This window comes from Pseudomonas sp. D2002, from assembly GCF_013385735.1.
Classification (GTDB): Bacteria; Pseudomonadota; Gammaproteobacteria; order Pseudomonadales; family Pseudomonadaceae; genus Aquipseudomonas.
Genome location: NZ_JACAPL010000013.1, coordinates 1 through 57,184, shown reverse-complemented (window position 1 = coordinate 57,184; position 57,184 = coordinate 1). Strand labels below are relative to the sequence as shown.

Annotated in this window: 50 protein-coding genes (1 of these 50 cut by a window edge); 28 read left to right on the top strand and 22 right to left on the bottom strand. The window is 61.5% G+C overall.

The window, feature by feature from the left end; translation table 11 throughout:
- The 4 genes from HX783_RS23595 to HX783_RS23580 all read left to right on the top strand — a co-directional run.
- A protein-coding gene (locus HX783_RS23595; protein ID WP_177018428.1) for a hypothetical protein crosses the window boundary here: on the top strand, positions 1–1,106 show its 3' portion. The gene continues 193 nt to the left of window position 1, outside the view; the window shows 1,106 of its 1,299 coding nt (coding positions 194–1,299); the start codon falls outside the window, past its left edge; its stop codon occupies positions 1,104–1,106.
- Between the two features lie 41 nt (positions 1,107–1,147).
- The gene (locus HX783_RS23590) at positions 1,148–1,912 is read left to right on the top strand and encodes an enoyl-CoA hydratase-related protein (RefSeq protein ID WP_177018427.1); all 765 of its coding nucleotides are present in this window, start codon (positions 1,148–1,150) and stop codon (positions 1,910–1,912) included.
- 112 nt (positions 1,913–2,024) lie between these two features.
- Entirely contained in the window at positions 2,025–3,107 is a 1,083-nt protein-coding gene (locus HX783_RS23585; protein ID WP_177018426.1) for a catalase family peroxidase, read from the top strand.
- Positions 3,104–3,643 (top strand): cytochrome b, encoded by a 540-nt coding sequence (locus tag HX783_RS23580; RefSeq protein ID WP_177018425.1) that lies wholly within the window; start codon positions 3,104–3,106, stop codon positions 3,641–3,643. The genes HX783_RS23585 and HX783_RS23580 overlap by 4 nt, the downstream gene beginning before the upstream one ends.
- 42 nt (positions 3,644–3,685) lie before the next feature.
- Here HX783_RS23580 and HX783_RS23575 read toward each other — a convergent pair whose 3' ends face one another.
- Both HX783_RS23575 and HX783_RS23570 read right to left on the bottom strand, forming a co-directional pair.
- Positions 3,686–4,837 carry a M14-type cytosolic carboxypeptidase gene (locus HX783_RS23575; protein WP_159957726.1) on the bottom strand — a complete coding sequence of 384 codons (1,152 nt, stop codon included), beginning with the start codon at positions 4,835–4,837 and terminating at the stop codon, positions 3,686–3,688.
- 464 nt (positions 4,838–5,301) lie between these two features.
- A complete protein-coding gene (locus tag HX783_RS23570; protein WP_177018424.1) occupies positions 5,302–5,652 on the bottom strand; it encodes a DUF6124 family protein in 351 nt (116 codons plus the stop codon).
- A gap of 129 nt (positions 5,653–5,781) precedes the next feature.
- Here HX783_RS23570 and HX783_RS23565 point away from each other — a divergent pair, with 129 nt between their 5' ends.
- Positions 5,782–6,417 carry a LexA family transcriptional regulator gene (locus tag HX783_RS23565; protein ID WP_177018423.1) on the top strand — a complete coding sequence of 212 codons (636 nt, stop codon included), beginning with the start codon at positions 5,782–5,784 and terminating at the stop codon, positions 6,415–6,417.
- Here the strand turns inward: HX783_RS23565 and HX783_RS23560 are convergent.
- The 4 genes from HX783_RS23560 to HX783_RS23545 are packed head-to-tail and all read right to left on the bottom strand — an operon-like array spanning position 6,414 to position 11,941.
- Positions 6,414–8,339, bottom strand: coding sequence for an acetyl/propionyl/methylcrotonyl-CoA carboxylase subunit alpha (locus tag HX783_RS23560; RefSeq protein WP_177018422.1), 1,926 nt, complete (start codon positions 8,337–8,339; stop codon positions 6,414–6,416). The two genes, HX783_RS23565 and HX783_RS23560, sit on opposite strands and share 4 nt — an antisense overlap.
- Positions 8,336–9,142, bottom strand: a complete 807-nt coding sequence (locus HX783_RS23555; protein ID WP_177018421.1) for a gamma-carboxygeranoyl-CoA hydratase — start codon at positions 9,140–9,142, stop codon at positions 8,336–8,338. Before HX783_RS23555 ends, HX783_RS23560 begins: the two co-directional genes overlap by 4 nt.
- A gap of 15 nt (positions 9,143–9,157) precedes the next feature.
- Positions 9,158–10,765: a carboxyl transferase domain-containing protein gene (locus HX783_RS23550; protein WP_177018420.1), complete on the bottom strand. Its 1,608-nt coding sequence runs from the start codon at positions 10,763–10,765 to the stop codon at positions 9,158–9,160.
- Between the two features lie 12 nt (positions 10,766–10,777).
- Complete coding sequence (locus tag HX783_RS23545) at positions 10,778–11,941, bottom strand: isovaleryl-CoA dehydrogenase (protein ID WP_177018419.1); 1,164 nt, start codon at positions 11,939–11,941, stop codon at positions 10,778–10,780.
- A 148-nt stretch (positions 11,942–12,089) separates the two neighbouring features.
- Here HX783_RS23545 and HX783_RS23540 point away from each other — a divergent pair, with 148 nt between their 5' ends.
- Positions 12,090–13,727 carry an AMP-binding protein gene (locus tag HX783_RS23540; protein WP_177018418.1) on the top strand — a complete coding sequence of 546 codons (1,638 nt, stop codon included), beginning with the start codon at positions 12,090–12,092 and terminating at the stop codon, positions 13,725–13,727.
- Between the two features lie 591 nt (positions 13,728–14,318).
- On the opposite strand, the gene HX783_RS23535 is transcribed toward HX783_RS23540, so the two are convergent.
- The 3 genes from HX783_RS23535 to HX783_RS23525 form a co-directional block, all read right to left on the bottom strand.
- Positions 14,319–15,218 carry a hydroxymethylglutaryl-CoA lyase gene (locus tag HX783_RS23535; RefSeq protein ID WP_177018417.1) on the bottom strand — a complete coding sequence of 300 codons (900 nt, stop codon included), beginning with the start codon at positions 15,216–15,218 and terminating at the stop codon, positions 14,319–14,321.
- Positions 15,219–15,234: 16 nt separating this feature from the next.
- On the bottom strand, positions 15,235–15,627 hold the full coding sequence (locus HX783_RS23530) for a MerR family DNA-binding transcriptional regulator (RefSeq protein WP_177018416.1): 393 nt from the start codon (positions 15,625–15,627) through the stop codon (positions 15,235–15,237).
- Positions 15,628–15,736: 109 nt separating this feature from the next.
- Entirely contained in the window at positions 15,737–16,672 is a 936-nt protein-coding gene (locus HX783_RS23525) for a LysR family transcriptional regulator (RefSeq protein WP_017136514.1), read from the bottom strand.
- Between the two features lie 151 nt (positions 16,673–16,823).
- Here HX783_RS23525 and HX783_RS23520 point away from each other — a divergent pair, with 151 nt between their 5' ends.
- A complete protein-coding gene (locus tag HX783_RS23520; RefSeq protein ID WP_159957708.1) occupies positions 16,824–18,053 on the top strand; it encodes an acyl-CoA dehydrogenase in 1,230 nt (409 codons plus the stop codon).
- Between the two features lie 131 nt (positions 18,054–18,184).
- Here HX783_RS23520 and HX783_RS23515 read toward each other — a convergent pair whose 3' ends face one another.
- Both HX783_RS23515 and xthA read right to left on the bottom strand, forming a co-directional pair.
- Positions 18,185–19,513 (bottom strand): substrate-binding domain-containing protein, encoded by a 1,329-nt coding sequence (locus HX783_RS23515; protein WP_177018415.1) that lies wholly within the window; start codon positions 19,511–19,513, stop codon positions 18,185–18,187.
- Positions 19,514–19,725: 212 nt separating this feature from the next.
- Positions 19,726–20,538, bottom strand: coding sequence for an exodeoxyribonuclease III (gene xthA / locus HX783_RS23510; RefSeq protein WP_177018414.1), 813 nt, complete (start codon positions 20,536–20,538; stop codon positions 19,726–19,728).
- A gap of 168 nt (positions 20,539–20,706) precedes the next feature.
- On the opposite strand from xthA, the gene HX783_RS23505 reads away from it, so the two are divergent.
- From HX783_RS23505 to HX783_RS23475, 7 genes are all read left to right on the top strand, one after another.
- Entirely contained in the window at positions 20,707–21,357 is a 651-nt protein-coding gene (locus HX783_RS23505) for an N-acetyltransferase (protein WP_159957702.1), read from the top strand.
- A gap of 63 nt (positions 21,358–21,420) precedes the next feature.
- Positions 21,421–23,148, top strand: coding sequence for an autotransporter assembly complex family protein (locus HX783_RS23500; RefSeq protein WP_177018413.1), 1,728 nt, complete (start codon positions 21,421–21,423; stop codon positions 23,146–23,148).
- Positions 23,148–26,834 carry a translocation/assembly module TamB domain-containing protein gene (locus HX783_RS23495; RefSeq protein ID WP_177018412.1) on the top strand — a complete coding sequence of 1,229 codons (3,687 nt, stop codon included), beginning with the start codon at positions 23,148–23,150 and terminating at the stop codon, positions 26,832–26,834. Before HX783_RS23500 ends, HX783_RS23495 begins: the two co-directional genes overlap by 1 nt.
- Positions 26,835–27,057: 223 nt before the next feature.
- On the top strand, positions 27,058–27,531 hold the full coding sequence (locus HX783_RS23490) for a MarR family winged helix-turn-helix transcriptional regulator (RefSeq protein WP_177018411.1): 474 nt from the start codon (positions 27,058–27,060) through the stop codon (positions 27,529–27,531).
- Positions 27,528–28,979, top strand: a complete 1,452-nt coding sequence (locus tag HX783_RS23485; protein ID WP_159957694.1) for an efflux transporter outer membrane subunit — start codon at positions 27,528–27,530, stop codon at positions 28,977–28,979. Before HX783_RS23490 ends, HX783_RS23485 begins: the two co-directional genes overlap by 4 nt.
- Positions 28,980–28,994: 15 nt before the next feature.
- The gene (locus HX783_RS23480) at positions 28,995–30,194 is read left to right on the top strand and encodes an efflux RND transporter periplasmic adaptor subunit (protein WP_177018410.1); all 1,200 of its coding nucleotides are present in this window, start codon (positions 28,995–28,997) and stop codon (positions 30,192–30,194) included.
- On the top strand, positions 30,194–31,729 hold the full coding sequence (locus tag HX783_RS23475; RefSeq protein WP_177018409.1) for a DHA2 family efflux MFS transporter permease subunit: 1,536 nt from the start codon (positions 30,194–30,196) through the stop codon (positions 31,727–31,729). The genes HX783_RS23480 and HX783_RS23475 overlap by 1 nt, the downstream gene beginning before the upstream one ends.
- Before the next feature lie 154 nt (positions 31,730–31,883).
- Here the strand turns inward: HX783_RS23475 and lpxH are convergent, their stop codons facing one another.
- On the bottom strand, positions 31,884–32,633 hold the full coding sequence (lpxH, locus tag HX783_RS23470; protein WP_177018408.1) for a UDP-2,3-diacylglucosamine diphosphatase: 750 nt from the start codon (positions 32,631–32,633) through the stop codon (positions 31,884–31,886).
- Positions 32,630–33,133, bottom strand: coding sequence for a peptidylprolyl isomerase (locus tag HX783_RS23465; protein WP_159957687.1), 504 nt, complete (start codon positions 33,131–33,133; stop codon positions 32,630–32,632). Before HX783_RS23465 ends, lpxH begins: the two co-directional genes overlap by 4 nt.
- A 251-nt stretch (positions 33,134–33,384) precedes the next feature.
- Here HX783_RS23465 and HX783_RS23460 point away from each other — a divergent pair, with 251 nt between their 5' ends.
- Both HX783_RS23460 and cysS read left to right on the top strand, forming a co-directional pair.
- Entirely contained in the window at positions 33,385–35,085 is a 1,701-nt protein-coding gene (locus tag HX783_RS23460) for a glutamine--tRNA ligase/YqeY domain fusion protein (protein ID WP_177018407.1), read from the top strand.
- Positions 35,086–35,103: 18 nt separating this feature from the next.
- Positions 35,104–36,492 (top strand): cysteine--tRNA ligase, encoded by a 1,389-nt coding sequence (cysS, locus tag HX783_RS23455; RefSeq protein WP_145337639.1) that lies wholly within the window; start codon positions 35,104–35,106, stop codon positions 36,490–36,492.
- A gap of 276 nt (positions 36,493–36,768) precedes the next feature.
- Here the strand turns inward: cysS and HX783_RS23450 are convergent, their stop codons facing one another.
- Together HX783_RS23450 and HX783_RS23445 are read right to left on the bottom strand one after the other, a co-directional pair.
- Complete coding sequence (locus HX783_RS23450; protein ID WP_177018406.1) at positions 36,769–37,449, bottom strand: peptidase E; 681 nt, start codon at positions 37,447–37,449, stop codon at positions 36,769–36,771.
- A 26-nt stretch (positions 37,450–37,475) separates the two neighbouring features.
- Entirely contained in the window at positions 37,476–38,018 is a 543-nt protein-coding gene (locus HX783_RS23445) for a dihydrofolate reductase family protein (protein WP_177018405.1), read from the bottom strand.
- A gap of 180 nt (positions 38,019–38,198) precedes the next feature.
- Here HX783_RS23445 and HX783_RS23440 point away from each other — a divergent pair, with 180 nt between their 5' ends.
- Positions 38,199–38,657, top strand: a complete 459-nt coding sequence (locus tag HX783_RS23440) for an HIT family protein (RefSeq protein WP_159957677.1) — start codon at positions 38,199–38,201, stop codon at positions 38,655–38,657.
- Positions 38,658–38,784: 127 nt separating this feature from the next.
- On the opposite strand, the gene HX783_RS23435 is transcribed toward HX783_RS23440, so the two are convergent.
- The 7 genes from HX783_RS23435 to HX783_RS23405 all read right to left on the bottom strand — a co-directional run bounded on the left by HX783_RS23435 (position 38,785) and on the right by HX783_RS23405 (position 45,965).
- Positions 38,785–39,123, bottom strand: coding sequence for a Na+/H+ antiporter subunit G (locus HX783_RS23435; RefSeq protein WP_159957675.1), 339 nt, complete (start codon positions 39,121–39,123; stop codon positions 38,785–38,787).
- Positions 39,120–39,398: a K+/H+ antiporter subunit F gene (locus HX783_RS23430; RefSeq protein WP_159957673.1), complete on the bottom strand. Its 279-nt coding sequence runs from the start codon at positions 39,396–39,398 to the stop codon at positions 39,120–39,122. The genes HX783_RS23435 and HX783_RS23430 overlap by 4 nt, the downstream gene beginning before the upstream one ends.
- Positions 39,395–39,883 (bottom strand): Na+/H+ antiporter subunit E, encoded by a 489-nt coding sequence (locus HX783_RS23425; protein ID WP_177018404.1) that lies wholly within the window; start codon positions 39,881–39,883, stop codon positions 39,395–39,397. The genes HX783_RS23430 and HX783_RS23425 overlap by 4 nt, the downstream gene beginning before the upstream one ends.
- The gene (locus HX783_RS23420; RefSeq protein ID WP_177018403.1) at positions 39,880–41,562 is read right to left on the bottom strand and encodes a monovalent cation/H+ antiporter subunit D; all 1,683 of its coding nucleotides are present in this window, start codon (positions 41,560–41,562) and stop codon (positions 39,880–39,882) included. The genes HX783_RS23425 and HX783_RS23420 overlap by 4 nt, the downstream gene beginning before the upstream one ends.
- The gene (locus HX783_RS23415) at positions 41,559–41,903 is read right to left on the bottom strand and encodes a Na+/H+ antiporter subunit C (protein WP_003192163.1); all 345 of its coding nucleotides are present in this window, start codon (positions 41,901–41,903) and stop codon (positions 41,559–41,561) included. Before HX783_RS23415 ends, HX783_RS23420 begins: the two co-directional genes overlap by 4 nt.
- Positions 41,903–44,824 carry a monovalent cation/H+ antiporter subunit A gene (locus HX783_RS23410; RefSeq protein ID WP_177018402.1) on the bottom strand — a complete coding sequence of 974 codons (2,922 nt, stop codon included), beginning with the start codon at positions 44,822–44,824 and terminating at the stop codon, positions 41,903–41,905. The genes HX783_RS23415 and HX783_RS23410 overlap by 1 nt, the downstream gene beginning before the upstream one ends.
- A gap of 211 nt (positions 44,825–45,035) precedes the next feature.
- Entirely contained in the window at positions 45,036–45,965 is a 930-nt protein-coding gene (locus HX783_RS23405; protein ID WP_159957665.1) for a DMT family transporter, read from the bottom strand.
- Positions 45,966–46,057: 92 nt separating this feature from the next.
- On the opposite strand from HX783_RS23405, the gene HX783_RS23400 reads away from it, so the two are divergent.
- From HX783_RS23400 to HX783_RS23350, 11 genes are all read left to right on the top strand, one after another.
- Positions 46,058–46,621, top strand: a complete 564-nt coding sequence (locus HX783_RS23400) for an XRE family transcriptional regulator (protein ID WP_177018401.1) — start codon at positions 46,058–46,060, stop codon at positions 46,619–46,621.
- A gap of 154 nt (positions 46,622–46,775) precedes the next feature.
- Positions 46,776–47,972, top strand: coding sequence for an SfnB family sulfur acquisition oxidoreductase (locus HX783_RS23395; protein ID WP_177018400.1), 1,197 nt, complete (start codon positions 46,776–46,778; stop codon positions 47,970–47,972).
- 12 nt (positions 47,973–47,984) lie between these two features.
- Positions 47,985–48,311, top strand: a complete 327-nt coding sequence (locus tag HX783_RS23390) for an acyl-CoA dehydrogenase (protein ID WP_177018399.1) — start codon at positions 47,985–47,987, stop codon at positions 48,309–48,311.
- A complete protein-coding gene (locus HX783_RS23385) occupies positions 48,311–49,726 on the top strand; it encodes an LLM class flavin-dependent oxidoreductase (RefSeq protein ID WP_177018398.1) in 1,416 nt (471 codons plus the stop codon). Before HX783_RS23390 ends, HX783_RS23385 begins: the two co-directional genes overlap by 1 nt.
- Before the next feature lie 132 nt (positions 49,727–49,858).
- Positions 49,859–50,761 carry an acyl-CoA synthetase gene (locus tag HX783_RS23380; RefSeq protein WP_177018397.1) on the top strand — a complete coding sequence of 301 codons (903 nt, stop codon included), beginning with the start codon at positions 49,859–49,861 and terminating at the stop codon, positions 50,759–50,761.
- Positions 50,758–51,528 carry an ABC transporter ATP-binding protein gene (locus tag HX783_RS23375; protein WP_177018396.1) on the top strand — a complete coding sequence of 257 codons (771 nt, stop codon included), beginning with the start codon at positions 50,758–50,760 and terminating at the stop codon, positions 51,526–51,528. The genes HX783_RS23380 and HX783_RS23375 overlap by 4 nt, the downstream gene beginning before the upstream one ends.
- On the top strand, positions 51,528–52,409 hold the full coding sequence (locus HX783_RS23370) for a branched-chain amino acid ABC transporter permease (RefSeq protein ID WP_177018395.1): 882 nt from the start codon (positions 51,528–51,530) through the stop codon (positions 52,407–52,409). Before HX783_RS23375 ends, HX783_RS23370 begins: the two co-directional genes overlap by 1 nt.
- Before the next feature lie 4 nt (positions 52,410–52,413).
- Entirely contained in the window at positions 52,414–53,463 is a 1,050-nt protein-coding gene (locus HX783_RS23365) for a branched-chain amino acid ABC transporter permease (protein ID WP_177018394.1), read from the top strand.
- 17 nt (positions 53,464–53,480) lie between these two features.
- A complete protein-coding gene (locus HX783_RS23360) occupies positions 53,481–54,821 on the top strand; it encodes an ABC transporter substrate-binding protein (protein ID WP_159957647.1) in 1,341 nt (446 codons plus the stop codon).
- Between the two features lie 3 nt (positions 54,822–54,824).
- Positions 54,825–55,592, top strand: coding sequence for an ABC transporter ATP-binding protein (locus HX783_RS23355; RefSeq protein ID WP_177018393.1), 768 nt, complete (start codon positions 54,825–54,827; stop codon positions 55,590–55,592).
- 12 nt (positions 55,593–55,604) lie between these two features.
- Positions 55,605–56,999 carry an FAD/NAD(P)-binding protein gene (locus HX783_RS23350; RefSeq protein ID WP_177018392.1) on the top strand — a complete coding sequence of 465 codons (1,395 nt, stop codon included), beginning with the start codon at positions 55,605–55,607 and terminating at the stop codon, positions 56,997–56,999.
- Positions 57,000–57,184 lie beyond the last annotated feature (185 nt).

The window sequence follows — 57,184 nt, the reverse complement described above, 5'->3', positions numbered from 1 at the left end:
ACCTGTCGGTGGCGATCCTGGTTCGCCAGCACTATGTGATCAATGCGTTGTTCTGGCTGGCAACGCGCGTACCGCTGTGCTGGCCGCTGCGTATCCGGCGCAGCGCGGCGAAGGTTTACCACTTCGGCGGGCTGCACAGTGGCGCGGCGCTGGCCGCGACCGCGTGGTTCACGGCGATGTTCGGTGTTCAGGGCGCACGGTATCTGCAGCAACCGGGCAATGTGTCGTCGGTCTGGATGTGGCTGGCCAGCCTGCTGCTGGGCCTGTTGCTGTTGATGGTGATCATGGCTCATCCCCAAATTCGAGGCCGGTTTCACAACGGTTTCGAACGGGTCCATCGCTTCGCCGGATGGTCGGCGTTGCTGTTGTTCTGGGGGCTGACGCTGTTGGCGTCGATTGAGCAGGACGCGCAGTTGTTACGAAGCGGCGCGTTCTGGATGCTGGTGTTGCTGACCTTGAGTATCGCCTTGCCGTGGCTGCGCCTGCGCAAAGTCGCGGTTGAACATACTCGGCCTTCGGGGCACGCAGTTATTACCCGCTTCGCGCACACCACGCCGTTTGCCGGTTCCTCCACCACGATCAGTCGGCACCCGCTGTTGGAGTGGCACGCGTTTGCCAATATCCCGACACCGAACGAGGCCGGGTTTCGCTTGATCATTTCCCGGGCCGGGGACTGGACGGGGCGCTTCATCGAGGATTTGCCCCGCCACGTGTGGGTCAAGGGCATCACCACGGCCGGGGTCGCTCATGTGGAAGCGTTGTTCAAATCAGTGGTGTATGTGGCGACCGGTAGCGGCATCGGCCCGGTGATGCCGCACCTGTTGGCGGCCAAGGTGCCGATTCAGTTGATCTGGTCCACCCGCAGCCCGAGGAAGACCTACGGTGATGCATTGGTGGACGAGATCCTGCGCGCGCAGCCGAACGCGCTGATCTGGGACACCGATGAACGTGGCAAACCTGACCTGGTGCAACTGACCTACGGCGCGGTGCAGGTGTTTGGCGCGGAAGCCGTGATCTGCATTGCCAATCAGCGTTTGACGCGGCGCGTGGTGGAAGAAATGGAAGCCAGGGGCATACCCGCTTATGGCGCGATCTGGGATTCGTGATGCAAGACGCGGTTTCAGTACATCAATCTATGGAGGTGCTTATGAATGTAATAGTCGAGCGTCACGGTCGGGTAGTGTTGGTCCGTCTGAACCGCCCCGAAGTAAAAAACGCATTGAACTCAGCGCTGATGTCGGAGCTGGTCACCTGTTTGACGGGCCTGGACCAGGACCCTCAAGTCGGTTGTTTTGTGGTCACCGGCAGTGCCGAGTATTTCGCCGCCGGGGCCGATATCAGGGAAATGAGCGGCAAGTCGTATCTGGACATGCTCAACGAAGATTATTTTTGCGGCTGGGAGGGTTTCACCAAGCTGCGTACGCCCACCATCGCCGCCGTGGCCGGTTACGCTTATGGTGGGGGATGTGAGCTGGCGCTGATGTGCGACATGATCTTTGCCGCCGACACCGCCACCTTCGCCCAGCCGGAAATCAAGCTGGGCGTGATCCCGGGCATGGGCGCGACCCAGCGGCTGACGGGGTTGATCGGCAAGGCCAAGGCGATGGATCTGGTGTTGACCGGCAGGCCAATGATGGCCTGGGAAGCGGAGCAGGCAGGGCTGGTGTCGCGGGTTTATCCGGCGGCGGTGTTGCTGGAAGAGACTCTGGCGGTAGCGACGCAGATTGCCGACTTTTCCCGCACTGCCACCCGGGCAGCACGTGAGGCTGTGGGGCTGGCGCTGGAGGTGGGTTTGCACGATGGGGTACGCCTGGAACGTCGGCTGTTTCATGGCTTGTTTGCGACACCCGATCAGCAGGAGGGCATGCGTGCTTTTCTGAGCAAGCGCCAGGCTGTGTTCAATCAGGTGTAGAGAGAAAGGAGGGGAGATGCGCGTTCTGCTCTGAGAATAACTACAGTGAAGGGGGAATAAACCTACGTGGGATTCGTCTCATAGCTCTTTTCCCTCTGTGCTGGAGCTTTTCATGGTAGATCACTCATCACCGCCCCGTCCGCCGCTCAGCACGGCGAGCCTGATCGCACGGCTCGCCGGTATCGGCGCCGTGGTTGCCGTTGTAGCCGGTGCGTTTGCCTACGTCAACGGCACGCTCGACCCACAGCGCCTGCGCCCCAAGACGTTGGTCAACGCACTGGAAACCAATAACGGCCTGCACCCGGGCTTCCGCCGCAACCATGCCAAAGGCGTGTGTGTGGCCGGTTATTTCGAGAGCAGCGCTGAGGCGCGCGCTTACTCCAGTGCCCAAGTGTTCAGCGCGGCGAAAACTCCGGTCATCGGCCGTTTTGCCTTGCCCAGCGGCAACCCTTACGCGCCGGACAGCAGTGTGCCGATCCGCAGTTTTGCCCTGCAGTTCAGCCAGGCCAACGGCCAGCAATGGCGCACCGGCATGAACAGCATGCCGGTGTTCCCGGTGGGCACGCCTGAGGCGTTCTACCAGATGCTCAAGGCGGGGGCGCCAGACCCGGCCACCGGTAAGCCGAACCCGGCGAGCATGCCGGCGTTTTTTGCCGCGCACCCGGAGACGGCGCCGTTCCTGGCGTGGGTCAAGACGGCCAAGCCTTCGGCCAGTTACGCGACTGAAACCTACAACGGCATCAATGCGTTCTATCTGGTGAGCGCCGATGGCAAGCGTCAGGCGGTGCGCTGGGGCGTGGTGCCGCAGAGCCAGGATGCAGCGGGCGATACCGCGCCGTCGGGCAGTGATTTTCTCGAAAAAGACTTGGTGCAGCGCCTGGCTTCAGGGCCACTGCGTTGGCAGTTGAACATGACCCTGGCCAACCCGGGCGATCCTTTGGATGATGCGAGCAAAACCTGGGCCGGTGAACACAAGGTGCTGAACGCGGGCACTCTGGTGCTGCAAAGCAGCCAGCCGCAAGCGGACGGTGATTGCCGCGATATCAACTTTGACCCGCTGATTCTGCCCAGTGGTATTCAAGCCTCCAACGACCCGCTGTTGGCTGCGCGCTCGGCCGCCTATGCCAGTTCGTATGTGCGCCGCGCCGGTGAAGTCAGCCCACTGCACAGTGCCCCTCAGGAGTCGAAGCCATGAATGTTCAACCACAGTTTTTTGCGCCACTGGCGCGTCTGCTGCATTGGCTCATGGCCCTGATGGTCATCGCCATGTTGTTTATCGGCGCGGGAATGGCGGCGTCGGTGTCGGAGCGCCATGAGTGGTTGATTCACCTGCATAAGCCGCTGGGCATTGCGATTCTGGCGCTGGTGATTGTGCGGCTGGTGGTGCGTTTTTCCACCCGGCAACCGCCGCTGCCCGCCGATTTGCCACTGTGGCAAGCACTCGCAGCCAAGGCGTCCCATGTGTTGTTGTACGGGTTGATGCTGGTGTTGCCGCTGCTGGGCTGGGCGATGATTTCGGCGGCCGGTGACCCGGTGATGCTCAGCAGTTCCGTGCAATTGCCGGCGCTGGTGGGGGCCAATGCGCCGTTGTTTGCGCTGTTGCGCAAGGCCCATGGTTACCTGGCTTATCTGCTGTTTCTGACGGTGTTGTTGCACTTGGCGGCGGCACTGTTCCACGGGCTGATTCGCCGCGACGGTGTGCTGCAAAGCATGACCGGTACCAAGCACTGATGGTTGTGGCGAGCGCGCACGCTCGCTCGCCACAACAAGCAGTCAGCGCAAGTTGCCGACGATATCGGCTACGGTGCTCAGTACGTCCTTGCCCAGCTGTTTGGAGCGCTCACCCGACCAACCGGTCTTTGGGTTGGGCGCGTCGTCGTTGTCCTTAAAGGGCATTTCCAGGGTCAGCGACAGGCAGTCGTACTTCTCACCGACCGCATTGCAGGCCAGCGTCATGTTGGCCTCGCCCGGCAGGTCGCGGGTGTAACCGTGGGTGGTCTGGAAGTCACGGGTCAACGCGCTCAGGTGGGTGCGGAACTGTTTTTCCAGGGCTTCCAGACGCGGTGTGTAGCCTGGGTTGCCTTCGCAACCGGCGGTGAACACGTAAGGGATTTCTTCGTCGCCGTGGATATCGAGGAACAGGTCAACGCCGTACGTTTCCATCTGCTGCTGGACGAACAGCACTTCCGGGCTGATTTCCTGGCTGGCGCTCTGCCAGGCACGGTTGAGGTCCTGGCCCATGGCGTTGGTGCGCAAGTGGCCGTGGAAGGCGCCGTCGGGGTTCATGTTGGGGATCAGGTACAGGTCGGCGACGGACAGCAGCTTTTTCAGCTCAGCGTCACCGTCCTGTTGCAGACGCTCAATGATGCCTTCCATGAACCACTCGGCCATGTGTTCGCCGGGGTGTTGCTGGGCGATGATCCACACGCTGCGTCGGCCTTCGCCACCTTTACCGCGGCGCAACAATTGGATGTCGCGGCCTTCGGCGCTTTTACCGGTAGCCAGCAATTGGGTGCCGGCCCGGTTCAGGGCCTGCTCGATCAGCCAATCGTGACGCTCGCGGCTGTAGGGTTCGAAGTAGGCGATCCAGGCGTGCTTCTCGCGGGTTTCCAGGCTGATGTGCAAGGTTTCGCCATCAAAGCGCGTGGGCACGCGGAACCAGTTGATATGGTCGTAGGACGCCACCGCGTTGTAGCCGCTCCAGGCGTTTTTGTAGGAGGACTGGCTCGCGTTGCTCAGGCGAAACGTGTGGGTGTGGCCCACGTGCATGCCTTCGGCCTTAAAGTGGAACCATTGGAAATGCGCGCTGCGAGTATCGGGTTTGATCGCCAGCAGCAATTGATAGGCGTCGCTGGCATCCAGGACCTGGATATTGCCGCTGTCGAAGTCGGTGCTGATCTTGATGGAGGTCAAGGCCACGGTCATAGTCGGGTCGCCTGAGTACGAGAGGTGTGGCGGATATCTTACAAGGAGTCAGGCAAAATTCTGATGCGAAATTGTTGCAGAGGGGAGGGGGCGTCGTCCTTGACGCCGCAGCAGCTTAGAATCTATGAGATTGATTCTCAAGCGCTATTTCGCAAAGATCCGGGCTAGAGCGCCCGTTCGACTTTCTTTTCGCGATGGTCTTTTGCTACCATGCGCGCCATCGAGCAACACACAGTCTTCATTAGCCTGAAGCCATGCCAGGGAAACTGGCAAAAAAAAGACCCGGCCAAAGAGCCGGGTCAAAAACCGTGATTAGCCTGATGAGGAGATATTCCAAGAGTCCGACCTAAGGTCCCTTGGTCTATCGACTGATCTCGCGATCAGCTGAGCCCAATAATAATCATTATCATTTGCAAGTCAAATATTTTTATCCGTGGGATAGAAATATTTTTGCGCGCTGCCGGTTATGCGTTTGCCTGACCCACTGGCGCCCGCAACGTCTGCTCCACCATCGCCTTCGCCATATCAATCAAATACACCACTGAAAACGCCAGGTCCCGCCCGTCGCCACGGCGACTGCTTGCCGACTCATAGGCTGCCGCTGCTGCGCTGCGCAATAGGTCTGAAGCGTGAATCAACGCGTCCTCATGGCTGATGCCGGGCTTGATGTCGAAAAACGGCTCGTCCGCGACCGGCGCGCACACATCTTCTTTCAAGTAATAGTCGAGTGCGCGCCGGGCGGCGCCGCTGTTGCGCATCCCCAACAGTTCGTCGGTTTCAGGCGTGCCGGGCAGGTGATTCGGGCTGGTCGTCATGAGGGCGGGTACTCTGAGTGAATGTCGAAAACCTTCCCTCGATAATAGTACGAATCGTATTTATGTCATTTGATGGATTACTACAAACTGTTTATTGTCGTGGCAAATACGCAACGTATTGTCTCGCCCATGGATAACTGGATAGCGTTGGTCAAAGCCAACATGAAAGACCGCAAGGTCACGCAGGATGAACTGGCCGAACGCTTGGGCATGTCCCAGGGCGGTGTCGGCCATTGGCTCAACAAGCGCCGTGTGCCAAGCCTGGCGGACATGAACCGGGTGCTCGCCGAGCTGGGGTTGGGCTACTTGGAAGTCGCGCTGGAAATTCGCCAGAAAGCCGAAGAGGCGCCGGCTCTGGAACATCACTACAACCCGTATTTCCGCTACCCGGTCAGCGACTGGAAAGGCGTCTGCGAAATACGTGAAGAACGCCCGACCTACGGTGCCCCGCGTTTCGAACTGACCGATTACCACGCCCGTGGCGAAGCCTTCTGGCTGCCAGTGACGGGCGACGCCATGACCGCCCCCAGCGGGCTGAGCATCGGCGACGGCATGATGATCCTGGTAGACCCGGCCATCGATGCCGAACCCGGCAAGTTGGTGGTCGCCCAATGGGCCGACAGCCGCCAGGCAACCTTTCGCCAATTAAGGGAAGAAAGCGGCCAGCTTTACCTGGTGCCGCTCAATCCCACTTACCCCAAGCTGCTGTTCAGCGACGATTGCCGAATCCTCGGCGTGGTCGTGCAAGCCACGGCGAAGTTTTAGCCCGCCGTTTCGAGCTCGACCAGGGCACTGCCTTCGGCAACCATTTCGCCTTCCTGGCAAAACAATGCTTTGACCACCCCAGCCTGGGGCGCGCGGATGCTGTGCTCCATCTTCATCGCCTCGAGCACCACCAGCTGCGTACCGGCTTCGACTGCCTGGCCGACCTCCACCAGCACCCGCACGATGCTGCCGTTCATGGGCGCCGTTAGACCACCCTGATGGGATTGGTTAGCCTCGACGGCGGCAATCGGGTCAAACAGGCTGACGGCATGCATCTCGCCGTCCCAGCGCAGGTACACGCTGCCTTCGCTGCGCACCGCCAGATGAGCGCGACGCACGCCGTTGTGTTCGATCGACAGCTGCTCGTCTCGCCACTGCGCGTTGGCACCCTCGAGCCTCACCCGCCGGTCCTGCCCATTGCAGCTCAAATGCAGTGACACCTCGGCAGGCAGCCCGGCACGAAACCCGCGCGTATCGGCCCACGGACCACTGCCTGCGGGCAAACTCTGCATAAACGCCGCGCCCGCCGCCTGCCAGAACGCATCGCTTAATTCACCTGGCTGGGGCAGCAGCTCGTCCTGATAACGCGGGATAAATCCGGTGTCCAGCTGCGCTGCCGCAAATGCCGGATGACCGATGATGCGCCGCAAAAAGCCCAGGTTGGTCTTAAGCCCGCCCACGGCAAACTCATCGAGCATGCTCAACAACCGCAGGCGCGCCTGTTCGCGGTCTTCGCCCCAGGCAATCAACTTGCCGAGCATCGGGTCGTAAAACGGCGATACGGTGTCGCCTTGTGCTACGCCGCTGTCCACGCGGCGGCCCGGGCCTGGCGCCGATTCGCGGTACAGCGCCAGGTGCCCGGTGGCCGGCAGGAAATCATTGGCCGGGTCTTCGGCATACAAGCGCACTTCAATCGCATGCCCGATCAACGGCACCTGTTCTTGCGTGATCGGCAGCGGCTCACCCTGGGCGACTCGGATCTGCCAGGCCACCAGGTCGAGGCCGGTAATCGCCTCGGTCACCGGATGCTCCACTTGCAGCCGCGTGTTCATTTCCATGAAGAAAAACTCACCACGCGCGTCCAGCAAGAACTCCACGGTACCGGCGCCTACATAACCGATGGCCTGCGCTGCGCGTACGGCGGCTTCACCCATGGCTTTGCGTTGTTCAACACTCAAGCCCGGTGCCGGCGCTTCTTCCACGACCTTTTGGTGGCGACGTTGAATCGAGCAGTCGCGCTCATTGAGGTACAGGCAATGGCCGTGCTGGTCGGCGAACACCTGGATCTCCACATGGCGTGGCTTGAGCAGGTATTTCTCCACCAGCATCTGCCCATTGCCGAAGGACGACAGTGCCTCACGCTGGGCCGACGCCAAGGCTTCCGCCAGTTGGCTGACGTCCTCGACCACCTTCATGCCTTTGCCGCCGCCACCGGCCGTGGCCTTGAGCAGCACCGGGTAGCCGATGCGCTCGCAGGCATCGCGGAAGGTTTCCAGGTCCTGGGCTTCGCCGTGATAACCCGGCACCAGCGGCACACCGGCGGTTTCCATCAACGCTTTGGCGGCCGATTTGCTGCCCATGGCGTCAATCGCCGAGGCGGGCGGGCCGAGGAAAATCAGGCCTGCCGCTTCAATCGCACGTGCAAAACCGGCGTTTTCCGACAAAAAACCATAGCCCGGATGGATCGCCTGGGCGCCGCTGGCCTGGGCGGCGGCAATCAGCTTGTCGATCTGCAAGTAACTGTCCGTGGCCTTGCTGCCGCCCAAGTCGACACGGATATCCGCCTCGCGGCTGTGGCGTGCATCGCGGTCGATGGCGCTGTGGACGGCCACGGTGGTCAGGCCCATGGCCTTGGCCGTGCGCATCACGCGGCAGGCAATTTCGCCGCGGTTGGCCACCAGTACAGTGGTCAGTGTGTTCATGAACGAGGCTCCTGCGCTTGCCAGTTGGGCGGGCGTTTTTGCAGGAAGGCGCGCAAGCCTTCCTGGCCCTCCGCGCTGACGCGAATCCGTGCGATGGCGTTTTCGCAATAACGGCGCAGGGCCGGGGTGAGGGCGCCATTCCCGACTTCGCGCAGCAAGTCTTTGCTGGCGCGCATCGCGGCGGGGCTGTTGAGCAGCAGGTTGGCGACCCAGTGTTCCACCTGCTGGTCGAGCTCGCTGGCCGGATAGCTTTCCGCCAACAAACCGATGTCCCGCGCACGTTGGCCGCCAAAGCGTTCGGCGGTCAGGGCATAACGCCGCGCCGCGCGCTCGCCGATGGCCTGCACCACGAACGGGCTGATCACCGCCGGGGCCAGGCCGATACGCACTTCCGACAAGCAGAACTGCGCGTCATCGGCGCCAATCGCCATGTCACAGCAACTGATCAGGCCCAGCGCGCCCCCGTAGGCGGCGCCTTGCACCACTGCAAGCGTGGGGATTTTCAGCTTGGCCAGGTTGTACATCAACTCCGCCAGCTCGCGGGCGTCGTCGAGGTTGGTGTGGTAGTCCAGTTCGGCCGATTGCTGCATCCAGGCCAGGTCGGCACCGGCACTGAAATGCTTGCCACGCCCTCGCAGCACCAGGAAACGCAGGGCCGGGTCGCCTTGTACGTGGTCGAGGGCGATGATCAGTTCGCGGATCATTTCGGCATTGAACGCGTTGTTTTTGGCTTCTCGACTGAGCCACAGCGTGGCAAAGCCACGGCTGTCGGTAATCAGTTCGAGGGTGTTGAAATCGCTCATGGGGTACGGCTCCATTTACATGCGGAACACGCCGAAGCGGCTCGGCTCGATGGGGGCATTCAGCGAAGCGGACAAGGCCAGGGCCAGCACCTCTCGGGTTTGCTGCGGGTCGATGACGCCGTCATCCCACAAGCGCGCGCTGGAGTAGTACGGGTGGCCCTGGGTTTCATACTGGTCGAGGATCGGCTGCTTGATCGCCGCTTCTTCCTCGGCGCGCAAGGCCGTGCCTGCGCGTTCGGCTTGTTCACGCTTGACCTGCACCAGCACGCCGGCCGCCTGTTCGGCGCCCATCACACCGATGCGCGCATTCGGCCACATCCACAAAAACCGTGGGTCGTAGGCACGCCCGCACATGCCGTAGTTGCCGGCACCAAAGCTGCCGCCAATGATCACGGTGAACTTCGGCACCTTGGCGCAAGCCACCGCCGTGACCAGCTTGGCGCCGTGCTTGGCAATGCCGCCGGCTTCGTACTTCTGGCCGACCATAAAACCGGTGATGTTCTGGAGAAACAACAGAGGAATCCCGCGCTGGCAGGCCAACTCGATAAAGTGCGCGCCTTTTTGCGCGGCTTCAGCGAAAAGAATGCCGTTGTTGGCCAGGATCGCAATCGGGTAGCCGTGCAGGTGGGCAAAACCACACACCAGCGTGGTGCCGAACAACGCCTTGAACTCATCGAATACCGAGCCGTCGACCAACCGCGCGATCACCTCGCGCACGTCGAACGGTTGCTTGGCGTCGGCCGGGATCACCCCGTAAAGCTCTGCGCTGCTGTACAGCGGCGCTACCGGCGTGCGTTGCAGCAGCTCGCCCTGTTTGCGCCAGTTGAGGTTGGCCACGCTGCGCCGGGCCAGGGCCAGGGCATGCTCGTCACTGTCGGCATAATGGTCGGCCACGCCGGAGATCTTGCAGTGCACGTCGGCGCCGCCGAGGTCTTCGGCGCTGACCACTTCGCCGGTCGCGGCTTTCACCAGCGGCGGGCCGGCGAGGAAGATGGTCGCCTGCTGGCGCACCATGATCGCTTCGTCGGCCATGGCCGGCACATAGGCACCGCCGGCGGTGCACGAGCCCATTACCACTGCAATCTGCGGGATACCTTGGGCGCTCATATTGGCTTGGTTGAAGAAGATCCGCCCGAAGTGCTCGCGGTCGGGAAACACTTCATCCTGACGCGGCAGGTTGGCGCCACCCGAATCGACCAGGTAGATGCACGGCAGGCGGTTCTGCTCGGCGATGGTCTGGGCGCGCAGGTGTTTTTTTACCGTGAGCGGGTAGTAGGAGCCGCCTTTGACGGTGGCGTCGTTGGCGACAATCATGCATTCGACGCCTTCGACTCGGCCGATTCCGGCAATCAACCCGGCCGCCGGCACGTCTTCGCCATACACCTGATACGCGGCCAGTTGGCTGAGCTCAAGGAACGGCGAACCGGGGTCGAGCAAGCGATTGATACGCTCGCGAGGCAGCAGTTTGCCACGCGAGGTGTGCCGCTCCTGGGCCTTGGCGCCGCCGCCTTGCTGCACGTGGGCGAGCAGGCTGTGCAGGGCGTCGACTTGTAGGCGCATCGCCGCGCTGTTGTCGGCAAATTCCGCCGAGCGTGGGTTGAGCTGGGTGTGCAAGGTGGCCATGGGCGCGCTCCTTCAGCGGGTTTCGTTGAAGAGTTCGCGACCGATCAGCATCCGCCGAATCTCACTGGTGCCGGCGCCGATTTCGTACAGCTTGGCATCACGCAACAGGCGGCCAGCAGGGAATTCGTTGATATAGCCGTTGCCGCCCAGAATCTGGATCGCGTCGAGGGCCATTTGTGTGGCGCGTTCGGAACTGAACAGGATCACCCCGGCCGCATCCTTGCGCGTGGTCTCGCCGCGCTCGCATGCCTGGGCCACCGCGTAGAGGTAGGCGCGGCAGGCGTTGAGTTGGGTGTACATGTCGGCGACCTTGCCCTGGATCAGCTGGAACTCGCCGATGCTCTGGCCGAACTGCTTGCGGTCGTGGATGTACGGCACGATCAGGTCCATGCACGCTTGCATGATGCCAATCGGGCCGCCGGCCAGTACTACGCGTTCGTAATCGAGACCGCTCATCAACACTTTGACGCCGCCATTGAGCGTGCCGAGGATGTTTTCTTCGGGCACTTCGACGTCATCGAAAAACAGCTCGCAGGTGTTGGAGCCGCGCATGCCCAGCTTGTCGAACTTGTTGCTGCGGCTGAAGCCTGTTGAGTCGCGCTCGACGATAAATGCGGTGATGCCGTGCGGGCCTTTTTCCAGGTCGGTCTTGGCGTAGATCACGTAGGTGTTGGCGTCAGGGCCGTTGGTGATCCAGGTCTTGCTGCCGTTGAGCACGTAATGATCGCCGCGTTTGTCGGCGCGCAGCTTCATCGACACCACGTCGGAGCCGGCATTCGGTTCGCTCATGGCGAGGGCACCGATGTGCTCGCCGCTGATCAGCTTGGGCAGGTACTTGAGCTTCTGTTCGTGGCTGCCGTTGCGGTTGATCTGGTTGACGCACAGGTTGGAGTGCGCGCCGTAAGACAAGCCCACCGAGGCGGACCCACGGCTGATTTCTTCGATGGCCACCACGTGGGCCAGGTAGCCCAGGCCGGCGCCGCCGTATTCTTCCGGCACTGTGATGCCGAGCAAGCCCATGTCACCGAACTTGCGCCACAGGTCGGCGGGGAACAGGTTGTCACTGTCGATTTGAGCCGCGCGGGGCGCGATTTCCTTGGCCACGAAGGACTGCACCTGGTCGCGCAGCATGTCGATGGTTTCGCCGAGGGCGAAGTTCAGGGACGGGTAACTCATGGACAGGCACCTTAATGTGAGCTTTGTTGTTGTGTGGATAGCGCCAGGGGAGGGCGCTCACCTTTACGTTAACGTAAACTTGCGTTACGGCGCTGTCAATCGTAGTTTACGTTTACGTCAACCTACAAAAAAGACAGCAGGGGTCGTTATGGATCAACCGAATCAGAGCTACAGCCGTGGCGCTCAGGACAAGACCTTGCTGGCCATGACCATCGGCCAGGCCTTCGATCACACGGTTGCGCAGCACGCCGATGGCGAAGCCTTGGTGGTGCGCCATCAGCAGCGTCGCTACACCTGGCGGCAACTGGCCGAAACGGTTGACCTGCACGCCCGTGCCTTCCTCGCCCTGGGCATGCAAACCGGCGACCGCCTGGGCATCTGGGCGCCCAATTGCGCCGAGTGGTGCATCAGCCAAATCGCCAGCGCCAAGCTGGGTGTGATTCTGGTCAATATCAACCCGGCCTATCGCAGCAGTGAACTGGACTACGTGCTCAAGCAATCCGGTTGCCAATGGCTGGTGTGTGCCGGGTCGTTCAAGGGCTCCGATTACCACGCCATGCTGCAAGAACTGCAACCCGACCTGCGCGCGATAATCAGCCTCGACCCCAGCCCGCCCCCAGGGTTTGTGCCCTGGCAGCAACTGGCAGCCCTCGGTGCAGGCGTCCCGCCCGAACAACTGCAAGCGCGCCAGGCCAGCCTGCACTTCGATCAAGCCGTCAACATTCAGTACACCTCCGGCACCACCGGCTTCCCCAAGGGCGCCACCCTCAGTCACCACAACATTCTCAATAACGGCTACATGGTCGGCGAAAGCCTGGGGCTTACCGCGCAGGACCGCCTGGTGATTCCGGTGCCGCTGTATCACTGCTTCGGCATGGTCATGGGCAACCTCGGCTGCATCACCCACGGCACCACCATGATTTACCCCAACGACGGCTTCGACCCGCTGCTGACCTTAAGCGCCGTCGCCGAGGAACGCGCCACCGGGCTGTATGGCGTGCCGACCATGTTTATCGCGCTGCTCGATCACCCACGCCGCGGCGAGTTCGACCTGGCGACCTTGCGCACCGGCATCATGGCCGGTGCCACTTGCCCCATCGAAGTCATGCGCCGGGTTATCAGCGAGCTGCACATGGGCGAAGTGCAGATCGCCTACGGCATGACCGAAACCAGCCCGGTGTCGCTGCAAACCGGCGCGAATGACGACCTTGAGCGCCGCGTCACCACCGTGGGCCGCACCCAGCCACAGCTGGAAAACAAGATCGTCGACACCGACGGCAACACGGTTGCACGCGGTGAGATCGGCGAACTGTGCACCCGTGGCTACAGCGTGATGCTCGGCTACTGGAATAACCCCGAAGGCACCCGCGACGCCATCGATGAGGCCGGCTGGATGCACACTGGCGACCTGGCGAGCATGGACGAGCACGGTTACGTGTGCATCGCCGGGCGCAACAAGGACATGATTATTCGCGGCGGCGAAAACGTGTACCCGCGCGAGCTGGAAGAGTTTTTCTTTACCCACCCGGCGGTGGCGGATGTGCAAATTATCGGCATCCCGGATGAGCGTTACGGTGAAGAGATCGTCGCCTGGATCAAGTTTCACCCCGGCCATGTGGCCAACGCGCTGGAGCTGCAAACCTGGTGCAAGGGCCGCATTGCGCACTTCAAGACGCCCAAGCATTTCAAGTTCGTGGATGAATTCCCGATGACGGTGACGGGCAAGATCCAGAAGTTTCGCATGCGCGAGATGTCGATCGAGGAGCTGAAAACCCAGTCCAACTAACAACCCAAAAAACATGTGGGAGCAGGCAAGCCAGCTCCCACATAGGTAAATGGCAGAAAGCACAAAGGGGACCCGAAGGTCCCCTTTAATTTGTCGTTGCGTGCTCTTTTTTTATTATTGAGGGGCGGTCTATTGTTGTTTTTGGCAACCGTTACCCTTTACCGCTGTTTTGGGTGACCCCCATCCGGGGTCAAGAGCAAACGTATTTTTTTGAGCGCTGATCTGCTTCTTCGTTATCGATCCAACCAGTGGGTAGCTACCTGAGGTAGTTTTATTTTTCTCTAACCGGTTGCGGGTTTCGGCATGCCGTACCCTGCGAAGCACATCTTCTCCAAAAAAATCTGTTAGCTGCGTCTCTGCCGTGTTGTTTTTGTTATGTCAGAGTCGTTTCGTCTTATTTTTATTAGGTTTGGCGCTTTTTATTCTTGTTATGCAATAGAGATAGCAGAAGGCGTGCCAACTTTTAAAAGTCCTTTAAAATCAATGGTTTGATTTTTTGATGGGCAGTGGCATAGGGCAAATCGGGCAAAATATGTTCCCGTGTTACTCGTTAAGTAGGCGTGCGGTAACACATTGTCACAGCAATGCTACTCAACCGGCGTTACGCGCCTTGGCCACCCGCGAGCCGCTGGGTCGGCCGAGCACCTGGCTGATTTGCTCGCCCGCGCGAATCAACGCGTCCAGGTCGATACCGGTTTCAATCCCCAGGCCATTGAGCAGGTACACCACATCTTCGGTGGCAACGTTACCGCTGGCGCCCTTGGCATAAGGGCAGCCGCCGAGGCCCGCGATAGAGCTGTCGAACGCATTGATGCCTTCGAGCAGGCTGGCGTAGATATTCGCGATTGCCTGGCCGTAAGTGTCATGGAAGTGACCCGCCAGCTTGTCCCGCGGCACCTGCGCGCCGACCACCTCGAACAGCCGCCGCGTGGCGCCCGCCGTGCCGGTGCCGATGGTGTCGCCCAGGGACACCTCATAGCAGCCCATCGCATACAGTTCACGCGCGACCGCCGCGACCTGTTGCGGGGCGATGTCACCTTCGTAAGGGCAACCCAACACACACGATACATAGCCGCGCACGCTGACGCCGTGTTGTTTGGCCGCCGCCATGATCGGCGCAAAGCGCTCCAGGCTTTCGTTGATGGAACAGTTGATATTGCGCTGGGAAAACGCCTCGGAGGCGGCCGCAAACACCGCGACTTCCTTCACGCCGGCGGCCAAGGCATCTTCAAAACCACGCACGTTCGGCGCCAGTGCACCGTAGGTGACGCCGGGCTTGCGCTGTATCTGCGCAAATACATCGGCGGAGCCGGCCATCTGCGGCACCCACTTGGGCGACACAAAGCTGCCGACTTCGATATAGCTCAAACCTGCGTGGGTCAGGGCATCCACCAACTGGACCTTATCGGCAACGCTGATCGGCCGGGCTTCGTTTTGCAAACCGTCGCGCGGGCCGACTTCGACCAGGCGTACGTGTGAGGGAAGGGACATGATGGCTACCTTGTGGTTATTGGCCAACCTGGTTGATGGTCTGCGCCAGGGCCTGGGTGCAGCGCTCTTCGGCGGTGTCCAGCTCCAGCTTCATCTGTTCGATATCCAGCAGTTGTTGCTCAAGCTGCTCGCGGCGCTCGGCGATCTTGGCAAGCATGCTGTTGAGTTGGATGTGGTTGCCACTGCTGGGGTCGTAGAGTTCGATCAATTCGCGACACTCGGCCAGGGAGAAGCCGATACGTTTGCCCCGCAGGATCAGCTTGAGACTGACCTTGTCCCGCGCCGAATAAATACGCTCCTGGCCCCGGCGCTCCGGGGCCAGCAGGCCTTGTTCTTCGTAGAAGCGAATGGCGCGGGTGGTGATGTCGAGCTCGCGGGCGAGGTCGGAAATGCCGTAGGTCGTGCTCATGGGGGCGCTCAAGAAGGTCTTGGCGCTAAGCTAATGGCAGGTTGACGTAAACGTCAAGGGCCGCTGCGCAGCCCATCGGGGGCGAGCCCCCTCCCACACACAGTTCAGGTCAGGCCTGCTTGCCATCCAGCTTCTTTTCGTGCGCGGTGACTTGCTGGCACAGCTCGATCATCTGCTCACGCATCCAGCGGTTGGCCGGGTCCTGGTCGGTGCTTTCGTGCCAGTACAGGTGGGTTTCTACCGGTGGCACATCGTTGACCGGCAGGTTGAACCAGTGCAGCTCATGGCGGCGGGCGAAGCGTTCGGGCACGGTCATCACCATGTCGGTCTGCTGCAACACTTGCGAGGCCATCAAGTAATGCTGGGAGCGCAGGGCGATCTTGCGCTGGATGCCCATTTTGCCCAAGGCCAGGTCAACGTGGCCCAAACCGTTGCGACGGCTGGAGATATGGATATGCGTCAGCGACAGGTAGTCATCCAGCGTGAACTTGTCCTTGCCCGCCATCGGATGGCCCTTGCGCATGGCACACACGTAGCGGTCTTCCATCAGCTTGACGTGACGTACTTGCGGGTCGGTGTTGAGCGGCGCATCCACGGCAAAATCCAGGCGCCCGGCAGCCAGTTCCTTGGTGGTTTCTCGCCGCTTGGACAGGAAACTCTCAATCACCACCGTCGGCGCCAGGCGGCGCAGGCGCTGGAACAGCAGCGGCAAAATCACCGCCTCGGTGAGGTCGGTCATGCTGATGCGATAGGTCTTGGCCGCTTGTTGCGGGTTGAAAATCCGGCTTTCCTGCACCGACACCCGCAGCAACGACAACGCGTTGCGCACCGGGCCGATGATGTTCTGCGCCATCGGCGTGGGCACCATGCCCTGGGCGGTGCGCACGAACAGCGGGTCGTTGAAGGTTTCGCGCAAGCGCGCCAACGCGTTGGACACTGCCGGCTGGGTGATGCCGACGATCTGCCCGGCGCGGGTCAGGTTGGCTTCGGTGTAGATCGCGTCGAAGACAATAAAGAGGTTGAGGTCGACCTTGCTCAAATTCATTTCGTTGCGCTCTTATTGTTAGGTGTTCATACGCCGATCATATATCGGTGATGAATGTTAATACACGCCGAGAATAGGCTAGGTAAATTATCAACGCTGTTCTAGCATCGATTGCATGACCTAAACAACCTCTCAGAGAAGGGAGCTGCTCATGGATTTCGCCTATTCGCCCAAGGTTCAGGAACTGCGTGAACGCGTCACCGCGTTCATGGACGCTTACGTTTACCCGGCCGAGCCGGTGTTCGAACGCCAGGTCAATGAAGGCGACCGCTGGCAGCCCACCGCTATCATGGAGGAGTTGAAAGCTAAGGCTAAGGCCGAAGGCCTGTGGAACCTGTTCCTGCCCGAATCCGAATTGGGCGCCGGCCTGACCAACCTCGAATACGCGCCGCTGGCCGAAATCATGGGCCGCTCGCTGCTGGGCCCGGAGCCGTTCAACTGCTCCGCCCCCGACACCGGCAATATGGAAGTGCTGGTGCGCTACGCCAATGAAGAGCAGAAACAACGCTGGCTCGAACCGCTGCTGCGCGGCGAGATTCGTTCGGCGTTCGCCATGACTGAACCGGACGTGGCCTCCTCAGACGCCACCAACATGGCCGCCCGCGCCGAGCGCCAGGGCGATGAATGGGTGATCAACGGCAAGAAATGGTGGACCTCCGGCGCCTGCGACCCGCGCTGCAAAATCCTGATCTTCATGGGCCTGAGCAACCCGGATGCGCCGCGTCACCAGCAGCACTCGATGATTCTGGTGCCGGTGGATGCTCCCGGCGTGAAAATCGTGCGCCCGCTGCCGGTATTCGGCTACGACGACGCGCCCCACGGCCATGCCGAAGTGCTGTTCGACAATGTGCGCGTGCCCTACGAAAACGTGCTGCTGGGTGAAGGCCGTGGCTTTGAAATTGCCCAGGGCCGCCTTGGCCCAGGCCGTATCCACCACTGCATGCGTTCCATCGGCATGGCCGAGCGCGCGCTGGAACTGATGTGCAAACGCTCCGTCAGCCGCACCGCATTCGGCAAGCCGTTGGCACGTTTGGGCGGCAATATCGACAAAATCGCCGACTCACGGATGGAGATCGACATGGCCCGCCTGCTGACCTTGAAGGCGGCGTACATGATGGACACCGTCGGGAACAAGGTCGCAAAAAGCGAAATCGCCCAGATCAAGGTGGTGGCGCCGAACGTAGCACTGAAGGTAATCGACCGCGCGATCCAGATTCACGGTGGCGCCGGGGTGTCCAACGACTTCCCGCTGGCCTACATGTACGCCATGCAACGCACCTTGCGCCTGGCGGATGGCCCGGATGAAGTGCACCGCGCGGCAATCGGCAAGTTCGAGATTGGTAAATATGTGCCTAAAGAACTGATGCGCAGCGGGCAATAAGACCGAGTCGCCTGCATTCGCGAGCAAGCCCGCTCCCACATTTTGACCGCATTCTACATTTGGAATAGGGTCAAAGGTGGGAGCGGGCTTGCTCGCGAAGAGGCCAGCCGGAACACCACAAAACCCTCAGGTCAGTACACCCAAACCTCCACCCGCCGATTCTTGATCCGCCCCTCATCCGCCGTATTCGCCGCCACCGGCATCTGCGCGCCAAACCCGCGAATATCGCGCAGCACCACGCCGCTTTTAACCAACTCGCGCCGCACCGCCATGGCCCGCAACTTCGACAGCAACGCCGCCCGCTGCGGATCATCCTTGGCATCACCAAACCCCACCAGCGTCACCTGCTTGTCGAGCTTTGCGTGGCTGCGGATATACGCCACCACCCGCTGCAAATCCTGGCGGGCCTTATTGTCCAGGCTGGCGCTGCCTTCCTCGAAGCGAAAATTCACCGTTAAACGCTGGGCGTCACGCGCAATGGCTTGATAGTCCTCGGGCATTGAGGCGCGTGGCTCCACGCCGATCGCTTGCACTTGCTGGGCAATAAAACCATTGGCCGCCACAATCGCCTGGCCCTTGCTGCTCTGGGTAAAGTCCACCAACGCCTTGGCCCAGGGGTTGCGCGCCGAAGGTGGCAGGTAGAAATACAAACGGCGTGACAGCGGGTAATCCTCGGTGGCGATCAGGCTGGTCACCGGCAACATAGGCTGCGAATCGCCGTCGACAATCGCCACTGCCTTGGCCTGGCGCACCGACGGCAGGCCGATAAACCCAATGCCTTGCGGGTCATGGCTGACCGCATCAGACAAGGCTTCGCTGGACTCGAAACGCTGGGCAGAACTTGCAAGGGGCTTGCCGCGCGGGCGCAGCACCAGTTCCTTGAAGGTGTCATAGGTGCCGGACTGGTCATCGCGCGCATATAAATGAATGGCGCCACCACGGCCGCCGAGTGCTTCCCAGGTGCTGACCTCGCCGTTGAAGACGTGTGCCAACTGCTCGGTATTCAGCGTGTTCAGTGGGTTGCTCGGGTTGAGGATGATGGCCAGGCCGTCGATGGCGATGACTTGTTCGGCTTCGGGGCTTTTCAGGTCGCCGAGGGGTTCGAGGTCAACCAGTTCGCTGTCCTTGATCGGGCGGGACGATGCGGCCAGGTCGGCGCTGCCTTTTTTCAGCGCCGTAAACCCGGTGCTGGAACCGTGGGCGGCCACCTCGATGATCACCGGTTTGCCCTGGCGCGTCTTGCCGACCACACGCTGTTCATTGGCGCCGTCGCCCGGCTCGCTGTGCACCGCCTGCAAGCCCTGGTGTTCCATCAGCCCTTTGACCAGCGCCGGGCCAAGCGCCGCGCCAATGGTGTTGGAACCCTGGATGCGCAATGCAGGGTCTTGGTCGGGGATGGGCAGGGGTGCCGCCACAGCGCAGAGGGGCAGGATTAACAGGAACAGAACGCGCAGCATCATGCCGGCACCTTCTTAAGCCAAAGGGGGTGCCGGGAGATTAAGTCAGGCAGGTTGCATAAATATGAATGGCACACCGCTGAGCAAAATGTGGGAGCGGGCTTGCTCGCGAAAGCGGTGTATCAGTCAGAGGTTAATTGCCTGACACTGCGCTTTCGCGAGCAAGTCGAATCGTCGCACCGCCGCTCCCACATTCGACCGAGTACAGCCCTAGATCAGCTCAACTCAAGCCAGATCGGCGCATGGTCCGATGGCTTTTCCAAGCCACGCAAATCGTAATCCACGCCCGCATCCTTCACGCGGGGCAGCAAGCCATTGGACGCCATGATCACGTCAATGCGCAGCCCACGCTTGGGCTCATCCTCAAAGCCACGGCTGCGGTAGTCGAACCAGCTGAAACGGTCGGCCACGTCCGGGTTCAAGTGGCGGAAGCTGTCCACCAGGCCCCAGTTTTTCAGGCGCGCCATCCACTCGCGCTCTTCCGGCAGGAAGCTGCACTTGCCGGTTTTCAGCCAGCGCTTGGCGTTGTCGGCGCCGATGCCGATGTCGCAGTCTTCCGGGGAAATGTTCACGTCGCCCATCACCACAAGCGCCTGCTCATTGCTGAACTGGCTTTCCAGCAGGTGCTGCAAATCTTCATAGAAGCGCTGCTTGGCCGGGAATTTGGTCGGGTGGTCGCGGCTTTCGCCTTGAGGGAAATAGCCGTTCATGATGGTGACAGGGTTGCCGTTTTCATCGGCGAAGGTGCCCCAGATAAAGCGACGCTGGGCGTCTTCTTCATCACTGGCAAAGCCTTTGTGCACGCTCAGCGCCTCTTTGCGCGAGAGCAGCGCGACGCCGTAGTGACCTTTCTGGCCGTGGTAATAAACGTGATAGCCCAAAGCCTGGACTTCGGCCAATGGGAACTGGTCATCATGGACCTTGGTTTCCTGCAGGCCGATCACGTCGGGTTGATGCTTTTCAATCAGCGCCGCCAGCTGATGAGGGCGAGCGCGCAGCCCGTTGATATTGAAGGAGACGATTTTCATGGTCGGCAGTCCAGTCTGGCAAAAGGGCGATGCTAGCTGACAAGTCGGATGGGGGCCAGCGTGGCGGCAGGGCGGTTGCACTGCTAATGTCTGGGAACGACTCGCGCCGTACAAGTTCGTACCCATAAGAACGCCATCTTTTGAGTGGCGCCCAGGGAGATTGACTGTATGCCTGACACTTCGACTGCCACCGCCGAAATTCGCCTGCTCAACAGCGGCTATTCCCGCGAGGCGCGTTCCATGTTGTACCAGGCCTATCGGCATGAGCCGACCTTCGCCTACATCTTCGAGGCTGAACGGCCAGGCTATGAACAGCGGGTGCGCGCCACGGTGCGCGAGCTGGTCAAGCAGCATTTTTTTCAGAAACTGCCCGCCATCGGCCTGTTCGTCAACGACCGGCTGATTGGCATCGCCCTGATCGCACCACCGCAACGGCGCCTGGGCATCACTGAGAGTTGGGCCTGGCAATTGCGCATGTGGCTGAGCACTGGTGTGCGGGGTACGCGGCGCTACCTGGAATACCATCACGCGGTGCTGGCCTGCCTGCCGAGCGAGTCGGTGCATGTGCTGCCGCTGTTGGGCATTCATCCGCAATTCCAGGGTAAACACTACGGCGAGCAGTTGCTGGAAGCCGTGCACAATTGGTGCGCCGAGGACCCGCATTCGTCGGGTGTGGTGCTCGATACAGGTAATTCACGCTACCTGGATTTCTATAAACGTCAGGGTTATGAAGAAATCGGCGAAGTGGCCATAGGGCCCGTGCTGGAGCATGTGTTTTTCCATCCCAATCCCCAAACGTTACATGCTGCAACGGCTTAGACAGAATTATTCAGACAATTCCGGGTTCAAAGAGCCTCCCTAGCTCGTGTAGCATCCGCGCCTATGAAGTTTCCAGGAAGATTTACCAGCGGCTTGATTCTGCTGTTCACAAGCTGCGGCGCGTTGGCGCAAAGCGAACTGGACGTGCGGATCAAACCTTCAAACGACGCGTTGAAAGCCAACATCGAAGGCTATATCGGCGGGGTAGGCGATCGCGATGAAGAAGCCTTGCAGCGCTTCAGCCGTGGCGCCGAGGAGCAGGCCCGCAAGGCCGCCCAGGCGCTCGGCTTCTATCAGCCGCAGATCGCCAGTGAGGTCAGGGGCGGCAAGAACCCGCGCCTGACGCTCACCATCGACCCCGGCGAGCCGGTGCATTTGCGCAACGTGACCATCAAGGTCGACGGTGAGGCTGCGAGCCTCAAGGCGTTTCGCGTGCCTGCCAGCGACGACCTCAAATCCGGCGCCGTGCTCAACCACGGCCATTACGAAGACGCCAAGCGTCTAATCCAGAACCAGGCCTCGCGCTACGGCTTTTTCAGTGGGCGCTTTACCCGCCAAAAACTCTCGGTCGACCCCAAAGCGGGCGTCGCCGATATCGAACTCGTTTACGACAGCGGCCCGCGCTACAGCATGGGCAAGGTCAGCTTTGCCGGCGACACGCCGTTCGATGAAGAGCTGCTGCAACGCATGGTGCCGTTCAAAAGTGGCACGCCTTACGACTCCGAGCTGATCGCCGAACTCAACCAGAACCTGCAATCGAGTGGCTTCTTCGAGGCCGTGCGTGTCGACGCCAGCCCAGCCGCGTCGGCTAACGATGTGATCCCGGTGGCCGTGCAACTGGAAACCCGCAAGCCGCGCACCATGGGCCTGGGGCTCGGTTATTCGACCGACGTCGGCCCGCGCGGCAAAGCCAACTGGACCCGCCACTGGGTCAACCCGCAAGGCCACAGTTACGGCTGGGAAGCCGAACTCTCGGCGCCACGCCAGAACGTCGGCCTGTGGTACGACATTCCCCTGGACCCGCCGCTGACCGATAAATTGCGCTTCGCCGGTGGTTACCAGAACGAAGAAATCGCCAACACCGACACCCTGAGTAAATTGCTCACCCTCGGCCCCGAGTGGCACAGCAAATTGCCCAGCGGCTGGACCCGGGTCATCTCGCTCAAATACCAGCGCGAAGAGTACCGCCTCGGTAATGACTCGGGCCTGAGTAACCTGGTGATGCCGGGTATCAACTATTCCTACCTGCGCAGCGACAACCGCATCGACCCGCACAATGGCTACCGCCTGATGTTCGATGCCAAGGTCGCCAAGGAAGGCCTGGGCTCCGACACCAACCTGCTTTACGGCACGGCGACGATCAAAGGCTTGACCACCTTGTGGGATAACCACCGCTTCCTCGGGCGGGCGCAGTTCGGCGGCAGCGCCACCAATGGCTACAAATCCGTGCCGCCGTCGCTGCGCTTCTTTGCCGGGGGTGACCAAAGCGTACGCGGCTACGAGTACCAGACCTTGTCACCGGAGAACGATCGCGGTGATCGCATCGGCGGCCGCTACATGGTGGCCCTGAGCGCCGAGTATCAATATTCCATCGCCGAAAAATGGCGGATCGCGACTTTTATCGACCAAGGCAACTCGTTCAACACCCTTGAAATGCCCAGCCTGAAAACCGGTGTGGGCGTGGGTGTGCGCTGGGTGTCGCCGGTGGGGCCGATTCGTCTTGACCTGGCCCATGCCCTCGAAGATCCGGGCGGCATTCGTTTGCACTTTTCCATGGGGCCTGAGCTGTGATGCGTGGTTTGAAAATAGCGGGGCTGGCCGTTGTGGCGGTCCTCGCCCTGGTTGTGTTGGCGCTGTGGACCGTGCTTGGCACCCAAGCCGGCAGCCGTTGGGCCTTGGGCCAGGTGCCGGGGCTGACGGTGGAGAATTTCCAGGGCCACTTGGGTGGCCATTGGAGCGCCGATCATCTGCTGTGGCAGCAGGACGCCAGCCGCGTCGAACTCAACGCGCCGAAGTTTGACTGGTCACCGGCGTGCCTGCTGCGCATGACCTTGTGCGTCAATCAGCTGGATGTGGAGCAGGTCAGCCTGCAGTTTCCGCCCAGCACCGAGGAAAGCAGCAGCGGTCCGATTCAACTGCCCGAGTTAAAACTGCCGGTTGCGATCCAGTTGGGCGACGTTCGCGTCGGTAGCCTGCTTTTTAATGGCAGCGAAGAGCTCAAGGGCCTGCAATTGGCCGCGCACTGGACGGCTGCCGGGATGCAGATCGACGCGGTGCACCTGCAGCGCGACGGCTTGGTGCTGGACCTCGCCGGCCTTCTGCAACCGACCGGCGACTGGCCGCTGAGTGCCACGGGCAACCTGAGCCTGCCTTACGCACCCGGTGGCGCGCCGTGGCAAGTTGCGTTGAAAATCGACGGTGACCTGCTCAAGACCCTCAAGCTCGACGCCGACAGCAGCGGCTACTTGCCCGCCAAGCTCAGCGGCGAGCTGCAACCGCTGGCGGAGAACCTGCCCGCGCAACTGCACCTCACCGCTGACGCTTTCAAACCCAGCGCCGAGTTGCCCGACACCCTGCAACTCAATCAACTGGACCTCACCGCCAAGGGCGACCTGAGCAGCAGTTATCAACTGCTGGGCAAGGCTGTTCTGCCAGCGGAAAAAGGCCCGGTGGACCTGCTGCTGCAAGGCAAAGTCGACGCCAAGGGCGCGCAGATTGCTGGCCTGGATTTAACCGCCGGCGACAAACAAAGCCTCAAACTCAGCGCCAACCTCGACTGGCAACAAGGCTTCAGCGCTGACGCCAGGATCGACTGGCTGGATTTCCCTTGGCACCGTCTCTACCCATTGATCGATGAGCCACAGGTCGCCTTGCGCACCTTCAATGGCGAAATCTCCTATAAAGACGGCAACTACCTCGGCAACCTTAAAGCCGACCTCGACGGCCCGGCCGGCAAGTTCAACGTGGTCACGCCGTTCAGTGGCGACCTCAAGCAAATTTTCCTGCCCGAGCTGAAGCTGACGGCCGGCCAAGGCAAGGCCGAAGGCCACCTGAACCTGCAGTTTGCCGACGGCATAGCCTGGGACACCGCACTCGACCTGTCGGCGTTGAACCCGGCGTACTGGGTCGCTGAGTTGCCGGGCACATTGGCCGGGCCATTGCGCAGCAAAGGCGAATTCAAAAATAAACAGCTCAAGCTGAACGCCGACCTCGACCTCAAGGGCCGTTTGCGTGGCCAAACCGCCGTGCTGGCGGCCAAGGCCGAAGGTGCGGGCGAGCAATGGACCCTGGCCAACCTGGATATTCGCCTGGGCGACAACCGCATCAACGGCAGCGGCAGCCTGCAACAACGCTTGGCCGGGCAGATCGATATCAAGCTGTCGCGCCTCGCCCAACTGTGGCCGCAGCTACGCGGGCAAATCAATGGCCGCGTCGATGTGGCCGGCACGTTGAAGGCGCCGCAAGGCAAGCTCGACCTTAAGGGCCAGCAGCTGGCATTTGCTGACAATCACCTGCAAAACCTCAGTCTCAACGCCACGCTGGATAACGCCCAGCGCGCGAAGATCGACCTCAAGGGCAGCGGCATCCAGGCCGGTGAGACCCAAGTCGGCACCCTGACGGCCAGCGCCCAAGGCGATATCAAAAGCCAGAAAGTCCAGCTTGACCTCGCCGGGCCGTTGGTCAAATTGGCCCTGGCCCTGGACGGCAACCTCGACAAAGGCAACTGGCGCGGGCGCCTGGCCAGCGGTGATGTACAAGCCGGTGGCCAGGACTGGAAGCTGCAGGCGCCGGCGAAAATCGAACGCCTGGCCGACGGCAAGCTGACGTTTGCCGCACACTGCTGGGTGTCCGGCCCGGCCAGCCTGTGCGGCGAAGACCAACGGCTGATGCCGGAACCGAAGCTGCGCTACCACCTCAAGCAGTTCCCCATCGACAGCCTGGCGGCGTTCCTGCCCAAGGACTTCGCCTGGCAGGGCAAGCTCAACGCCGACGTCCAACTTGACCTGCCTGACAGCGGGCCCAAGGGCGTCGTTTCGGTCGATGCCAGTGGCGGCACGTTGCGCGTCAAGGACAAGGACCAGTGGCTGGATTTCCCTTACGACACCTTGAAGCTGGAAACCACGCTCAATCCCAAGCGTATCGACACCCAGCTGAATTTCCGTGGCGGCAAGCTCGGCGAGTTGCTGGTGCAGGCGCAGATCAACCCGCTGCCGAAGAACAAGCCGATCACCGGTAATTTCAGCCTCAACGGCCTGGACCTCGCAGTGGCGCGACCGTTTGTGCCGATGGTCGAAAAACTCACTGGCAAGCTCAACGGCAACGGCCGTATCTCCGGTGGGTTGTTGGCGCCGCAGGTCAACGGCAGCGTCAACCTGGTTGGCGGCGAAATTTCCGGGCCGGAGCTGCCGATCAGCCTTGAAGGCTTGAACGTGCAAGCGTTGATTGCCGGCGAAAGCGTGCAGTTGAATGGCGCCTGGAGCAGTGGCAAGGCCGGGCAGGGCAGCCTCAAGGGGCAGATCGACTGGGGCCAGGCCTTGGTGGTGGACCTCAGCCTGCAAGGCTCAAAACTGCCGGTCACCGTGGAGCCTTATGCGACGCTGGAAGTGGCGCCCGACCTGAAAATCAGCCTGAAAAACGACAAGCTGGCGATTGCCGGCAAGGTGCACATCCCGCGTGGCGATATCACCGTGCGTGAATTGCCGCCGTCCACCGTCAAGGTCTCGGATGACACCGTGATCGTCGGCAGCCAGACCGAAGAGGGCAAGCCGCCGATGGCGATGGCCATGGACATCGATGTGGTGGTGGGCGAAGACCAGCTCAACTTCGCCGGCTTCGGCCTTACCGCCAAGGTTCAGGGCCAGGTGCACATTGGCGACAACATGGATACCCGTGGCGAGTTGTGGCTCAACGATGGCCGCTACCGCGCCTATGGGCAGCGGCTCAATGTGCGGCGTGCGCGGCTGCTGTTTGCCGGGCCGTTGGACCAACCGTTCCTGGATATCGAAGCCATACGCGTGGTCACCGAACCGTCCAGAACCGTGACCGCCGGCATTCGCCTGAGCGGCAGCGCCGAACAGCCGACCACGCAAATTTTCTCCGAGCCGGCCATGCCCCAAGAGGATGCGCTGTCGTACCTGGTGCTGGGGCGTTCGCGCAACAACACCGGCGAAGACAACAACATGCTCGCCGAAGCCGCCTTGGGCCTGGGTTTGATGGGCAGCGCCGGGGTGACCTCGGATATCGCCACCAAGCTCGGGATCCAGGACTTCGACCTCGACACCCAGGGCACCGGCAATAACACCTCCGTGGTCGCCAGCGGCAAGATCACTGAAAAACTCAGCCTGCGTTATGGCGTGGGGGTGTTCGAACCGGCCAGCACCATTGCCTTGCGTTACTTGCTGAGCAAGAAGGTATACCTGGAAGTGGCGAGTGGCGTGGCCAGCTCGCTGGATATCTTCTACAAGCGGGATTTTTAAGCCCCTAAGCAGTAAAAAATGTGGGAGCTGGCTTGCCTGCGATGGCGATACCTCAGTCGACAATGTGTTGACTGACACACCGCTATCGCAGGCAAGCCAGCTCCCACTTTGCCTTCCGTCGCGAAATTAGCAAGCAAGCTAATAATTCCATTTGACATTCGCTGCCTAAGCAGTAACATCTTGTCATACATTCACTGCCTAGGCAGTAATAAGGTGACTTCCGATGACCCACTTCACCCCTGACAGCTTTCGCAACTGCCACCTCGGCCTGTTGCTGGGCCGGGCGGCGCTGCTCAAGGACCGCATTATCGACACCCATATGGAACCGCATGGCGTCACCGCCGCGCAGTTCAAGGTGTTGATCATCATTGCCCAGTTTGACGTCGACACCCCGGCCGAGCTGTGCCGCAACCTGTCGCTGGACAGCGGTTCGATGACGCGCATGCTCGACCGTCTGGAGCAAAAGGGCCTGCTGGCGCGCAAGCGTTCCGAGCAAGACCGGCGCCAGGTGCAGTTGGTGCTCACTGAAGACGGCCAACGCCTGGCAGACATGCTGCCGCATATCGGTGCGCAGTCGATGAATGAACTGGCCGGCGCCCTGGAGCCCGGTGAGTTGCAAACGCTGGAAAAAATCCTCACGAAAATTCTGGTAGCTGCCGGTGACGCCATCGTCATCCAGCGGGTAGGTAATCAATGAACACACGCGCACTTAGCCTGGTGCTGGTGGCGATGAGCATGGCCGGTTGCGCCAACTTCAGCGGCCTCGACACCCAGGGCCAACGCCTCGACGCCAACACCTTGCAAACCGGCAAATCCCTCAGTGGCGTGACGCTGTCCAACGCCGCATGGCCGACTGCCGACTGGTGGAAAAGCCTTGGCGACCCACAACTAGACGGCCTGATCCACGAAGCCCTGCAAAACAGCCCGGACATGCAAGTCGCCAGCGCCCGTGCCCATCAGGCCGAAGCCGCCGCCTATGCCGCCGACGCCGCACGCATGCCAACCCTGGATGCCAGCGCCGGCGTGAGCCGTTCGCGCCTGGCCAAGGATCAGGACCCGCGTGGTGAAGGCGATGCCTACGCCACCGTGAGAAATATCGGCGCCAGCTTCAATTACAACTTCGACCTCTGGGGTGGCCAACGTGCCGCCTGGGAAGCCGCTTTGGGCCAGGCGCGTGCCGCCGAAGTCGATCAACAGGCCGCCCGCCTGACCTTGGCCGCCAACGTCGCCAAGGCTTACAGCGACTTGGGCCAGGCCCACATCGTGCGTGACTTGGCCGCCGACGACCTCAAGCGCACCCGTCAGATGCTCGACTTGAGCAAGCGTCGCCTGAGTTCCGGTATCGACAGCCAGTACCAGTACCAGCAGACCGAAAGCCTGGAAGCCAGCTCCCAGTCGCAACTGATCGATGCGGAAAAACAGCTGCAAAGCGCCAAGATCGCCCTCGCCGTATTACTCGGTAAAGGCCCGGACCGTGGCAACGAACTGACCCGCCCGAACGTGCTTAAACCCAGTGCGGTAGCGGTGCCTTCGGTGCTGCCGGCCGAGTTGCTGGGCCGTCGCCCGGACCTGATCGCCGCACGCTGGCGCGTCGAAGCCGCGAGCAAGAACATTGCCGCCAGCAAAACCCGCTTCTACCCCAACCTCAACCTGAGCGCGAGCGCTGGGGCCGAGTCGTTGCTGGGGGACGCGATGTTTGGTTCGGCCAGCCGTTTCTTCAGCATTGCGCCGACGATCTCGTTGCCGATCTTCGATGGCGGCCGCTTGCGCGCCGACCTCGATGCCCGCGACGCCGATTACGACCTGGCCGTGGCCCAGTACAACAAAACCCTGGTGCAAGCCTTGGGCGATATCGGCAACACCCTTTCGCAATTGCGTGACACCGGTCGGCAGATCCAGGCGCAGCAACACGCCGCGGACATTGCCCAGCAGTCTTACGACACCGGGGTGCAACGCTACAGCTCGGGGATCGGCAATTACCTCGATGTGCTCAGCATCGAGCAGCAATTGCTGCAGGCCCAGCGTCAACTGGCGACGCTGAATGCGGCACAGATCGATCTGTCGATTCAATTGATGCAGGCCCTGGGTGGCGGGTACGACGCCAAAAACGTGGCCGCGACCACCCCAGCTACACGCACGGAATAATTTGAGGTAATTGTCATGGCCACTGCCGAAAACACCCAAGCAAACGAACAACCCAAAGACACCAACCCGCGCAAACGCAAGATCATGCTGATTGGTCTGGCGCTGATCGTCATCCTCGGCGCCTTGGGCGTTTGGGGCTGGTATGAGCTTTACGGGCGCTTCAATGAAAGCACCGACGACGCTTATGTGAATGGCAACGTGGTGGAAATCACGCCGCTGGTGACGGGCACTGTGGTCAGCATCGGCGCTGACGATGGCGACCTGGTTCACGAAGGCCAGGTGTTGATCAACTTCGACCCGAATGACGCTGCCGTCGGCCTGCAAAGTGCCCAGGCCAACCTGGCGCGTACCGTGCGCCAAGTGCGTGGCTTGTACAGCAACGTCGATGGTATGAAAGCCCAGGTACTGGCGCAGCAAGCCAACGTGCAAAAAGCCCAGGACAACTACAACCGGCGTAAGAACCTCGCCGCCGGCGGCGCGATTTCCCAGGAAGAGCTGTCCCACGCCCGTGACGACCTGACCTCGGCGCAAAACGCCCTGGCCAACGTGCAGCAACAGTTCAAGACCAGCAGCGCGCTGGTGGATGACACGGTGATTTCGTCGCACCCGGATGTACAGGCCGCCGCCGCGCAACTGCGCCAGGCTTACTTGGCCAATGCGCGCAGCACCTTGATTGCACCGGTCACCGGCTATGTGGCCAAGCGCACCGTGCAACTGGGCCAGCGTGTGCAGCCGGGCACGGCGTTGATGGCGGTGATCCCGCTGGATCAGCTGTGGATTGATGCCAACTTCAAAGAAACCCAACTGCGCGATATGCGTATTGGTCAGCCGGTGGACATCGAGTCGGACATCTACGGCAGTGACGTCAAGTTCAGCGGCACCGTTGACAGCCTAGGCGCCGGTACCGGCAGCGCGTTCGCCCTGCTGCCGGCGCAGAACGCCACCGGTAACTGGATCAAGATTGTGCAACGGGTGCCTGTGCGTATCCATATCAACGCCGACGAACTGGCCAAGCACCCGCTGCGCGTGGGCCTGAGCACCGTGGTCAATGTGGACCTGCACGACCAGAGCGGCCCGGTGCTGGCGCAACAGGCGCCGCAAAAGGCCTCGTTTACCACCAACGTGTATGACCGCCAATTGGCCGAAGCCGACGCCATGATCACCCAGTTGATCCATGACAACAGCCTCGCCGCGCCCAAGGCTGTGCAACGCTGATGAGTGCTAACGCCCCCGCGTCCTTTACGCCGCCGAGCTTGTTGATGGCCACTATTGGCCTGTCGCTGGCGACCTTTATGCAGGTGCTCGACACCACCATCGCCAACGTGGCGTTGCCGACCATTTCCGGCAACCTCGGCGTGAGTTCGGAGCAGGGCACCTGGGTCATCACCTCGTTTGCGGTGAGCAACGCAATTGCCTTGCCGCTGACCGGCTGGCTGAGCCGGCGCTTTGGCGAGGTGAAGCTGTTTTTGTGGGCGACCATCCTGTTTGTGCTGGCGTCGTTCCTGTGCGGTATTTCCACCTCGATGCCTGAGCTGATCGGCTTTCGGGTGTTGCAAGGCCTGGTGGCCGGGCCGCTGTACCCAATGACCCAGACCTTGCTGATCGCGGTGTACCCACCGGCCAGGCGCGGCATGGCCCTGGCGTTACTGGCAATGGTCACGGTGGTGGCGCCGATTGCCGGCCCCATTCTCGGCGGCTGGATCACCGACAGCTACAGCTGGCCGTGGATCTTCTTCATCAACGTGCCCATCGGTATCTTTGCGGTGATGGTGGTGCGTTCGCAGCTGAAAAAACGCCCGGTGGTCACCAGTTACCAGCCGATGGATTACGTCGGCCTGCTGAGTTTGATTGTCGGTGTCGGCGCCTTGCAGATCATCCTCGACAAGGGCAACGACCTGGACTGGTTCGAATCCAACTTCATCATTATTGGTGCGGTGATTTCGGCGGTTGCCCTGGCGGTGTTCATCATTTGGGAGCTGACCGACAAGCACCCGGTGGTTAACTTGCGGTTGTTTGCCTATCGCAACTTCCGCATCGGCACCATTGTGCTGATCCTGGGTTACGCGGGTTTCTTCGGTATCAACCTGATCCTGCCGCAATGGTTGCAAACCCAGATGGGCTACACCGCCACTTGGGCGGGCCTGGCGGTGGCGCCGATCGGGATTCTGCCGGTGTTGATGTCGCCGTTTGTGGGCAAGTACGCGCACAAGTTCGACCTGCGCTTGCTGGCGGGCCTGGCATTTTTGGCGATTGGCCTGAGCTGCTTTATGCGTGCCGGCTTCACCAATGAGGTCGACTTCACCCACATCGCCCTGGTGCAGCTGTTCATGGGCATCGGCGTGGCGCTGTTCTTCATGCCGACCTTGAGCATCCTGATGTCCGACCTGCCGCCAGCGCAAATCGCCGATGGTGCGGGTTTGGCCACGTTCCTGCGGACCTTGGGCGGCAGCTTTGCGGCCTCGCTGACCACCTGGATCTGGATTCGCCGCGCCGACCAGCACCATGCGTACATGAGCGAGAACATGACCACCTACGACTCGGCAACCCGCGATGCCTTGCAGGCGCTTGGCGGGGCAGGGCACAAGGCCTATGCGCAACTGGACCAGATCCTCACCAGCCAGGCGTACATGATGTCCACCGTGGATTACTTCACGTTGCTGGGATGGATGTTCATGGGCTTGATCGTGATTGTGTGGCTGGCCAAACCGCCATTTGCGGCGAAGGCCGGGCCGGAGGCTTCGGGGCACTGATCCGAAGTTGTGCGCGGTCAAAAATGTGGGAGCGGGCTTGCTCGCGAAGGCGGTGGTTCAGTCGATACTTGAGTTGACTGACGCGCCGCCTTCGCGAGCAAGCCCGCTCCCACATTTGGATCTCTGTTCACATCGGATCGGTGGTGTTTGAAGATCAGGCCCCAGGCAACGCCAGCTGCGGATTGACGAAGTCAAACGCCGCCAGCGCAAACCCTTGCTCATCCACCTGCAATGCCCAACCCTGTTTGTCCCAATCCCCCAGCACAATGCGCTTGGCCGCCTGGTCGCCAATCTGCAACTTATGAATGGCGGGGCGGTGCGTATGGCCGTGGACCAAGGTGCGCACGCCAAATTGCTGCATCACCCGCGGTACTTCCTCGGGCGTCACATCGACAATGTCGTTGGCTTTCATGCGCACTTGGGCAGTGCTCTCGCTGCGCAGCTTGCGTGCCAATTTGTGCCGGGTGCGCAAGGGCAGGTGCCGCAGCACAAACAACACAATCGGGTTGCGCAGGATGCGCCGCAGCTTCATATAGCCGACGTCGCGGGTGCACAGGCTGTCGCCGTGCATCAATAGCACGGGCTCGCCATAAAACTGCACGACACTCGGGTCCTTGAGCAAGGTGGCGCCTGCCGCTTTGCAGAACGCCTTGCCGATCAGGAAATCGCGGTTGCCGTGCATGATGAAAATCGGGGTGCCGCTGTCGCTCAGCTCGCGCAATGCAGTGCAAATCGAGCGCTGGAACGGTGTCATCCCATCGTCGCCAATCCAGGCTTCAAAGAAGTCCCCCAGAATGTACAACGCCTGGGCGCCACGGGCGCGGCCGTGGAGCAAATCCAGAAACGCCCGGGTGATATCCGGGCGCCCCTCTTCCAGATGCAAATCTGAAATCAGCAATATCACCCAACGATCTCGGCTTTTTCGACGATAACGTCTTCTACCGGTACGTCCTGGTGACCGGCTTTACCGGTGGTCTGCACGCCTTTGATCTTGTCAACGACGTCCTGGCCTTCGGTGACTTTACCGAATACCGCGTAACCCCAACCCTGCACGTTCTTGCCGCTGTGGTTCAGGAAGGCGTTGTCGGCCACGTTGATGAAGAACTGTGCGGAGGCCGAATGCGGCTCCATGGTACGGGCCATGGCGACGGTGTACTTGTCGTTGGAAAGGCCGTTGTCCGCTTCGTTCTGGATGCTTGGACGCTTGTCTTTCTTTTCTTTCATGCCAGGCTCGAAACCGCCGCCCTGGACCATGAAGTTACCGATTACACGGTGGAAAACGGTGCCATCGTAGTGGCCAGCCTTCACGTATTCGATGAAGTTGGCAACGGTGATCGGCGCTTTCTCAGCGTTCAGCTCGATGACGATGTCACCGTGGTTGGTGGTCAGTTTGACTTGAGTCATGTTCACTACTCTTTTCAGGGAATTCGTGGGTTTGGACGCCCGGGCGCCGCTACCGGTTTGGCGAAACAGCAGCCAAGGCGCGCAGTTTAGCGTGACCTGCAGGAATTTCGAGGTGGTTTTTTACCGCCTGGGCAATTAATCCAGCAGTTTTGGGCCGCGCTCTGTCAGTGTCTTGACAGCTTCGGCTATCATAAGCCCTTTGTTTTATCGGCCCCACTTCCGGCCAAGCACTTCGTCTGTTCAAGGATCCTATGAGCAAGCCCACTGTCGACCCTACCTCGAATTCCAAGGCCGGACCTGCCGTCCCGGTCAATTTCCTGCGCCCGATCATCCAGGCGGACCTGGATTCGGGCAAGCACACGCAGATCGTCACCCGCTTTCCGCCAGAGCCCAACGGCTACCTGCACATCGGTCACGCCAAGTCGATCTGTGTGAACTTCGGCCTGGCCCAGGAGTTCGGTGGCGTCACGCACCTGCGTTTCGACGACACCAACCCGGCCAAGGAAGACCAGGAATACATCGACGCCATCGAAAGCGACATCAAGTGGCTGGGCTTCGAGTGGTCCGGTGAAGTGCGCTATGCCTCCAAGTATTTCGACCAGCTGTTCGACTGGGCCGTCGAGTTGATCAAGGCCGGCAAGGCCTACGTCGACGACCTGACCCCGGAGCAAGCCAAGGAATACCGTGGCAGCCTGACCGAGCCGGGCAAGAACAGCCCGTTCCGCGACCGTTCGGTCGAAGAGAACCTGGACTGGTTCAACCGCATGCGCGCCGGTGAGTTCCCGGACGGCGCCCGCGTACTGCGCGCCAAGATCGACATGGCCTCGCCGAACATGAACCTGCGCGACCCGATCATGTACCGCATCCGCCATGCCCACCACCACCAGACCGGTGACAAGTGGTGCATCTACCCCAACTACGACTTCACCCACGGCCAGTCGGACGCCATCGAAGGCATCACGCACTCCATCTGCACCCTGGAGTTCGAAAGCCATCGCCCGCTGTACGAATGGTTCCTCGACAGCCTGCCAGTGCCGGCGCACCCGCGTCAGTACGAATTCAGCCGCCTGAACCTGAACTACACCATCACCAGCAAGCGCAAGCTCAAGCAGCTTGTTGACGAGAAACATGTGCATGGCTGGGATGACCCACGCATGTCGACGCTGTCGGGCTTCCGCCGTCGCGGCTACACCCCGGCGTCGATCCGTAACTTCTGCGAGATGGTCGGCACCAACCGTTCCGACGGCGTGGTCGACTACGGCATGCTCGAGTTCAGCATCCGCCAGGACCTCGATGCCAACGCCCCGCGCGCCATGTGCGTGCTGCGTCCGTTGAAAGTGGTGATCACCAACTACCCGGAAGACAAGGTCGACAACCTCGAACTGCCGCGTCACCCGCAGAAAGAAGAGCTGGGCGTGCGCAAGCTGCCGTTCGCGCGGGAAATCTACATCGACCGTGATGACTTCATGGAAGAGCCGCCGAAGGGCTACAAGCGCCTGGAGCCGAACGGCGAAGTGCGCCTGCGCGGCAGCTACGTGATCCGTGCCGACGAAGCGATCAAGGACGCCGATGGCAACATCGTCGAATTGCGTTGCTCCTACGACCCGGACACCCTGGGCAAGAACCCTGAAGGCCGTAAGGTCAAGGGCGTGATTCACTGGGTACCGGCCGCTGCCAGCATCGAGTGCGAAGTGCGCCTGTACGATCGTCTGTTCCGTTCGCCGAACCCTGAGAAGGCGGAAGACAGCGCCAGCTTCCTGGACAACATCAACCCTGACTCGCTGCAAGTTCTCACCGGTTGTCGTGCCGAGCCATCGCTTGGCGACGCACAGCCGGAAGACCGTTTCCAGTTCGAGCGCGAAGGTTACTTCTGCGCGGATATCAAGGACTCGAAACCAGGTCATCCGGTATTCAACCGTACCGTGACCTTGCGTGATTCGTGGGGCCAGTGATTCTCTAAGGAAGCCGTTGTGCTAACGATCTACAACACACTCAGCAAGACCAAAGAAGTCTTCAAGCCGCTCGATGGCAACAAGGTGCGCATGTACGTGTGCGGCATGACCGTGTACGACTACTGCCACATCGGCCACGGCCGCAGCATGGTTGCCTTCGACCTGGTGACCCGCTGGTTGCGCTTCAGCGGCTATGACTTGACCTATGTGCGCAACATCACCGACATCGACGACAAGATCATCAATCGCGCCAACGAAAACGGCGAGTCGTTCGACGCGCTGACCGAGCGCATGATTGCCGCCATGCACGAGGACGAGGCCCGCCTCAACATCCTCAAGCCGGACATGGAGCCGCGTGCCACGGATCACATCCCTGGCATGCACGCGATGATCCAGACCCTGATCGACAAGGGTTACGCCTACGCCCCGGGCAATGGCGACGTGTACTACCGCGTCGCCAAGTTCATGGGCTACGGCAAGCTGTCGCGCAAGAAAATCGAAGACCTGCGCATCGGCGCTCGCATCGAAGTCGACGAAGCCAAGCAAGACCCGCTCGACTTCGTGCTGTGGAAAGGCACCAAGCCCGGCGAGCCGAGCTGGGAGTCGCCGTGGGGCGCGGGCCGTCCGGGCTGGCACATCGAATGCTCGGTGATGTCCACCTGCTGCCTGGGTGAGACCTTCGATATTCATGGCGGCGGCAGCGACCTCGAGTTCCCGCACCACGAGAACGAAATCGCCCAGAGCGAAGCGGCCACCGGCAAGACCTACGCCAATGCCTGGATGCACTGCGGCATGATCCGCATCAATGGCGAGAAGATGTCCAAGTCCTTGAACAACTTCTTCACCATCCGCGACGTGCTGGAAAAGTACCACCCGGAAGTGGTGCGTTACCTGCTGGTGTCGAGCCACTACCGCAGCGCCATCAACTACTCGGAAGACAACCTCAAGGACGCCAAGGGCGCCCTGGAGCGTTTCTACCACGCGTTGAAAGGCCTGCCGGCCGTGGCGCCTGCCGGTGGCGAAGCGTTCGTTGCACGCTTTACCGAAGTGATGAACGACGACTTCGGCACGCCGGAAGCCTGCGCGGTGCTGTTCGAAATGGTGCGTGAGATCAACCGCCTGCGCGAGACTGATCTCGACGCAGCGGCCGGGCTTGCGGCGCGCTTGAAAGAGCTGGCCAGCGTGCTCGGTGTGCTGCAGATGGAAGCCGATGACTTCCTGCAAGCCGGCGCCGAAGGGCGTGTGGATGCGGCTGAGGTGGATGCGCTGATTCAGGCGCGTCTGGCTGCTCGGGCTAACAAAGACTGGGCGGAGTCCGACCGTATCCGTGACCAACTGACCGCGATGGGTGTGGTGTTGGAAGACGGCAAGGGCGGGACGACGTGGCGGTTGGCTGATCAGGCTTGATCGGTAAACGCTGAATGAAAAACGCCCCGACTGGTTCGGGGCGATCGTTCCCACGCTCTGCGTGGGAATGCCACCCTGGACGCTCCGCGTCCCGCTTTTGGCGAACGCCTCAAGCCCTGAGCATGGTGACGCGGAGCGTCACGGGATGCATTCCCACGCAGAGCGTGGGAACGATCATGATCCTGAAACGCTGTCGGAAGTTTCTGTGATAGCGGGTGCAGGCACATTGCAGGTTCGGTGGTGTCCCCCATTCAAAGGTGGGAGCGAGTTCAGCGTTCACATTTGCTTCAGATACGGCGGTGAGGCGCTGACCTCATAAGCGTAATTCTGCGCTTCGCTGCGGATCAGCCTGTGGTATTGGTCATTTTTGAAATGCAGAGCAACGCCATCATCTACCGCGTAGGCAGGTTGTATACCCTGAAGACGCACCAGCTCGACAAACGATGCTTCCCTTCCTGCCTCTGAGCGGAAATGCGGACACAGGGCGCCGGAAAGCAAGCCGAGGCCTGCGACCAGGGCAAACGCTCCCCCTGAATCAGAGTGCCCATAATCAAACCAGCAAATGGCCCCGGCACTGACACCACAGAGCACTTTGCCGTTTTTCCCTGCCGCTTTCAGAAGCCCGGTCACACCAAACTCGCGCCACGTAGCCAGCATGGCTCGCGTATTTCCGCCTGCCACATAAATGATGTCGGCCTGTTCAATCAGCGATGAAACCCGGTCAGTGCCGGGGAAGGGCGCAATGAAAAACGTCAGCGTGGTGACGGTGCAGCCTGCGCTTTGATACTTGGTGATGAAGTTGGAAATTTTAGTTCGGTCATCGCCATTGGCAGTGGAGATATAAAGAACATTCGGACGTGCTTTGCCTGATGACGCGACGATGTGTTTGTCGATAAGCGTCATGCGTGTCATCTCAGCGTCGGACTCTCCGCCGATAACAATGATGTTTGTATCCATCCTGACCTCCAGCCTGTCCCAGAAGATTAAGCCACCTGATATCGACTCTGAACAAACCCATTCTGCGACGCGTACGTGCCGACATGGCGCAGTTCACGCTCATGGCCAACCTGGCTGAACAAAGGAATCCCTTGTCCCAACAGCACAGGAATACGGGTGATGATCAACTCATCGATAAGGCCTGCTTCAAGAAACGCCTGAATCGTTTGGCCACCATCGATATACAGGTGTTTCATACCGCGCTCGGCTAACTGTTTCACGAGGGTGACTGCATCCGCCGACATCACCTCAACCTTGCCCTGCACATGGGCAGGCAGCTCCACCGATTGGCGCGAGAGGGCGATAACAGGCATACCCTCATAGGGCCATTCCGGAAAGGACAAGACTTTTTCCAGGGTTTTGCGGCCCATCACCAGCGCATCGACCGTGGCCATAAAGCCTTCGTAGGTCACACCGCTCAACTGCGCAGCTTCGTACTCCGGCCGGTGCAGCCACTCGATGTCACCGTCTGGCCGCGCTATGAAGCCGTCGACGCTTGCGGCGATAAAGACAGAACATTTGATGTCCATGAGGGGTAACACTCCTTGAAAAATGCAGTGGCTCTATTCAATTCACTATAAGCGTGGCGTTTTCTGATCTCAATTTCGTAAGACCTTTCAGAAAATTCTGTTTTGTTTTGACGCTCGCCCAATCCATGGCTTTAGATGTCCATCACGACCAAACTCATGATGAAACTGGCGGTGATTTGAATGGATTGTATTTTTTGCAGCATTGTCCGAAAGACCTCTCCAGCCCACATTCTGTGGGAGGACGAACACCATATGGCGTTCCTGTCGATCTTCCCCAACACGCCGGGTTTCAGCGTGGTGATCCCCAAGCAGCATTACGGCAGCTATGCGTTTGCGCAGTCGGATAAGGTGCTGGCTGACCTTGTTGTCGCCACCAAGAAAACCGCGTTGCTGATCGACCGGGCGTTTGCGGATGTGGCGCGCACGGGGATGATGCTGGAAGGGTACGGCGTGGATCACCTGCACGCGAAGCTGTTTCCCATGCATGGCACGGGGCAGGACAGTGCGTTCAAGCCTATCAGCTCCAAAGTGGATAAGTTCTTTGAGGCGTATGAGGGCTACATCTCGTCCCACGACTGTGTGCGGGCGGATGATGGGGAGTTGGCGCAGTTGGCGGCGCACATCCGCTCTTTTGCCTGATACAAAACCCAATGTGGGAGCGGGCTTGCTCGCGAAAGCAGAGTGTCAGTCACTGGATATATCGACTGATCGACCGCATTCGCGAGCAAGCCCGCTCCCACATGTTTTACTGTGTTCGCCTTAGAAATCAGCGGCGGCTACTGACCTCAGCTGGCACATCATCCCCCGCCATACGCTTGCGAAACAACGCCGTCCGCGCCAGCAGCAGCGTGGTCACCGGCACCGTGATCGCCAACAAAATCGGAATCAACCACCCGTGCAGCACCGGCGCGGATTTGAGCACCGAAAAGTAGATAATCGACGCCAACGCCACGCACCACGCGCCCAACGTCGAGGCCAGCGCCGGTGGGTGCATGCGCTGGAAGAAGTCCTTCATGCGCAACAAGCCAATCGCGCCGATCAGTGCAAACAGGCTGCTCAGCACCAGCAGCACGGCCACGCTCACTTCAACCCATAACGGCATCATTCAATCACCTCGCCACGCAGCAGGAATTTCGCCAGGGCGAACGACCCGACAAAGCCAAACAGTGCAATCAGCAGCGCTGCCTCAAAGTAGGTGTCACTCGCGTAACGAATGCCGAGCACCAGCATCATCAGCATCGCCAGGATGTACAGGTAGTCCAGCGCCAGAACCCGGTCCTGGGCCGACGGGCCTTTGAACAGGCGCAGCAGGGTCAGCACCATGGCCAGGGAGAACAGGAACAGGCTGACCAGGATCGCATTGGAGAGCAGGGCGCTCATTCGAAGATCTCCATCAGGGGCCGTTCATAGGCGTGTTTGAAGTGCTGGATAAACTGCGCTTCGTCATCCAGGTCGAAGACGTGGATCAGCAAAACACTGCGGTCCAGCGCCAGTTCCGACCAGACGGTGCCGGGGGTGACGCTGGTGATCATCGACAGCACGGCCAGGCCGTTGGCGTCGCGCAGGTCCAGCGGGACTTTGATAAAGCGCGAGCGCGGTGGCCGCGAACCGCAGGTCAGCACGCCCCAGGCCACGTGCAGGTTGGAGATGATCACGTCACGGCCCACCAGCAGGAACAGGCGGATGATCACGCCGGGGCGGCGGATGCGGATCGGCAGCGGGCGCAACGGCGCCATCAGCAGCGGGGCGAGAAAACCCAGCAGCGCGCCCAGCAGCAGGTTGCCGGGGCTGACCGACAGGTTCAACACCAGCCACAACAGCCACAACGCTAGCGACAACCACGGAGCCGGAAACAGACGCTTCATGGCTGCACCTCCAGGGCGGCGGCCTTGGCTTCAGGGCTGGGGATCGGGCGTGTCGCCATCACGGCCATCACATAATGTTCCGGGTTGTTCAGGCTTTCGGCGGTGGCCTGGGTGTAGCGCATCAATGGCTCGGCCTTGAACGTGAGGAGGATACTCAAGCCGTGCAGGAAGAAGATCGGCACGCACTCGTAGCGGCGCAGCAGCGGCGAGGGGCGCTCTTCCGGGGTCCAGAAGCGCTGGATGCCCAGGCGGGCGAAGGCGATCAGCGAGGCCAGCCCCGACAGAATCAGCAGCGCCACCAAGCCCCAGGCGGCCGGGCGGATCGGCTCATCCACGGCGTTGCCCAGGCCCATTGGGTTAACCAATGCGCTCAACAGGCTGAGCTTGCCGATAAAGCCGGACAGCGGCGGCATGCCGATAATCAGCAGTGCACAGGCGACAAAACTCAAGCCCAGAAAGGCCATGGTCCAGGGAATTACCTGGCCGACCACGGCTTTCTGTTCGTCGTCGAGGTTCACGCCAGGGCGCGGATGCAGCGATTCCATGGCCTTGGGCAGTGCGTCGATTTCCTCATCCAAGGGAAGATCATTGGCGGAGCGCGAGCGTTCGATCAATTCAGCCAGCAGGAACAGCGCGCTCAATGCCAGCGTCGAGCTGACCAGATAGAACAACGCACCGGCGGTCAGGCTTGGCTGGGCAAAACCCACGGCCGACAGCAGGATCCCGGCGGACACCAGAATGCTCAAGCTCGCCATACGCTCCAGGCGTTGCGCCGCCACCATCGCCAGTGCCGCACAAATGATCGTCGCCATGCCGCCATACACCAGCCAGTCGCCGCCGAACAGCGCCGAGGCACCGGCCTGGCCGGAGAACAGCAGCGTCCACAGGCGCAGCACGGTGTACACGCCAACCTTGGTCATGATCGCAAACATCGCCGCCACCGGCGCGCTGGCCGAGGAATAGGCGGGCGCCAGCCAGAAGTTCAGCGGCCACATGCCGGCTTTGGCCAGGAAGGCGGTCGCCAGGATCGCCGCACCGGCGTGCAACAGGCCACGATCAGCCTCCGGCACCAGCGGGATTTTCAGCGCCAGATCGGCAAAGTTCAGCGTGCCGGTGACACCGTAGATCATCGCCGCGCCGATCAGGAACAGCGACGAGGCCAGCAGGTTGATCGCGATGTAATGCAGCCCCGACGACACCCGCGCGCGGCCCGAGCCATGCAGCATCAAACCGTAGGACGCCGCCAGCAGCACTTCGAAGAACACAAACAGGTTGAACAAGTCCGCCGTGAGGAAGGCGCCGTACAGGCCCATCATCTGGATCTGGAACAGCGCGTGGAAACTGGTGCCTGCGCGGTCCCAGCGGGCCATGGCGAACAGCAGCGCACTCACGCCGATGATCCCGGTCAGCACCAGCATCATCGCCGACAGCGGGTCCACCACCAGCACAATGCCGAACGGCACCTGCCAGTTGCCCGGCAGGTAGACGCCGATCGAGCCGGGGCCGCCTTGCTGGGTCAAGTACAACAGCAGGATGGCGATGCCCAGGCCGATGGCGCTGGAGAACAGATTGATTTTAGCCTTCAGCGGGCGGCGTTTTTCGCCGAGCATCAGCATCAGCGCGGCGGTCAGCAACGGCAGCAGGATCGGCGCGACGATCAGTTGATTCATCCACGTCATTCCTTGGGCTCCCGGCCGTCTACATGGTCAGTGCCGGTCAAGCCTCGGGAGGCCAGCAGCACCACCAGGAACAACGCCGTCATGGCAAAGCTGATCACGATGGCGGTCAGCACCAGGGCCTGGGGCAGGGGGTCGGTGTAGTTGAGCAGGTCTTGCGGCACGCCGTCCTTGATGATCGGCTCCTTGCCGATAAACAGGCTGCCCATGCTGAAAATGAACAGGTTGACCCCGTACGACAGCAAGCACAGGCCCATGACGACCTGGAACGTCCGTGGCCGCAGGATCAACCAGACGCCGGAGGCCGCCAGGACCCCAATGGCAATTGCGATGACTTCTTCCATCAGGCGGCTCCTTCCGTAGCGGCAACGGCTTTGGCCTGGTTGCTCGGTTTGTGGGCCCGCACGGATTGGTGACCGAGGGCGGTGAGCATCAGCAGCGTGGAACCAACGACCATGGCGTACACGCCGACGTCGAAGAACAGCGCGCTGGCGACATGGATATCGCCGAGCACCGGCAGGCTGAAATGCCAAGTGTGGGTGGTGAGGAACGGGTAACCGGCAAACAGCGCGCCAAGCCCGGTGAGGGTCGCCGAGAGCAGGCCGAAGCCCATCCAGCGCATCGGCCGCAGGCTCATTTGCGCCTCGACCCACTGGGTGCCGGCCACCATGTATTGCAGGATGAACGCCACCGACATCACCAGGCCTGCGACGAAACCGCCGCCCGGCTGGTTGTGGCCGCGCATGAACAGGTAGAACGACACCACCAGCGCAATCGGCAGCAGCAGGCGTACCAGTACGGCCGGCACCATCATGAAGCCCAGCGCGGTATCGCTGGCCTGGCGTGGGTTGACCAGATCAGTCGCCACGTCCGGCGCCAGTTGGCGTTGTTGTGCAGGCAGTTGCATGCTTTCTTTGGATGGGCGGAAGCGGCGCAGCAGGGCGTACACGGTCAAGGCCACGGCGCCAAGCACGGTGATTTCGCCGAGGGTGTCGAAGCCCCGGAAGTCCACCAGCATCACATTGACCACATTGCTGCCGCCGCCTTCGGGCAGCGCGCGGCTCAGGTAGAACGAGGAAATGTCATTGGGTGTCTGGCGCGTCAGCATCGCGTAGGACAGCAACGCCATGCCGCCGCCGACCACGGTGGACAGCAGGAAGTCACGCAGGCGGCGAATGCGCGCCTTGCGCAGCGAGCTGGGCAGTGGCGAGACTTCTTCGATCCGCCGTGGCAGCCAGCGCAGGCCCAGCAGGATCAGCACGGTGGTCACCACTTCGACCACCAACTGCGTCAACGCCAGGTCCGGGGCCGAGAACCACACGAACGTAATGCACGTCATCAGGCCACACACGCTGACCATGGTCAGGGCTGCCAGCCGGTGATACTTGGCTTGCCAGGCGGCGCCGAGGGCACAGGCGATTGCCAGCAGCCACAAGGTCACAAACACAATGGACCCCGGGATTTTTGGCCGGTCGCCCCAGCTGAGGCCGCTGTTGAGCATTGGGATCAACCCGGCCACCACCGCTGCCGACACCAGCAGGAACAGCTGGGTTTGCAGGCGCTTGGTGCTGATGCGTTTCTCGATCCTGCGCACACCGCGCATCATCACCACCAGGCTGCGTTCGAACATGCGCTTACCGTTGAAGTAGCTGATGACCGGCGGGTATTTGAAGCGCCCGCGCTTGAGTTGTTTGCGCAGCATCAGGTAAAGCACCACACCGCCGGACATGGCCACCAGGCTCATGATCATCGGCGCGTTCCAGCCGTGCCAGATCGCCAGGCTGTACTCGGGCAGCACGCCACCCACCACCGGCAGTGCGGCGGCGGCGAGGATCGAACCGACCACCTGGGCGGGGAAGATGCCCACCAGCAGGCAGGTGAACACCAGCAACTCAACCGGCGCACGCATCCAGCGCGGTGGTTCGTGCGGTGTGTGCGGCAGGTCGGTGGCGGGCGGGCCGAAGAACACATCGACCGTGAAGCGCAACGCGTAGGCGACGCTGAAGGTGCCGGCGATGGTCGCAATGGCCGGCAGGGCGATTTCCACCCAGGCGGTCGAGGTGATGAACACGGTTTCGGCGAAGAACATCTCTTTGGACAGGAAGCCATTGAGCAATGGCACGCCAGCCATCGACGCACTGGCCACCATCGCCAGGGTCGCGGTAAACGGGATCAGCCGCACCAGACCGCTGAGCTTGCGAATATCGCGGGTGCCGCTTTCGTGGTCGATGATGCCCGCGGCCATGAACAGCGAGGCTTTGAACGTAGCGTGGTTGAGAATATGGAACACCGCAGCGACGGCGGCCAGCGGGCTGTTGAGGCCCAGCAGCAGGGTGATCAGCCCGAGGTGGCTGATGGTGGAGTAGGCCAGCAGGCCTTTGAGATCATTTTGGAACATGGCGCAGTAAGCGCCGAGGAGGAGGGTGATGGCGCCGGCACCGCCGACGATCCAGAACCATTCTTCGCTGCCGGACAGTGACGGCCACAGGCGGGCCAGCAGGAACACGCCGGCCTTCACCATCGTCGCCGAATGCAGGTACGCCGAAACCGGCGTGGGTGCCGCCATCGCGTGGGGCAGCCAGAAGTGGAAGGGGAATTGCGCGCTTTTGCTCAAGGCGCCGATCAGCACCAGGGCCAGCATGACCGGGTACAGCGAATGCGCGCGAATCTGATCGCCCGCCGCCAGCACCTGGTCCAGGTCATAGCTGCCGACGATATGCCCCAGCAGCATCACGCCCGCCAGCAGGCACAAACCGCCCGCACCGGTGACCATCAGCGCCATATAGGCACCGCGCCTGGCATCGGCGCGGTGGTGCCAATAGCCGATCAACAGGAACGAGAACAGGCTGGTCAGTTCCCAGAAGAACACGATCTGAATCAGGTTGCCGGAAATCACCAGCCCGAGCATGGCGCCCATGAAGGCCAGGAAAAACGCGAAGAAACGCGGCACCGGATCGTCCGGCGACATGTAATAGCGCGCATACAGCGACACCAGCGAGCCGATGCCCAGCACCAGCATCGAGAACAGCCAGGCGAACCCATCCATGCGCAACACGAAGTTCAGCCCAAGGCTGGGCAACCACATGAATTCTTCGCGGATCACGCCACCATGGGCGATCTGGGGGTACAGCAGGGCGACTTGAATGGTGCCGACCAAGGCCACAAGGCCAGCCAACAGGGATTCGGTGTTACGTGCATTGTGCGGCAGCAAGGCCGCCAGACAGCTGCCAATAAAAGGCAGAAGCAGTAGAACTATCAGGGACATAGGCTTCTAATCTGCGGGAGTTTGGGATGCATCATACGTGCCGCTTTCTCGATCACCAAACGGCAAGATGTGGCAGGATCCTACAAAGTAAGCTGAAAACCGCCGTTTCGCATTGTTTCAGCGGGCCCCTGTCCACCTGGCACCACCGCCCCCTGTGGGAGCCGGGCTTGCCCGCGATGGCGATCTGGCAGCCACCACAAACCGTCAGACCTTACCCCTGCTGTTCCTGTTCCCTTTCATCTTGCAGTTCGATGGCCTTCTGCCCCTTGGTCTTCAACTCACTGACAATCACCGCCGCCACAATCAACGCCGCGCCCACCATCGCAATCGGCGGGAAGCGCTCCCCGGCGATCCGCCCGATCACGCCGGCCCAGACTGGCTCACCGGCGTAGATCAAGGTGGCACGTGTCGGCGAGACACTCTGCTGCGCCCAGTTCATCGCGACCTGGATCACCGCGCTGGTCAAGCCCAGGCCCACGGCACTGAATACCAGCAACCAGGAGAACCCTGGCAAGGCCTCACCCATTGGCACCACCATCAGAAACGACAGCAGCGACGCCGTGGCCAACTGCACCACCGTCACCCGGCGCACATCCACCTGCCCTGCAAACGCGCTGATCAGGATGATCTCGGCGGCCACTGCCACCGCACAGATCAGCGTGGCGATTTCGCCGGGGCTGAAGTTCAGCGAGGCGCCGGCCGGGCCGGTGAGCAACATCAACCCGGTAAACGCCAGCATGATGCCGATGGCCGGCATCAGCGCCGGGCGACGACCCAGTACCAACCACTGCAATAGCGGTACAAAGGGTACATACAGCGCCGTGATAAACGCCGACTGACTGCTCGGAATCGTCTGCAAGCCGATGGTCTGCATGCCGTATCCGAACATGATCGAGGTGCCAATGAAGGCACCGGCTTTCAATTCAAACCAGGTCAGGTCGCGCAGGGTGCGCAACGAAAAGAACCCGACCACGATGGCCGCCGCCGCAAACCGCAGGCCCACGAAAAACATCGGCCCGCTGACGGTCATCGCATGCTGCACCAGCAAAAAGGTGCCGCCCCAGATCATGGTGATCACCACCAGGATGCATTCGGCTTTGCTGAAACGGTTGAAACGTGAAGAAGCGTTCGGGGCAGTCATGGCGGCTCGGTCTTGCAAGGGAAAGGCACGGACCGCACAATGCGCCGCACGCTGGGCAGTATACTGCGCACACCTACCTTATGAGCAATATAGTGCACAAAGAAAATCCACAACGCGCTTCGGTCCTGCAACACGTCAGCCAGAACGTGCGTCGTTTGCGGCATGCTGCCGACATGAGCCAGACCGCGCTATCGGAAAAGTCCGGGGTCAGCCGGCGCATGCTGGTGGCTATCGAGGCGGGCGAGAAGAATGTCAGCTTGTCGACCCTGGATCGCGTGGCCGAAGCCTTGGACGTGGCCTTCAGCGACCTGATCCAGGCCCCGGATGCCGGCGACCACAGCCGCATCAACGAGTTGGCCTGGGCCGGTGAAATCCCCGGCAGTAAAGCCGTGCTGCTGGCCAAGGCCACGGCGCGGCGTGAGGTCGAGTTGTGGGAGATGCACCTGGAACCAGGCGATCGCTACAGCCCCGACCCCGACCCGGACGGCTGGAGCGTGCAGCTGTTTGTGTTCGAAGGCTGCCTCACGCTTTTGGTCGGCGATGAGGAAAAGCGCGTCGCCGCCGGTGAGTTCTACATGTTCGCCAGCCGTCACGTTCACGGCTATCGCAATGACGGCGACGTGCCGGTGCGCTTTGTACGCAACGTGGTGATCTAACTGTCTGCCAGGCAACAGTGGATGGACACTTTGCTCGTCTGCAAGCGCACTCGTTTCAAGGTTTTAGCCGCAACCCGCTGATTTTATTGGCGATTACATTCAGGCACGACTCCTGCAATCACTCCATTATCTCATCGGAGCCTGGAGTCGGCCCATGTCAGCCCACCCTCAACACCCTGCCCATATCATTCGCTCGGATGCCGAAGCCATCGAGGTGGCCACACGTTTGGCTGCCCGCTTCGCCATCGACGCCAGCGTGCGCGACCGCGAGCGGCGCCTGCCGGTGGACGAGCTCGAAGAGTTCTCTGCCAGCGGCCTGTGGGGCATCACCATTCCCAAGGCCTACGGCGGCGCTGAGGTGTCCTATGTGACGGTGGCCGAGGTGATCAAAGTGATCTCCGCCGCCGACCCTTCACTGGGGCAAATCCCGCAGAACCACCTGGGTGTCATCGACATCCTCCTGCAAACCGCCAGCGAGGAACAAAAGCGCCATTACTTCGGCAAGGTCTTGGCCGGCTACCGTTTCGGCAATGCCTTTTCCGAAGCTAAGAGCAAAAACGCCGGCACCTTCGACACCCAGATTCGGTTTGACGGCGACACCGCGCAAATAAACGGTGAGAAGTTCTACTGCACCGGCGCGTTGTTCGCCCACATCGTTCCCACGGTCGGCAACAATGAAAACGGCCAGGCCTTTATTGCCTTCGTCGAACGCAATGCGCCGGGCCTCACAGTGATCGACAGCTGGGATGGCTTCGGCCAGCGCACCACCGCCAGCGGCGGCGTGACCCTCGATGGCGTGACCGTGCCGCGCACGGCGGTGATCCCGGCCCACCTGGCGTTTGACCAGCCTACCGCGAATGGCCCGATCTCCCAGATCATCCAGGCCGCCGTCGACACCGGCATCGCCCTTGGCGCGCTGGAACAGGCAAAAATCTACGCGCGCCAGGCGCGGCCCTGGATCGACAGCCAACAGGAACATGGCTGGCAAGACCCCTTCACCATAGCTGCCATCGGTGACCTGCAATGGCGCGTGCACGGCACCGAAGCCATTCTCGCCAAGGCCGGCAAGGCGGTCGACCGCGCCCTGGCCGAGCCGAATGAAGACACCGTAGCCCAGGCTTCGCTGGTGGTCGCCCAGGCCAAAGTGTTGTCGGCCGAAACTGCCTTGCTCGCCAGCAGCAAGCTGTTCGAACTGGCCGGCACGCGCTCGGTCACCGGCAAGCACAACCTCGACCGCTTCTGGCGCAATGCGCGCACCCACACCTTGCACGACCCGGCGCGCTGGAAATACCACCTGATCGGCAACTTCGTGCTCAACGGCGTGAAGCCTGCGCGCCACGCCTGGAACTGAGGAACCTGCCCCATGACTGCTCTGAATCAAGCGCGCCAACTGCTGCAAAGCACCCGCCGCGCAGTGGAAAAAAGTGATGACCCTTACGTGATCAGCCGCTTCGGCGACTGGCAGATTCGCGTCGATGTGGCCGCCGCCTTGCTGGAACGCGCCGAAACCCACCCGAGCCCGGTCGCCCTCACCGAAGCGCAAATCGCTGCTGCCGAAGCGCTGATTTTCGCCAGCAACGCCGAATTCGAACTGACCGGCCAACGCACCGCGCTGCCGCCCAGCCTGGATGATCCGTTGCGCTGGAAATACCAGATCGTCGGCAACTACCACCTTAACGGAGTGCGTTGATGTCCCGTGAAATCCGCTTGAATGCCTTCGACATGAACTGTGTCGGCCACCAATCCCCCGGCCTGTGGGCGCACCCGCGTGATCGCTCGTGGCAGTACAAAGACCTGGAATACTGGACCGACCTGGCCAAAATCCTCGAGCGCGGCAAGTTCGACGGCCTGTTTATCGCCGACGTGCTGGGCATCTACGACGTGTACAACGGCAACGGCGACGCGGCGATTCGCCAGGCCGCCCAGGTGCCGGTCAACGACCCGCTGTCGCTGATCGCACCGATGGCGCTGGTCACCGAACACCTGGGTTTCGGCCTGACGGCCTCGTTGTCGTTCGAGCATCCGTACCCGTTTGCCCGCCGCCTGTCGACCCTCGATCACCTGACCAAGGGCCGTATCGGCTGGAACATCGTCACCTCGTATCTAGAAAGCGGCGCCAAGAACCTCGGCCAGAAAGCCCAGACCGAACACGACGCGCGCTACGACTACGCCGAGGAATACCTGGAAGTTTGCTACAAGCTCTGGGAAGGCAGCTGGGAGGAGGGTGCGGTACTGCGTGACCGCGAGCGCCGAATTTTCAGCGACCCGAGCAAAATCCACGAGATCCGCCACGTCGGCAAGCACTTCCAGGTGCCCGGCATTCACCTGTGCGAGCCGTCGCCGCAACGCACACCCGTGCTGTACCAGGCCGGCGCGTCCAGCCGTGGCAAGCAGTTCGCCGCCGAACAGGCGGAGTGCGTATTCGTGGCGGCACCGTCCAAAGTACTGCTGAAAAAGACCGTCGCCGACATCCGCCGCCGCGCGGCTGAGGCTGGGCGTGATCCGAAGAAAATTCTGATTTTCAATTTGCAGACAGTCATCGTCGGCGAGACCGACGCCAAGGCCAAGGCCAAGTTTGAGGAATACAAATCCTACGTCAGCTACGAAGGCGCGATGGCGCTGATTTCCGGCTGGACCGGCATCGACTTCAGCCAGTTCAAGCCGGATGAGCCGCTCAAGCACGTGCACACCAATGCGATTCAGTCGGCGGTGGAAGCCTTCTCCACGGCGGACCCGAGCAAAGTGTGGACGCCAAACGAGCTGGCCGACTGGGTCGGTATCGGCGGCTTTGGCCCGTTGTTTGTCGGCGGCCCGGAAACCGTGGCCGACCTGCTGCAGGAATGGGTCGAAGAGACCGACGTGGACGGCTTCAACCTGGCCTATGCACTGACCCATGAAACCTTTATCGACGCCGTGGACCTGCTGGTGCCGGAGCTGCAAAAGCGTGGCGTGTACAAAACCGAATACGCCCAGGGCACCTTGCGCGAGAAGTTGTTTGGCGATGGCGCGCGGCTGGGGGCGAATCACCCTGGCGCCGGTTATCGCGATTTATCGGGTTCACATAAAACCAATGTGGGAGCGGGCTTGCTCGCGAATGCGGACTGACATTCAACATAAATGTCGACTGAACCAGCGCTTTCGCGAGCAAGCCCGCTCCCACATGTGATCTCGATTGTTTGATCAATCCCAGCCAGCGGACCACCGCACGCACATCACTTGAATAGGAGCATTACCCCTATGAGCGTGCACGAACTCAAACGCCCGCTGGCCCTGGAATGGCCTGCCGAACTGCTCGGCAACCTGCCCAAGGCCTTGGAACAATTGCACCACTGGGCGCAGATCACCCCGTTGCACACCGCCCTGCGCCACAAGCGCCAGGGCCAGTGGTATGCCTGGCGCTGGATCGACGCCTTGCGCGATGTCGAGCGCCTGGCCGATGGGTTGCGCCAGCAAGGTTTCGGCGAACAATCGCGGCTGGCCCTCAGCGGTGCCTTCGAGCCCAACCTGTTGCTGCTGGCCTTGGCTGCCCAGTCCATCGGCGGGCAGGTGTTGACCCTGGCCGACGACCTGGAACCCGAAGTTCTGTACCAACAGCTGTGGCGCATTCGCCCCAGCCATTCTTACGCCCAGGGCCGCCACCAGGTGCGGCACTGGCAGTCCGCCAACCCGGTGGATTTTGCCCAACTGCTCGGCCCCATTGACCCGGCGCAGCACCTGCAGCGTTGGTGGCAACCGAGCGGCGAAACCGTGTTGTGGAGCGAGGAGGGCACCCATTGGCAAGGCGGGCTGGCGGTGGTGCTGGAGCAATGGCTGAACAGCGGCCACGGCCTGGCATTCCCCGAAAGCCTGGCTTCGGCGCGGCGTGATCGCAGTGAAGTCGCACCGACCGGCCTGCTGCTATCGCCCGAGCGTTTGCAGCACCTGGCCGACGATATCGAAAGCCGCCTCGCGCCCCACGGCACCTGGCGTCGACGCTTGTGCGACTGGGCCATCGCCCACCCGCAAAGCGGCCTGCGCCGGTTGCTGAAAAATCGCGTGCGCAGGCTGCTCGGTTTCCAGCGCCTGTCCTATATCTGGCAACCGCTCAAATCCAGCGCCGAGCCGGTATGGCTGGCCGAATTCAAACGGGACATCGCATGAGCCAGGCCATCCTCCAAGTGCGGGATATCTCGCTGTCGTTCAAAGGCGTCAAGGCCATCAATGCGTTGTCGTTCGAGGTGCAGCGCGGCGAAATCTGCGCGTTGATCGGGCCCAATGGCGCGGGCAAGAGTTCGTTGCTCAATGTACTCAACGGCGTGTATCGCTTTGACGCCGGCGAGATCGTGTTTGAGCAACAGCACTTCCAGCGCATCGACCCGTTGGGCGCCGCGCGCCGAGGCATTGGCCGCACCTTCCAGAACAATGCGCTGTTCAAAAAGATGAGCGTGCTCGACAACATCCTTACCGGCCTGTCGCGGCATATGCGCACCAGCTTTATCGAGCAGGCCCTCGGCTTACCGCGCGCCCGGCGTGAGGCTGAGGCCTTCCGCCTGCGTGGCCAAGCCATCCTCGAATTGCTCGAACTGCAAGCCCATCGCGACGTACTGGTGGGCAACCTGTCCTATGGCCTGCAAAAACGCGTGGAGTTGGGCCGCGCGTTGATCGCAGGCCCGAGCCTGTTGCTGCTCGACGAGCCAATGGCCGGGATGAACGCCGAAGAAAAACAGGACATGGCGCGCTTCGTCGCCGACGTAAACCGCGATCTGGGCACCACCGTGGTGTTGATCGAGCACGACATGGGCGTGGTCATGGGCCTGTCCGATCACGTGGTGGTGCTCGACTACGGGCGCAAGGTCGGCGACGGCACGCCCGCCGAGGTGCAGGCCAACCCCGAGGTGATTGCCGCTTACCTGGGAGTCGCACACTGATGACCTTCTTTTTCGAAACCCTGCTCGGCGGCCTGCTCGCCGGCACCCTGTACTCGCTGGTCGCCATCGGCTTCGTGCTGATCTACAAGGCCAGCGGTGTGTTCAATTTCGCCCAGGGCTCGATGCTGCTGTTTGCCGCCCTGACCTTCGTCAGCCTGCATGATCAGGGCGTGCCGTTTTTCCTGGCGCTGCTGCTGACGGTGATCGTGATGATCATCGGCGCCTTGCTGATCGAGCGGCTGGTGTTGCGCCCGTTGGTGAACCGCTCGCAGATCACCCTGTTCATGGCCACCTTGGGCCTGTCGTTCATTATCGAAGGCCTGGCCCAAGGCTTGATGGGCTCGCAGGTGCGCGCGCTGGATCTGGGTATCGACGACGTGCCGCTGTTTGTCGGGCCGCTGATGGTCAGCCAGTTCGACCTGATCGCCGCTGCCGCTGCGGTGGTGCTGGTGAGCGTGCTGGCGCTGCTGTTCAACAAGACCCGCATTGGCGTGTCGCTGCGCGCGGTGGCGGATGACACCACGGCGGCGCTGTCCATCGGCATCAACCTCAACCGTATCTGGCAGATCGTCTGGGCCGTGGCCGGGGTGGTCGGGCTGGTGGCGGGGCTGTTGTGGGGCGCGCGCCAGGGCGTGCAGTTTTCGCTGTCGCTGGTGGTGCTCAAGGCCTTGCCGGTATTGATCATCGGCGGCTTTACCTCGATTGGCGGGGCGATCGTCGGCGGGTTGATTGTCGGCGCGGCGGAGAACCTCGCCGAGGTGTATATCGGCCCGCTGATCGGCGGCGGCATCACGCCGTGGTTTGCTTACGTATTGGCCCTGGCCTTCCTGTATATCCGCCCCGCCGGCCTGTTCGGCGAGCGCGCCATCGAGCGAGTCTGAAACCATGTCGATTCCCGTTGCTCAAGTAACCGCGCCATTGGTGTTGACCCAGCGGCGCGTGCCCTGGGGCCTGATTGGCCTGTTGGCGCTGGCCTTTATCGTGGTGCCGCTGTGGGGCAATGACTATTGGCTCAACGCGATCCTGATTCCCTTCCTGGTGCTGTCCCTGGCCGGGCTGGGCTTGAACCTGCTGACCGGCTACACCGGGCAAACCTCGGTGGGCGCGGCGGGCTTCATGGCCGTCGGTGCGTTCGCCACCTATGGGTTTTTATTGCGCCTGCCGGAGCTGGGCTTGCCGGTGGCGCTGCTCGGCGGCGGCGTGATCAGCGCGTTGGTGGGGCTGCTGTTCGGCTTGCCCAGCTCGCGAATCAAGGGTTTCTATTTGATGGTCACCACGCTGGCCGCACAGTTTTTCCTGGAATGGCTGTTCGTCAAATTCCCCTGGTTCTACAACTACGGCTCCTCGGGCACCATTTCTGCGCCGAAACTGGCGCTATTCGGCCATGACCTCAACACCCCGGTTGGCCGCTATCTGCTGACCTTGATCACGGTGCTGCTGTTGACCTGGACCGCCGTCAACCTGGTGCGCAGCCAGGTCGGCCGCAACTGGATGGCGATCCGCGACATGGACACCGCCGCCGCCGTGGTCGGCATTCCGGTGGTGCGCTACAAGCGCCTGGCGTTCGCGGTCAGCTCGTTCTACTTAGGCATCGCCGGTGCGCTGTGGGCCTTTGCCTACCTGGGCACGGCCAGCGCCAGCAGCTTCGATATCAACCGCTCGTTCCAGATCCTGTTCATCATCATTATCGGCGGCATGGGCAGCATTGCCGGCAACTTTGTCGGCGCGGCGTTTATCAGCCTGCTGCCGATTTTCCTCAGCCATGCCGGGCAGGCGTTGTTCGGCGGTTCGGTGGATGCGGGGCAGTTGCAGAACCTGCAGAAAATCATCTTTGGCGTGTTGATCATCGTGTTCCTGATCAAGGAACCCGAGGGCTTGATTCGCCTGTTGCACACCCTTCGCGATCGGCTGCGTCAGTGGCCTCTACGTTTCTGACCCTAAGAGAACCTCCCATGCGTGCATCCTTGAAACGTTCCCTGGTCGGCGCCGCCTTCGCGCTGGCCGCCCTGGCCGGTGCTGTGCCCCAGGCAAGCGCCTCGCCCGACCAGCAATTCATTCCCCTGGCCACCTACCGCGTCGGCGCCTACGCCTCCAGCGGCGTGCAGGTGTGGGCCGGGATGATCGACTACCTGCGTTATATCAACGAGGTTGAAGGCGGCATCAATGGGGTGAAACTGGTGTGGCAGGAATGCGAGACCGAGTGGACGGCAGAGAAGGGCATCGAGTGCTACGAGCGCTTCAAAAATGGCCTGGATGGCGCGCCGGTTGCGGTGTATCAACCCAATGGCGCACCGGCGGCGTATGCGCTGAGCGAGCGCGCCGAGGTCGACAAGATCCCGCTGATCACCCTGGGTTACGGCCGCACTGAAGCCACCGACGGCACCGTGTTCCCGTACAACTTCCCGGTGATGCTGACCTTCTACAGCGAGGCGTCGACATTGGTGAACTACATCGCCCAGCGCGAAGGCGGTTTCGACAAGCTCAAGGGCAAGAAGATCGCCACGGTCTATCACGACTCGGCCTACGGGCGGGAAACCCTCGGCCCGCTGAAGCTGCTGGCGGAGAAATACGGCTTTGAAAACATCCAGATTCCGGTCGCCGATCCGGGCAACGAGCAGTCGGCGCAATGGCGCCAGGTGCGCCAGGCCAATCCGGATTGGGTGTTCCTGCGCACCTGGGGCGTGTCGACGCCGGTTGCGGTGAAGACCGCCGCGCGCTTCGGCTTCCCGGTCGACCACATCATCGGCGATATCTGGGCCAGTTCCAGCGAAGACGTGTTGCCTGCCGGCGCTGCTGCCAAAGGCTACCTGGCACTCACCCCATACCCGGCCGGCGCCGACTTCGAGATTCATAAACGCCTCAAGCAATACATCCTCGATAAGGGCCACAGCGACCTCAAAGACCTGAAAAACTTCGGCAGCGTTTACTACAACTCCGGTCTGGTGAACGCCGCCGTGGCGGTGGAAGCCATTCGCACCGGCCAGGCCAAATTCGGCAAACGGCCACTCAATGGCGAAGAAGGCCGCTGGGGCCTGGAGCATCTGAATATCGACGACGCGCGTTTGAAGGACATGGGCTACCTGGGCCTGATGCAGAACCTCAAGCTGTCGTGCCGCGACCACGAAGGCGGCGGTTCGGCGCGCGTGCAGCAGTGGGACGGCGCCAACTGGACGCTGATCAGCGATTGGATCGCCGCCGACCGCGCGTTGTTGCGCCCGTTGATCGATGAAAAGTCCGCCGCCTTCGCCAAGGAAAAAGGCCTGACGCCGCGCACCTGCACCGGGGATGAATAAATCATGAGCCAAGCCGCCGCTGAAACTGCACAGCCGTCGCTGCTGACGGTCAACGACATCGAAGTGATCTACGACGGCGCAATCCTGGCGGTGGCCGGGGTGTCCTTGAATGTGCCCAAGGGCGCCATCGTCGCCTTGCTCGGCGCCAATGGCGCGGGCAAAAGCACTACGCTCAAGGCGATTTCGGGGCTGGTGCGCGCCGAGCGGGCCGAAGTCAGCCGGGGTGTGATCACCTATGTCGGGCGCGATGTGGCCGGTATCGACCCCAGCCAGCGCGTGCGCCAGGGCATGGTTCATGTGCTGGAAGGTCGGCATGTGTTCGGCCAACTGACGGTGGAAGACAACCTGCGCAGCGGTGGCTTTGTGCGACGCCTTAGCCGCAAGGCCATGGAGCACGACCTGGAACGCATCTACGCCTGGTTCCCACGGCTCAAGACCAAGCGCCACACCCGCGCGGGGCTCACGTCGGGCGGCGAGCAGCAAATGGTCGCCATTGGCCGGGCGCTGATGACTCGCCCGACCTTGGTGCTGCTCGACGAGCCGTCGATGGGGTTGGCGCCGATGATTGTGCAGGAGATTTTCGAGATCATCGCGCAGCTCAACCGTGAGCAGCAAGTGAGCTTTTTGATCGCCGAACAGAACATCAACGTCGCGCTCAACTATGCGTCCCAGGGCTACGTGCTGGATACTGGGCGAGTGGTGTTGAACGGCAGTGCAACTGAGCTGCTGGCGCGTGGCGATTTGCATGATATTTATCTGGGTAAACAGTAAGGGCGAACGTGCATGACTGAATCCATCCGCAACGCTGATGTATTGATCATCGGCGGCGGCCTGAGCGGCACGATGTTGGCCGTGCAACTGCTGCGCCAGTCCGGGCAGCGGTACATCCTGGTGATTGAACCGCGCGCCGAACTCGGGCGCGGCGAGGCCTACAGCGCCGTTGAGCTGGGCCACACCTTGAACGGTAACGCCGCGCGCATGAGTGTGGACCCGGACAACGCCGATGACCTGACCCAGTGGCTCACCGACTACATCGGCGCCGGAGGTTGGCCGGAATCGGATCAGCAGCATGTGCCGATCAGTGAACTGTTCCCGCCGCGCGGGATTTTTGGCGTGTACGCGCAGCAGCGGCTGGCCGAAGCCAAGGCGCTGTCGGCATCCACCGTCGAGCATGTGCGTGGCGAAGTGGTCGACCTGCAAGTGGACGACGCAGCCACATTGCTCACCCTTGATAACGGCCAGCAACTGCGCGGCACTTACGCGGTGCTGGCCACCGGCATGTTCCCGGCGGCGCGTACACCGCAGACCGAGTCCAGCGGTTTGAACGCCGCCGCCGTGGACCCGTGGGATGTGCAGGCCATGACTCACATCGACCCGCAATCGACGGTGCTGATCATCGGTTCCGGGCTGACCATGGTCGACGCTGTGGTGTCGCTGGAGCAGGCGGGCCATCGTGGGCCCATCGAGATTTTCTCGCGGCACGGTCTGTTGCCGCATGTGCGCCGACAGCCGCCAAGCTGGGAAGACTTTCTCGCCGCCGATCACAGCCTGTGCAGTCCACGGCAGCTGCTGCGCGAGGTGCGCCGCCAATGCCGGATCGCGCAGGCCCAGGGCATCGATTGGCAGGCGCCGCTGGACACCGTGCGTGCGCACATCGGCCGTTTGTGGAGCCAGGCCGACGAGCGTGAGAAGCGCCAGTTCGTGCGTCATGTACGGCCGTGGTGGGAGAGCCATCATCACCGTTCGCCGCCGTTGAGTGCGCAGTTGGTGGCGCGGTTGCAGGCCGAAGGGCGGTTGCGGATTCAGGCGGCGTCGTTCAAGGGGGTGGTGGCGTCGGACGGTGGTGTGACTATTCGCTTGCGGCGTCGTGGTGAGCAGGCGGTGACGCAGGTGTCGGGCGCGGCGCTGATCAATTCCAGCGGTATCGAATACGATTGGCGCCGGGTGGCCAGGCCGTTGCCGCAGCAGTTGCTCAAGCGTGGGTTGATCCGGCCTGGGCCGTTGGCGTTGGGGATTGCGGCGGATGTGTCGGGGGCGGTGGTGGATGCTGAGGGCAATGTCAGCCCGCGATTGTTTGCCATGGGGCCGCCGTTGCGGGGGATGTGGTGGGAGAGTACGGCGGTGACCGATGTGGCGCTGCAGGCGAAGGCGTTGGCTTTGAAACTGACGAAAATTTGATGTGGGAGCTGGCTTGCCTGCGATAGCGGCCTCCCAGGCAACCCAAATCTACCTGACACCCTTCATTCCAAATGTGGGAGCGGGCTTGCTCGCGAAGGCCCTGTGTTGGGCGCTGGAGGTCTTGGATCGATCGGAGTACATATCCGTTATTAAGGTAACGGCCACTTATGGTTCCGCTCTTACAG

Bases quoted from the DNA above. Each gene is read 5' to 3' on its own strand.
- HX783_RS23590 (WP_177018427.1), top strand. From the start codon at position 1,148: ATGAATGTAATAGTCGAGCGTCACGGTCGGGTAGTGTTGGTCCGTCTG.
- HX783_RS23585 (WP_177018426.1), top strand. From the start codon at position 2,025: ATGGTAGATCACTCATCACCGCCCCGTCCGCCGCTCAGCACGGCGAGC.
- HX783_RS23580 (WP_177018425.1), top strand. From the start codon at position 3,104: ATGAATGTTCAACCACAGTTTTTTGCGCCACTGGCGCGTCTGCTGCAT.
- HX783_RS23575 (WP_159957726.1), bottom strand. From the start codon at position 4,837: ATGACCGTGGCCTTGACCTCCATCAAGATCAGCACCGACTTCGACAGC.
- HX783_RS23570 (WP_177018424.1), bottom strand. From the start codon at position 5,652: ATGACGACCAGCCCGAATCACCTGCCCGGCACGCCTGAAACCGACGAA.
- HX783_RS23565 (WP_177018423.1), top strand. From the start codon at position 5,782: ATGGATAACTGGATAGCGTTGGTCAAAGCCAACATGAAAGACCGCAAG.
- HX783_RS23560 (WP_177018422.1), bottom strand. From the start codon at position 8,339: ATGAACACACTGACCACTGTACTGGTGGCCAACCGCGGCGAAATTGCC.
- HX783_RS23555 (WP_177018421.1), bottom strand. From the start codon at position 9,142: ATGAGCGATTTCAACACCCTCGAACTGATTACCGACAGCCGTGGCTTT.
- HX783_RS23550 (WP_177018420.1), bottom strand. From the start codon at position 10,765: ATGGCCACCTTGCACACCCAGCTCAACCCACGCTCGGCGGAATTTGCC.
- HX783_RS23545 (WP_177018419.1), bottom strand. From the start codon at position 11,941: ATGAGTTACCCGTCCCTGAACTTCGCCCTCGGCGAAACCATCGACATG.
- HX783_RS23540 (WP_177018418.1), top strand. From the start codon at position 12,090: ATGGATCAACCGAATCAGAGCTACAGCCGTGGCGCTCAGGACAAGACC.
- HX783_RS23535 (WP_177018417.1), bottom strand. From the start codon at position 15,218: ATGTCCCTTCCCTCACACGTACGCCTGGTCGAAGTCGGCCCGCGCGAC.
- HX783_RS23530 (WP_177018416.1), bottom strand. From the start codon at position 15,627: ATGAGCACGACCTACGGCATTTCCGACCTCGCCCGCGAGCTCGACATC.
- HX783_RS23525 (WP_017136514.1), bottom strand. From the start codon at position 16,672: ATGAATTTGAGCAAGGTCGACCTCAACCTCTTTATTGTCTTCGACGCG.
- HX783_RS23520 (WP_159957708.1), top strand. From the start codon at position 16,824: ATGGATTTCGCCTATTCGCCCAAGGTTCAGGAACTGCGTGAACGCGTC.
- HX783_RS23515 (WP_177018415.1), bottom strand. From the start codon at position 19,513: ATGATGCTGCGCGTTCTGTTCCTGTTAATCCTGCCCCTCTGCGCTGTG.
- xthA (WP_177018414.1), bottom strand. From the start codon at position 20,538: ATGAAAATCGTCTCCTTCAATATCAACGGGCTGCGCGCTCGCCCTCAT.
- HX783_RS23505 (WP_159957702.1), top strand. From the start codon at position 20,707: ATGCCTGACACTTCGACTGCCACCGCCGAAATTCGCCTGCTCAACAGC.
- HX783_RS23500 (WP_177018413.1), top strand. From the start codon at position 21,421: ATGAAGTTTCCAGGAAGATTTACCAGCGGCTTGATTCTGCTGTTCACA.
- HX783_RS23495 (WP_177018412.1), top strand. From the start codon at position 23,148: ATGCGTGGTTTGAAAATAGCGGGGCTGGCCGTTGTGGCGGTCCTCGCC.
- HX783_RS23490 (WP_177018411.1), top strand. From the start codon at position 27,058: ATGACCCACTTCACCCCTGACAGCTTTCGCAACTGCCACCTCGGCCTG.
- HX783_RS23485 (WP_159957694.1), top strand. From the start codon at position 27,528: ATGAACACACGCGCACTTAGCCTGGTGCTGGTGGCGATGAGCATGGCC.
- HX783_RS23480 (WP_177018410.1), top strand. From the start codon at position 28,995: ATGGCCACTGCCGAAAACACCCAAGCAAACGAACAACCCAAAGACACC.
- HX783_RS23475 (WP_177018409.1), top strand. From the start codon at position 30,194: ATGAGTGCTAACGCCCCCGCGTCCTTTACGCCGCCGAGCTTGTTGATG.
- HX783_RS23465 (WP_159957687.1), bottom strand. From the start codon at position 33,133: ATGACTCAAGTCAAACTGACCACCAACCACGGTGACATCGTCATCGAG.
- HX783_RS23460 (WP_177018407.1), top strand. From the start codon at position 33,385: ATGAGCAAGCCCACTGTCGACCCTACCTCGAATTCCAAGGCCGGACCT.
- HX783_RS23450 (WP_177018406.1), bottom strand. From the start codon at position 37,449: ATGGATACAAACATCATTGTTATCGGCGGAGAGTCCGACGCTGAGATG.
- HX783_RS23445 (WP_177018405.1), bottom strand. From the start codon at position 38,018: ATGGACATCAAATGTTCTGTCTTTATCGCCGCAAGCGTCGACGGCTTC.
- HX783_RS23440 (WP_159957677.1), top strand. From the start codon at position 38,199: ATGGATTGTATTTTTTGCAGCATTGTCCGAAAGACCTCTCCAGCCCAC.
- HX783_RS23435 (WP_159957675.1), bottom strand. From the start codon at position 39,123: ATGATGCCGTTATGGGTTGAAGTGAGCGTGGCCGTGCTGCTGGTGCTG.
- HX783_RS23430 (WP_159957673.1), bottom strand. From the start codon at position 39,398: ATGAGCGCCCTGCTCTCCAATGCGATCCTGGTCAGCCTGTTCCTGTTC.
- HX783_RS23425 (WP_177018404.1), bottom strand. From the start codon at position 39,883: ATGAAGCGTCTGTTTCCGGCTCCGTGGTTGTCGCTAGCGTTGTGGCTG.
- HX783_RS23420 (WP_177018403.1), bottom strand. From the start codon at position 41,562: ATGACGTGGATGAATCAACTGATCGTCGCGCCGATCCTGCTGCCGTTG.
- HX783_RS23415 (WP_003192163.1), bottom strand. From the start codon at position 41,903: ATGGAAGAAGTCATCGCAATTGCCATTGGGGTCCTGGCGGCCTCCGGC.
- HX783_RS23410 (WP_177018402.1), bottom strand. From the start codon at position 44,824: ATGTCCCTGATAGTTCTACTGCTTCTGCCTTTTATTGGCAGCTGTCTG.
- HX783_RS23405 (WP_159957665.1), bottom strand. From the start codon at position 45,965: ATGACTGCCCCGAACGCTTCTTCACGTTTCAACCGTTTCAGCAAAGCC.
- HX783_RS23395 (WP_177018400.1), top strand. From the start codon at position 46,776: ATGTCAGCCCACCCTCAACACCCTGCCCATATCATTCGCTCGGATGCC.
- HX783_RS23390 (WP_177018399.1), top strand. From the start codon at position 47,985: ATGACTGCTCTGAATCAAGCGCGCCAACTGCTGCAAAGCACCCGCCGC.
- HX783_RS23385 (WP_177018398.1), top strand. From the start codon at position 48,311: ATGTCCCGTGAAATCCGCTTGAATGCCTTCGACATGAACTGTGTCGGC.
- HX783_RS23380 (WP_177018397.1), top strand. From the start codon at position 49,859: ATGAGCGTGCACGAACTCAAACGCCCGCTGGCCCTGGAATGGCCTGCC.
- HX783_RS23375 (WP_177018396.1), top strand. From the start codon at position 50,758: ATGAGCCAGGCCATCCTCCAAGTGCGGGATATCTCGCTGTCGTTCAAA.
- HX783_RS23370 (WP_177018395.1), top strand. From the start codon at position 51,528: ATGACCTTCTTTTTCGAAACCCTGCTCGGCGGCCTGCTCGCCGGCACC.
- HX783_RS23365 (WP_177018394.1), top strand. From the start codon at position 52,414: ATGTCGATTCCCGTTGCTCAAGTAACCGCGCCATTGGTGTTGACCCAG.
- HX783_RS23360 (WP_159957647.1), top strand. From the start codon at position 53,481: ATGCGTGCATCCTTGAAACGTTCCCTGGTCGGCGCCGCCTTCGCGCTG.
- HX783_RS23355 (WP_177018393.1), top strand. From the start codon at position 54,825: ATGAGCCAAGCCGCCGCTGAAACTGCACAGCCGTCGCTGCTGACGGTC.
- HX783_RS23350 (WP_177018392.1), top strand. From the start codon at position 55,605: ATGACTGAATCCATCCGCAACGCTGATGTATTGATCATCGGCGGCGGC.